This window comes from Chloroflexus sp. MS-G (assembly GCF_000735195.1).
GTDB lineage: Bacteria > Chloroflexota > Chloroflexia > Chloroflexales > Chloroflexaceae > Chloroflexus.
The window spans coordinates 1-51,203 of the sequence record NZ_JPIM01000018.1; the positions used below are offsets into that span (position 1 = coordinate 1).

Here is a 51,203-nt window from a genome sequence, read left to right on the forward strand (position 1 = left end):
TACAATTGAGATTTTACTCATCCGCAAACATAAAGGTTTTTGGTCACTCCCAAAAGGGAAGATCAAGAGCAAGGAATCTGCACTTGACGCGATTGTGCGTGAGGTACGTGAAGAGACCCATGTGACCGCTGAAGTGGTTGATATGCTGGGCAGTATTGACTATGTTATCAATGGACCGCGTGGTCAACAGCGCAAAATCGTTGACTATTACTTACTCCACGCCATCAAGGGCCGCGCACGACCAATGGGTGGCCGTGAGCAGATTGTTGCCGTGGAGTGGGTACCACTCGCCGAAGCACTTGAGCGACTGCAACGCCCAAAGTTACGGGCAATTGTGCGTGTAGCACAAACACTGTTTAGCCGCTAGGGTAGTCGGCTACAAACCCGGACGTACTTAAATCACCATAGTTAAAGGGTGATCAGAAACCTGGGCTGTTGATGAGACTTGACAGTGGTACGCAATGTCTTGTTTCGGGCAACGCATGCGTCCCTTCGCTGCGATAGAAACGATGGCGCCGAGTTCAGCGCCGGTGCTGCAACGCACACCTGACGCCCCTGCTCTTCCCACAGCCCCTTCCTCCCTCCGTAGAAGAAAGGAAGGGGGAAGGTGGGCTGAGAGAAAGGATGCTGGAAACCCCTCACGCAATAGTTGCACGGGCACGGTACATGCCCAAGGAAACGCTTCTGATCAGGCTCTTGAATCCAGGGAGTCCACACCGCTGTAATCTCGCACCAGAAATGCCCACACAACTCAGGATAGATGCACAAGTAATGTTTGTCCATCGCGTGCTATAATCAACATACATAGCACAGAGGTGGGAATGTATGGATGAGATTGCTGCCAACCAACTGGCACGTCGGGTTGAGGAACACCGGCAGACCTTCGCCTATCGGGTAGCCGTTAGGCTATTGCGCGCTTTTCCAGAACTCACCCATACCCTGCGCCTCGAAGAAAATTACGCTCCGGCCGAACGAATGGCGGAGGTAGCGGTACGCCCGTTCATCAATCTGGTGCACGCCATCTTATTGTTTAACACATTCGATATTGCTGAAACCGAGTTACGCTGGGCACGTGGTGTCTTACCCCGTTGGGGCGTAGCCTATGAACATACGGCCACAATGATCCGCTGGTATTTTGAAGAACTGAGCCACTTGCCCCTCTCACCAGCCGAGCGGCTGGTCGTTGCTGAACTCGAACAGTCACTGCTCAGTCTCATGGATCGAATTTACCACTCAAACGAACAACGTCCGCGTCTGGCAAACGTATAACCAACTTGTAAGAGCCTATCCATATCATCGTCTCACGGTAAGACAGATGAGACCTAGTAGATGTACGGGCACAGCGGCGCTGTGCATGAACTGATTTTCTTCTGCGACAGGGTGTCCCGGATAGGCTCTAAAAGCCTGATCAGAAACCCAGATTTCTCATTGCCCCGTGTGGGCGCAGAAGTTGGGCAAGGAGTGGGAGAAGGTGAGGGTCTCCAGGCGTGCTCCGCAGCAATGATGCTGAACTCGGCGCCATCGTTTCTATCGCAGCGAAGGGACGCATGCCTTGCCCGCCACCGTTCACTGCACTATTCTGGCGATGTCCCATGGTCGTGCCTCATCAAAAACCCAGGTTTTTGATCACCCTCTAAAAAAACCCAGAGAAAACAAGAAGCGGGGTGTGTTGATTGCACACCCCGCACCTTCTATATGTAGGAGCCTAGGCAATATTCGTTGGTTCGTCACTCTGTAGAAGCAATAAACTACCTCGCAGCGCAATCAGCTCATCGTCGGACAAGGTAGTCAACACAGGGTCGTTAGGAGAGATCGCACCATTAAGCAGCAAAAGTGCTTTAAGTGCCAATGGCCAGGTAGCATCTCCTGTCTCAGCCAATAGTGGCTGGGTACCGGGCAATGGTGGTTGTGGTAATACGTGAGGTACACGATGGGTGGCTGTCATGGGTTCTCCTCTCTGTGTGTATTGCGTGTAGTGTAGCTGGAAATCTCATGCTCGTCAAGGTTTTCAGACCAGTGACAGGATGTTTTCAGCGTTCGCCCAGGTGTACGGGCCTCCGGCCCGCATGGGCGGTATACAGACCTGGGTGCGCCGGCCTCCGGCCCGCATGGGCAGTATACAGACCTGGGTACGCGGGCCTCCGGCCTGCACAGGCGGTATACGGACCTGGGTGCGCGGGCCTCCGGCCCGCATATGTGGTGTACGGACCTGAGTACGCGGGCCTCCGGCCCGCATGGGCAGTATACGGACCTGGGTGCGCCGGCCTCCGGCCCGCATGAGCGGTATACAGACCTGGGTGCGCCGGCCTCCGGCCCGCATAGGCGGTGTACAGACCTGGGTGCGCGGGCCTCTGGCCCGCATGAGCGGCGGACGAGTTGTGACCCACACCAACCATACGCTGACGACTTGATCGATGAGAGATACGTGGCGCGGGGAGACCGCTGGCAGAATGGGAATCAGAGCACCGCTGCGCGTACTGTGGAGAAGTCAGGGACCCGCCTCTGCTGCTCTCGTTTCTCGCTCCTCTCTCTTCGCTCCTCACTACTGCCAAGTAATTTGGGAAGTTTTATGAGGCACTATGCGAGCCAGAGTCCCGCGCTCCCAGGTAGGTGGTGCATCGTTGCAGGCTCTGTATTAAGCTGTAACCACTGTTGAACTGGTTCCGTCGTATAATACAACGGCTAATGTTACTAGACGTTGGAAATGAGGGGCACCATGGCAAAAATCTTACAACACCTGCCGGTCGGTGAAAAGATCGGCATCGCTTTCTCTGGTGGTCTTGACACCAGTGCAGCCATTCACTGGATGCGTGCAAAGGGTGCTATTCCCTACGCATATACGGCGAATCTAGGTCAGCCCGATGAACCTGATTATGAAGATATTCCGCGACGTGCCTTGATGTATGGTGCAGAGGCAGCCCGCCTGATCGATTGCCGTCATCAGCTCGTTGCCGAGGGGTTGGTGGCGCTCCAATGTGGCGCATTTCATATTTCCACTGCCGGGCTACCGTATTTCAACACAACTCCTCTTGGTCGGGCAGTGACCGGCACGATGTTGGTCGCTGCCATGCGCGAAGATGGGGTCAATATCTGGGGTGATGGCAGTACCTACAAGGGGAATGACATCGAACGTTTCTACCGCTACGGTTTACTGGTCAACCCCGATCTGCGCATCTACAAACCCTGGCTTGACCAGGCATTCATCGATGAACTGGGTGGTCGGGCCGAAATGTCGGCCTACCTGAGTCGCGCCGGTCTCGATTACCGAATGCCAGCAGAAAAGGCCTATTCAACGGACTCAAATATCTTAGGCGCCACCCACGAGGCGAAAGATTTGGAGTTTCTGGATCGCAATATCACGATTGTCAATCCTATTATGGGAGTGGCATTCTGGCGGCCAGAGGTGCAGATTGAATACGAAGAGGTGCGTATCACATTTGAAGAAGGATTCCCGGTTGCAATTAATGGCATGACCTTCCCCGATCACGTGGCGCTGATGACCGAAGCAAATCGGATTGGCGGAAGGCACGGTCTTGGTATGAGTGATCAAATTGAAAATCGGATCATCGAGGCCAAAAGCCGTGGTATTTACGAAGCGCCAGGGATGGCACTGCTCTTCATCGCTTATGAACGACTGGTTACCGGTATCCACAACGAGGATACTATCGACCAGTATCGGGAATATGGTCGTAAGTTAGGTCGCTTACTGTACGCCGGGCGCTGGTTTGATCCGCAGGCTATGATGTTGCGTGAGTCGATCCAACGCTGGGTGGCTCGTCTGATTACCGGTGAAGTAACGATTGGTCTACGTCGGGGGAATGACTATTCGATACTTGATACCAGCTCACCGAACCTGACGTATGATCCGAGCCGCCTGACGATGGAGAAAGGTGAGGCCAGCTTTACGCCGCAAGATCGGATCGGTCAACTGCACATGCGCAATAACGACATTGCCGACACGCGCAAGAAACTTCTGGTTTATCTGCGCACCGGTCTTCTCGGCGAGAGCGGTGTTTTACCGCAATTAACGTCATCTACGAGCGGAACCGATCCGTCAGCCACAGAGTAGGGGGCGCTATCATACGCTAGGGACGTGTCATGCGTCCCTAGCGTTTTTCACTATTCAACGCGGCTTGCAGGGTGCTAAAAGTACGAATGCCACGCAAGTCAATACCAAGCGTGACCAGGGTCTGCGCGACTTCCGGGCGAATGCCGACCAGCGTGACGTGCGTGCCCATCAAGCGTGCTGCCTCGACGAGCTGGATCACGCCTTTGGCGACCTGGGTATCGATCACGGGGACGCCGGTCACATCAATGAGCAGTTCACGGGCGCCGGTGTGTTCAAGCTGGGTCAACGCCTGCCGTTGCATATCGGCCAACCGTGCCGTATCGAGCGCACCGATGAGCGGCATCACCAGCGTGGTGGTGCGTACCGGCAGTACCGGAACGCTCAACTCGCGAATGACCTGGCGCTGTTGTTCATTTTCGGCCAGCAGGCGGGCCTGTTCAGCGGCGCGCTGTTCGAGGTCACGGAGCGCTTGCTGCAATGCTGCCGTGCGTTGAGCAACCTGCGCTTCGAGCGTGGCATTAAGCGCAGCCAGTTGGTTGGCGCTCTGGCGCGCCTCTTCCCGAAGCCGACGCGCCTCGCGCAAGGCGGCGTTGGTGACGCTTCCCCCAACGAACGTGAACAAAGCCACGCCCACTTGCAGGAACAGAGCGGCTGAACTGAGCGCCGTTGTCATCTGATCGGCAAAAGGATTAAAACCAGCGATGTTCCATGCAATGAACACACCAAACAGGTTTATTGCCAACACGAGCCAGATTAGCACCGGTCGCAAGATCAATCCACCTACAAGAATAGAGAGGACAAGGTAGAAGGGTGAAGTGAAGGGACTCGTTGCTGAAGTGTTGATAATAATAGGTAATAGGGTTGGGATAGTAACAAAACTGACTAGAACAATCCCACCAAAATTTACAAAACCAGCCCGTGTTAAGGTGATCGCAATGATGTAGGAAAGAATACCAATCGAGATAGCCGTGATGCCAACTAATGAACCACCACTGAAGAAGCCAATGGGAATTGCCAGAATTGCTAGGCTAATCATAACGAGTGCCACGGTGATGCTCGTGCGGCCACGGCGTAATTCATCCTCGTCAGTACACTTGATCTGGAACAGCCAGTCAGTCAACGCTCGCATACCTTCTCCTGGAACAGGTTGAGCACGAACATTCCTCATTATATCGATAGTCAGACAAAGTCTCAATGGGCTAAACCTGACAATTATCGCCTGCCTGGGAGTGCAGGCCTCCGGCCCGCATGCTGGGGTGGGTGCGGTAAACCGTTGCTGATCGCATCAACTAGACACCCAAGGGTGAGTTTGGAAACCGTTCCGAACGCTGTATCGTCACTGCCCAGATAGAAAAAACGTTGAAAATCCCTTTCCTGGCAGGGTAAAGAATGACCGTCTTTCAGGTTGTCAATGGGACACCGGATAGACAACGTATGGCTTCCTTCGGTTCACCTCATTTTGACAGCTTCAGCATACGCCCTGAGATTTGGGAGCCATCTCTGCCCGATTGCTATACGTTTGTCACCTATTGCTCTTCAACGCGGCTTGCAGGGTGCTAAAAGTACGAATGCCACGCAAGTCAATACCAAGCGTGACCAGGGTCTGCGCGACTTCCGGGCGAATGCCGACCAGCGTGACGTGCGCGCCCATCAAGCGTGCTGCCTCGACGAGCTGGATCACGCCTTTGGCGACCTGGGTATCGATCACGGGGACGCCGGTCACATCAATGAGCAGTTCACGGGCGCCGGTGTGTTCAAGCTGGGTCAACGCCTGCCGTTGCATATCGGCCAACCGTGCCGTATCGAGCGCACCGATGAGCGGCATCACCAGCGTGGTGGTGCGTACCGGCAGTACCGGAACGCTCAACTCGCGAATGACCTGGCGCTGTTGTTCATTTTCGGCCAGCAGGCGGGCCTGTTCGGCGGCGCGCTGTTCGAGGTCGTTGAGCGCTTGCTGCAATGCTGCCGTGCGTTGGGCGACCTGTGCTTCGAGGGTGGCATTAAGCGCAGCCAGTTGGTTGGCGCTCTGGCGCGCCTCTTCCCGAAGCCGACGCGCCTCGCGCAAGGCGGCGTTGGTGACGCTTCCCCCAACGAACGTGAACAAGGCTGACCCAACTTGCAGAAACAGGGCAGCGATCTGTAATGTGCCTTCGGGTTGTTTAAAAAACAATAACTGACCGGTCGTCCACCATCCGGCTAACAGACCGGTTGTATTAAGGAACAATGCGAACCAAGTCCAGGCTGGTGGGAGGATCATTCCTGTAATGAGGATTGTGAAGACGAGAAAGAAGGGTGTTGCATAACGGGTAGGATCATCTCTCTCAGCCAGAAATAGAATGGTCATCGTCAGTGTAGTCACGGTGATGATGAAGAGCAGACCACCCGCTTGCACCCAACCGGTTCGGCAGAGAACGATCACGATAGTATAGACAAGAACTCCGGTCACATTGATCAGCAGTAGGGTGAACGCTAATTGTGGTGTCACTGCAAACACTAGTGGGATGGATAAGAGGGCCAACCCACTCATCAGGAGTGCCAGGACAATGATGATCCGACCACGTCGTTGATCGTCTTCGTTAGAGTCTGGAATGCGGAGTAGCCAGAGCTGCAATTGCTGCATGAACTTCTCCTTAACCTTTACCCCTCCTGTTCCGAAAGCGGAAAGAGGACTGCATTCTGCAAGGTTAGGACGTTGAGGGGAAGTTGAGTTCTGAGCCGCGAATGATGCGATGATGAATAAGGTTCTCTTCATTATACCCCTGGCATTGCCTCCTTCGCTTCGTCATATGTTGGGTCGTGCTGGGGTGTGTTTGCGGTTGAAAACCCGTTCTAACCGATGCTGTAGCGGTTATGATCGCTGAGCAATACTGTCGATCCGCAACAATATTTTGTCACCATAGTACAAGAATCCTATGCTTTGTCGTTAAACGCTAGTCATACCAGTACCAGCACAACAGGACTCTTTCGCCCCTCGCCAGTGGCAGCATTGTCAGCTACATTGAGCATGTGAGAACGGCTTTGCGCTCTTTGTTCATTGTAGCCAATGCGAGGCCGCTATGCGTAACAATATTCTCTCAATTCTGCTCATCTGTGTTATCGCAGCGCCGTTCACCCTCTATGCCGCACCTGCTGGTCAACCAGAACTCCCCTTACCTGAAGATGATGTTCTGATTGCTCCCGCATCAGCAAGGTTATCATTTGCGGTTGATGATGTTGAACCGCGTTTACCAAGTCAGTATCTGGCCGGAAGAGTAGCCGTACAACTTATATTGCCAGAAAGTACCGGCGCTGTTGATCCTTCGATGGAGGATTGGACTAGCGCCCAGATCGAGCAGATCGTTGCTGAGGCTCAGGCGGCGCTTGATTGGTGGCGCGATCGGTTACCAGATGCCCGACTGGAGTTTGATTTGAGTGTCCGCGTTGTGCCAACAATGTACGAGCCAATCCGCTACGATCTAGCCCAGGAAAGGCGCTGGATCGGTGATGTCCTGAGCGAATTGGGCTATGTTGGCGCAAGCCATTTCGAGCAGGCGTTCAGAATGCTCTTCGATCTCCGTGAGCAACGACACGCAGATTGGGCGACGATCTTCTTTATTGTGAATAGTGCGAGTGATGACGGCTACTTTGCCGATGGCCGCTTCGCTTACGCATATCTCCACGGGCCGTATAGTGTGATTACTTCCGATGGTGGTCCATATCAGACCCAGTGGCTACGTGCGGTGATCGCGCATGAGTTTGCACATCTCTTTGGTGCACTCGACCAGTATAGTGCTGCTCGTGTTTCGTGTGATCAGCGGAGCGGGTATCTGTTCACACCGACGACAAATAGTATGTTTAATAACTGTGGTACCAACGAACCGAGTATTATGCGCGAATTGATCTATAGCTTCACGATCGGCGCTGTTGACACGTCGGCGCGCCACCAGCTTGGCTACCGTGATAGTGATGCCGATGGTGTGATAGATGTGCTTGACACAACGCCAGTTATATCACTAACGGCGACACTTCAGGAAACAGGTCGACGGCCGGTTGTCGAATTGAATGCCCGTGATATTCCTTACCCTTCACCGGTGCAACCTGATGCGAGTATCAATCGGATAAGCGCCATTGAGTATCGAGTTGAGGGTAGTGATTGGCAACTAGCAATACCAGTTGATGGTCACTTCGACAGTCCACGTGAGATCGCACAGGTTGAGTTACCGTTGTACGATGGTGACTATGTAGTTGAGTTTCGGGCAGTTAATACGGTTGGTAATGTCTCTGCGCCGATCACACAGGCATTTTCCGTAAACGGAATAGGGCCAGGTCCTGAGTATCGTATTCCTGAACCAGCACAGATTGAAGAGGCAAGGCTGGTGATCCACTTGCAGGCGCCAGCAGATACCCAAGCGATTGAAGTGAGCTTCTGGCGTGATTTTCGTGAGGCAATTCGTGTACCTTACAGACCCGAAGTGATTCTTCCACTTAACATTGTACCGTCCTTGACGAATATACAGACGATACCGACGATCTACGTCCGTTTTATTGATAGTGCTGATCGACTATCGCTGTCATACGCGCTTCCTGTAGCAATTCCTGAACCACCACAATATGCTGTTATGCTCCCGCTAATCTTGCGTTAGTTATTCCCCCGCGTATATGTGGAAGCTTTCCTTTACTCTGAACCCGTTTTCTTCCCTAACAGCGAAAGGGTGAACTGAAGGGAGATTGGGAACCTGCGCCTCCCTTCCCTCTCTTTCCTGACCAGCAGAATGGAGGGAAACAACCGGTTGTCGTTATCAGCATGAAAAAATCGCGCCAAACTTTTACCGTTTTGGTTTCACTCACCATTTATACTAATTGTGTCTTGGTCTCATCGTCATAGAGGGAGTACTGTTGTATGCGTTTTGCCCGTTATCTCAGTCTGCTGGTATGTATCGGTGTGTTCTTGAGCCTTTGGCCGATGGACGTAACGCGCACGCAATCGGCCAGCCCCTCGGTATTTGGAGCTAATACTCACATTGCAACCACTTACCCCTTTCCCGACTCATTGCACCAACCGGCTGAGGTTGTGGCGCAGAGTGGACTAGGTTGGGCACGTGAAGAGTTTCAGTGGGGACGGATCGAGCCGCGTCCAGGTCAATACGACTGGACATTTACCGATCGAGCTGTTGATGAGCTAGTAAAGCGCGGCGTCAACATTCTCGGTCTTTTTAATCCGGCTGTCGGTTGGGGCACGCCAAATCCGGCTGATGATGCCATCCCGCCCGATCAAGGGAGCTTCTACCCGCCGGAGCCGCGACTTTTTGCAAATTTTGTGGCGACGGTCGTGAACCGCTATAAGGATCGAATCCGCCACTGGCAGATATGGAACGAGCCAGACAATCCGGTATACTGGCGGCCAGCACCCGATCCGGCTGCCTATGCAAACCTTCTCCGTACCGTTTACCCGGCAATTAAAGCGGTTGATCCGGGTGCGGTCGTTTTAGCCGCCGGGATTGTCTCGCCCGAACCGGCGGGATCGTTTTTGCAGGCAATTGCTGATAATGGCGCCTGGAATTCGTTCGATGTCATCGCCCTCCATCCCTACACCGATCCGCTCGGCCCTGAAGCTGGCTCGATTGACACGGTAGGGATCGGTGCAATTCAGACACTGGCCGCTCGCTTAGGACCGAAACCGATTTGGGTTACCGAATTTGGCTGGGCAGATAGTCCGAGTGATCGCACGGGTGAGCGGGCGGTCGATGTTGAAACGCAAGCCAACTATCTGATCCGGGCAATGGCCCTGTTGCGACAAGCCGGTGTCGAGCGGGTCATTATGTTTCGCTTCAAAGACATGCAACTGCGCAACGGCACGCCGTACAATACGTATGGCCTGTTCCGTTATGGCAGAGGACAAGAGGATTACGGTCAGCCGAAACCGGCTCTAGCGGCGTTTCGTACCTTGAACCAGTACGTTGGTGGGCGACAGCCGCTTGGGTTGCGCCGCTTGAGCGATGCGAGAATTGCTTTTGACTTCGAGCGGAGTATCGGCTGGCAAACGTTTCCGCTTGAAAATGGCTCGATTGCGCAGAGTAGTGCTCGGGTACGTAGCGGGGGCGGTGCAGTGGAAGTGCGTTACCGCTTTTCTACTGGCGGGAATGATTATGTGAGTTTTACTCCTCGTGAAGCAATCACATTCCCCGCTGGAACGACCCAGATCGGGATGTGGGTGTACGGTGACGGGAGCAGTTTTGATCTGAAAGTTCAGCTTCGTGACACGCAGGGCGAGATTCTGCAATACCGCCTGGGCAAGATCGGGCCTCCGGGTTGGCAACAGCTCGTTGCTGCTATCAATGGCCCGGTTGAGACAGGGAACCGGATTCGGTTTGTCGATGGCAAACTCGATGGTGACATCACACTTCAGGCCATTGTTATTGACGATGATCCAGATACTCGTACTGGCGAGGGTGTAGTCTATCTCGATGATCTAACCGGCTACAGTGGGCCAGAGGCATACGCTGCCCGTTTTGCTGCTGAACGTGGTGTCGTTGAGGTGATCTGGGCAGTGGATAGTGGTCGGGTGCGTGTTCCTAGCGCCGATGCCGAAGTTACCATCATCGACCGCGATGGTGGTCAGCGTCGCTTGGCCGCAGCAGGCGGGATGGTGACCCTCGATGTTGGGCCACGTCCGATCTACCTTCTCTATCAGCCGGGCAGCGAGCAGTCTGCGTCACCGCCGCCTCCACCTCCGCCACCCTCGTCCGGTAGTGGCTTTGTTCCACCCAACGGTGCCTTCGCCGACGATGCTATGCGAAATGTGTGGCAGCGCACCGATCAGCCGGTAGCCAGTGGTGCGCCGAAGTTACGTCCACGTTCGTGGATTTGGGGACCACAGCCGATCAGTGGTGCGATGCGCGAACCGTATGCGCAAAGTCCGGGCGGCAGCCGGTTGGTACAGTATTTCGACAAGAGCCGGATGGAGATCAACAACCCGAATGCGCCGCGTAATCAGTGGTATGTGACCAACGGCTTGCTTGTGGTTGAGATGCTGACCGGCCGAATTCAGCTCGGCGACGCCCAATTTGAGGATCGTACACCGGCGACTGAAGCGGTAGCCGGCGATCCAGCAGCAGTTAACCCTAATGCTCCCACTTACGCTACCTTGCGTAGTGTTGCCTTCCCGGTTAATCAAAATCGAGCTGCGGATCGTACCGGCCAGGTCGTCACTGCGTTTCTCAATCGTGACGGTAGTGTCAGTGAACGGCCTGACCTGGCCCGTTACGATATACGTATTGGCAGTTACGAAGCGACGCTTGGGCACAACATCCCGCAAGTCTTCCTCGACTATTTTGCTCAACAGGGAGTGGTGTTTGAAAATGGCCGTTACGTCAATCGTCAGATCATTGATTGGGTGTTCGTGATGGGCCTGCCGATTAGCGAACCCTACTGGACACGGGTGCGTGTTGCTGGCGTTGAGAAAGATGTGCTGATGCAGGCATTTGAACGCCGTGTGCTGACGTATACCCCAGACAACGATCCGAACTGGCGGGTCGAGATGGGGAACGTTGGTCAGCATTACTTGCGCTGGCGGTACGGGCAGTAGTGGGTAAAGCGCTCGTGCATTGACTGAACAGCGTTCACCGCTGTCGCAGTACCACAGTGCATGTTTGCAAAACGATCAATTCCTGACGGGGCGCAGTGTCACTGCGCCCTGTAATTGTCAAGACCAGAATTCGCAATCCAGTGCCGGGTTTCCTCCGTTGTGTCATCGCAGGTAGGGTGAGTTCTCAACCCGCCCGTTGTAGTGTTATCGCCGAACATACCCACCTGTCCCTCGCATTGGCTGAGGAGGTGCCCCCATTCTGTTCCCCGTGTAAAAAAAAGGGTGAGAAAATAAGGCGCATCAGGTGCATGGTAACGCATCGGCTGGCGCATGTGCAGTCTGATAACGCTGACGAGACTTCTTGGCAGAGATACGGCCTGCACGAATGTGACCAGGCTGGTATAATCGAGCAAGTACGTGCTCTATAGCGTAACTCACAACTTTTATGGTAACCCTACGAGTATTCCAACGTCAGCAGGTTGAGGCATTGACCGATCTCGATCAGATCAGTGAGCTGTTGATGCAACCGCGCACCCTGATCTGGCTCGATCTCGAACAGCCAACCGCCACCGAAGTGGCGTTACTGCACAATGAATTTGGATTTCATCCACTTGCCATCGAAGATGCAATCCAGACCCACGAACGACCGAAAATTGAGACCTATCCTGGCTACTATCTGATCATTTTTTACAGCATCGAGTACGATGCCGACAAACGGGCTTTGCATTTTCTCCCAATCACACTCTTTGTCGGGGCAAATTACCTGGTCAGCATCCGTACTGGCCCGGTTCGCCATGTACAGCAAACATTGGCGCGCTGGCAGGGTAACGGTTATGTGCCAGGTTACCAGATAAGCAGTATTCTCTATGCCCTGATTGATGGGATTGTTGATGATTATTTCGTTGTGCTCGATATGATCGGCGAACAGATTGATGATGTGGAAGATGCTATCTTCCAGCGCGGTCGTCAGGAGATTGCCGGTGAAATATTCACCTTAAAGAAGGACCTCTTGTTGTTACGACGAATCGTTGCTCCCGAACGCGATATTCTCAATGTCTTGTTGCGCCAGGAAATTCGGATCTTTCAACCACGCGAGTTGACCTATGTGCGTGATGTTTACGATCACCTGGTGCGAATTACCGAATCGATAGATCTGTACCGTGATCTGCTTTCAAGCGCATTGGATAGCTATCTTTCGCTGCAAGGAAATCAGCTTAATCAGTTGGTGAAAGTTTTGACGCTATGGTCGATCATTTTGATGGCCTGTTCACTGGTTGCCGGTATTTACGGCATGAACTTTGTGTTGATGCCCGAACTTGAACAACCTTGGGGATATCCGTTTGCGCTCAGTTTGATGATAACGATTGCAGTGAGTTTAGCAATCTACTTTAAACGGAGACGATGGTGGTAGATGATGTGGTGTTGTTCATCGACGGTCAACCGGCAGCTTCGACGGTCGTCATCGAACGAAAGGTCGTCGAGTGGTCGTGTGCAGTGCCTGTTAATGCCACTGCTCAACTGGTGGTTGATGGTGTTCTCCTTGAACCATTCCTGCGCCCAGGCGAGGCGATTTGGCGTTGGCGTTGGCAGGCACCAGCCGTAGCTGGTGAATACGAAGCTCATATCACAATTCAATCATCGACAGAGCGTACTGAATGGCGTGAAGTTGTGCGTGTTGTTCCTTCACTGCTCGACGCTCAGCGCTACACGCGGTTACTGGCCGATCTGGCTCAACTGATACCGACCCTGGTTCACGCTTTGAGGAGTGGACGCCAACCGGCTGGTGATGTGGCGCCTGGACGATCTGACGTGGCAGCACTGCTGGCCTTGCTAACCGGATCGGCAACTGCACGCTTGATTGCAGCGCTAGAGCGATTAACCCGACGTCAGGCGAATCGTCGGCTTCTTCTTGATCGCCCACGTGAGCTAGGCGAGTGGCGCGAGCGCCCTGATCCATCGCGCTGGCGTATCACTCCTGATGCAATGCCGTTATCGGAAACTCGCTGGCCTGATCGCATTCAGCCACTGGTACCACGGCACGATCCATCTGAGCGATGCCTTCAGGTTGTAGCGGCGCTGCTTGATCAAGTGATCGGCGCCGCGCAATGGTTATTGCTTGCCGAACTACCGGCTGACAAACGGATGTCGTTAATCACCGTCGTTGGTCGTCTGCGGGCAATACGATCCCGCATCGTTGTCTCTGCGCCTGCATCAATGTCTCCAACTTCCTGGCAGCCGCGTACTCGCGATGAGCGAATCGTTCAGGCGTACCGCCGTCTCTTTCGGCGACGGCTGGGTGTTGGATGGGCATCTGATCTTCTTTCTATCCCAGTTCGTGAGGTGGCGCGGTTGTACGAAGTTTGGTGTACAGCACAGGTTGCACTCAGCCTCATTCAATTCCCTGGCTGGCACATTGTCGAGCAATCGCTCGTGAGTGAAGATTTTCATCTTCACATTGAACACCAATACCCGCTGTTGGTGCTGGTGAATGCTGATGGGGCGATGGTGAAACTGCGCTATCAGCCACGCTATGCCCCCGACAGTCAGCCGTTCTGTTCACTTGACGACCGGGTACGGATTCCTGACATAGCATTAGAGATAACCCCGACCCGAGCCGAACCATGCCTGATTCTGCTTGACGCCAAATACCGTCACGAAGCCGGTGAACTACCGGCAGGTGCACTTGATGAAGGGTATAGCTATCTGGCCGGTATTGGTGATTGGTCTGGTCAGCGTGTGGTAAAGGCTCTTGCGCTCCTCTTTCCTGCTGATAACGTGCCCAAAACCTATTCCAGTGGTCTGACGGTACTGCCACTCCTGCCCGGTGAGTCGGTCGTCTTCTTACACACTTGGTTAGAAGCGCAGTTGCGAGGAGTGTTAGAAGATCAGTAACCCATGTGCTGTTCGGGGTGAATGGGTATGCGCGCTACGGGAATACACAGTCGTTTCAGCATAGCACTCGCTCTATCAACAATGTCTGGCTTGTTGCTCGGTGCGGCGATGCCAACCGTCCTTGATTGGGGTTTCCTCGGCTGGGTCAGCTTCATCCCCCTTTTGCTCGGGTTACATACGCAACCGTCACGTCACTATGTCCTTTTGGCACTGCCCTGCGGCATCATCTGGTCGGCATTTACCCATCTCTGGTATCCGGCCCTGTTCGGGATGGTCGGTGGTATTTTCCTCATCCTGGCTTCTGGAACCTTCTACGCCGGCCTCATTCATACTGGTATGACGCTGCAACAGCGGTTGCCGGAACCGTTTCGTTTGCTGGGATTGCCGGTCGCCTGGTCGGCGCTGGAATTTCTCCGTTTTGTAGCCCCCGTCGTTAGCGAATGGTGGATCGAGGTATTGGCAAAAAGTCAATGGCGTTTCCCTCCAGTGCTCCAACTCCTCACCATAACCGGTTTCCCTGGTCTCAGTTTTCTAATAATGCTGGTAAACGTTGCTCTGACGATGATCATACTGGAATGGTGGCAAAAGCGCTGCTGGCATCTGCCTGCCTTGATCGGGTTATTGTTCGCGCTGCTTGTGGTTGGATGGGGGGCATTCACGATACCCGATGCGGTGGCACCAGTCTTTCGTATTGCCGGGACAGTTGATCTTGTTAATCAAGACCCTGCCGTTCAGAGACTGAGCAATCTTCCCCGTGATCAAGAGGGATACTATGCCGACACTCCAGTAATGTCGCAGGCCATTTTTCGCATCAATGAAACCTTAACCCGCAGCATTGCTGATATTCAACCGGCGTTTGTGGTGTGGCCGGAGAACGAATTTGCCGATGCCGATGATCCGGCAGTTGTCGCACAGCTTGGGAGGTTGGCGCGTGAGTTAAATACGTATCTGGTGGTCGATATGGTTTGGCATGCAGAGGCCGGTATGCACGACGCGGCAGTGATGATTGGCCCTGATGGCCGAGAAGTTGGTCGGCGGGCCAAGATCAATCTCACCGGTGGCGAGCAGGCATTCGGTTTTGTCGCGGGTTCAGCCACGTTTTCCGTCTTTGCAACACCATACGGCAACGTCGGCCTGGGGGTGTGCTGGGATCGTCATCCGACCTGGATTGTTCGCGAATTAGCCCGTCATGGTGCGCAGATTGTGCTCATGCCGGTAGATGATGACTTTGCCGCTAATCCCTGGTTTCCTCGACTACATGCTGCCGATTCGGTCTTGCGAGCAGTTGAGAATCGCGTTACCTTCGCCACCGGTGCGACGAGCGGGATAGCAATGGTGATCGACCCTTACGGGCGAATAACCGCCGAGAGTGCAATCAATCAGCGTAGTGTTGTCGTCGGCGAAGCGTTTACTCTCTCAGAGCGCACCTTCTATACGTATACTGGCGACTGGTTTGGCTGGGTAATGTGTGGTAGTACGTTGATCGGATTGCTGTGGCGACGGCAATAGCCCTCTGCCCACACTCGTAAACGGGAAAAGAAGAGGGCGATGCCATCGGCAACAGTTGCGAGAGGAATATTCCCACACTTTCACGTGTTCGTTTCCACGATTGGTCTGCCAACGGCAAGCCGCCAGGACACCCACACAACGATGCCGCTGAGTTAGGAATGCGTACACGTGGTTTTTTAAATCAATAATCAATCTCGCCCTATTCCCTAGTGGGATGGTCTCATCCAAGGACCTGCTGATTTCAGCCCTCTGACGCGAACTATCTCACAAACACTCCTCCTTTGATACCTGCCGAATCGCTTGAAAAACAATCTCATCGCGCATTGGTAGCTCATAGATGCGCGCGCCGGTCGCATCACGGATGGCGTTCGCGATAGCCGCTGCGCCGGCGGTGATCGGTGGCTCACCCACGCCTCGTGCACCAAAGGGGCCGTTGGGTGCCGGATTAGTTACGAGAACGGCCTCAATCGAGGGCACGTCGGCTGCACGGGGTAGGGTATAGTCCATCAAACTGGCTGTGAGCAATTCACCGCGCTCGTCGTAGCGCAGGGCTTCGTGTAGTGCCCAACCAATCCCTTGCACCGCACCACCGTGGATCTGTCCTTCTACCATCAGTGGGTTGAGTGGGAAGCCAACATCCTGAATAGCAACATACCGTAACGGCTGTACCCGACCGGTTTCCTGATCAACTGCCACCTGAACAATATGTGCAACAAAACCCGGTGCATTTTCGGCCGGTGCTGCCCGACCTTCACCGACAATCGGCCCTGGTCCACCCGGTTGTTCTTGGGCACGGCGGGCTACCTCGCCGATAGGTAGCGAACGCCCGGGAACGCCACGGACCAGAACCTCTCCCTCTCGGATATCCAGGTCATCAATCCGAGCTTCAAGCATATCAGCGGCGATCTCCAGCAGTTGACGACGTGCCTCGCGGGCTGTCGCAGCAACTGCCCCGGTGACGCTATACGTGATCTGACTACCGCCGCTCGGTCCGGCGAACGGTCCGCTGCGGGTATCGCCGGCGACAATTTCAACCTGTTCCGGTGGCACTCCCAAAATCTCAGCCGCTACCAACACAAAGCTACTATTGACACCCGAAATGTCTACTGATCCGACGTGAACCCGTACTATTCCATCGGTATCAACCCGACAGACCGCTGCGGCTGGCGACATTCCACACGGCCAGCCGCCAATAGCCATCCCAACACCACTCCCTGGCGTGCGGTTACGCCAGAGCGGATGTGCAGCAGCGACTTCCAGTACCTTTGTAAGACCCATCGACGGCCAGGGATCGTTATTCCCCATCGGATCACCGGTGGTCGCTGCATTGCGCATTCGCAACTCGAGCGGATCAAGCCCTAAGCGATGGGCCAGCTCGTCAATGCTCGATTCGAGCGCAAACGTGACTTGTGGCGCCCCCGGCGCACGATAAGCGCCAGCCTGTGGTTTATGGGTTAGCACTTCCACAACATCAATCTGTACGTTCGGACAACGATAGTACCCACCCAGCAGCGTGCTCATGATACCGCCGAGGGTAAATGGGTACACACCATTGTCGATCACGATTTCGGCAACCAGTGCGGTAAGGATGCCTTCGCGGGTAGCCCCCAGCTTGAGCGTGATCGTGCTTGCCGGCGATGGCGTCGTAGTGAGAAAATCTTCGCTCCGATCAAGAACGATGCGTACCGGACGTCCAACAGCCATCGCCGCCGCCGCAGCCAACGGTTCGAGAATGCCGTACTTGGCGCCAAAACCGCCGCCTACCGTCATCGGTACAACGGTAACCTGACTCGGCCGCAGCCCCAACAGACGGGCAACCTCATCACGTACCCCAAATTGTCCCTGAGTACTGGTGTACAGTGTAATCTGCTTACGTATTGGGTCAACATCGGCCACAACTGCGTGTGGTTCCAGATAGCCCTGATGTACGATTGAGGTTCGGTATGTGCCTGCTACCACCACATCAGCGGCGGCCAGAGCAGTATGTGCATCGCCGCGACTAAACCGCTTCCGCTCGTGTACATTTGAGACCGTATGCCCGTTCTGTTCTTCGCCACGGGCGACGGCTGCATGAGCGGCCGTAAGGTCAGCATCAGCCCGCGGCGCACCTTGTGGCCAGATAACCGGTGCTGCCGGATCGAGTGCTGCTTCTACGGTGACGACGGCAGGAAGTGGTTCGTAGTCTATCTGTAGCGCAGCGACCGCATCTTCAGCCGCTGCCGGATGTGTCGCTAACACCAGTGCAACCGGTTCACCACGATAGCGCACCACATCTCGGGCTAGTGTAGTCGTTTGCCGCGATGAAGGCTGGTGTTGGCGAACCGGCAAGTCGTGCGCGGTCAATACCGCAACCACACCGGGAATGGCTTTTGCTGCGGCAGTATCGATCCTCACAATCCGCGCATGGGCGTACATGCTCAGGGCAAGCTTGCCGTGAAGCATACCGGGCAGGTAGACATCACCGGCATAGCGAGCGCGTCCGGTTACTTTTTCAATTCCATCAACCGATTTGCGGGCTTTGCCGAGGTACCGATGCGGAGGTTGTTGAGTCATCAGTGTTACTCCTCTTTCAAGTGACTCCCTATCTATCGTACCATTTTTCATCTACCTGTGAGCAGTGAGGTAAAGAGAGAGAAGAGGCATGATGCGAGAGAGGAGTTCCCACAGCACCTGTATCAACAGAGGTCTGCAACCAGCTATCTCGCCGGTGCGTTGATCCATCCCCATCGGCGTATGGTAGGGCAACTCCCTCATCTTCCACCTGACCCAAACGGAAAGGGGAGGTGCATTCGCCAATGAACACACCTGACGACACGGTAAAGGCGACGTATGTGTCGCCCTTACCCAATGATCCCCTACACACAAGATACGCCTGATTTTTAAGGCGTAATGCTCAAGAGAAGTGTGCCACGTGCCACACCACGATCATTGATCCCAACGGTACCACTCGTTGTCAGTGCTTGAAATGGGGACAGTCGTCGATCGAGTTCTGGATCGACATCGTTACCAAGCCGCTTGCTTAGATCGCGGACAGACTTTAAGTTTACATAAATAACACCGGCGTTTGGTGACGGCATGGCCTTGAGTGCATCGGTGTAGGTAGCAACACTCGCCAGTTTCTTTTCGGCCCCAAATGCAGCCTCCATCGCCGAACGACCCACGGCAATGACCAGATCACGACCGTTAAAGCCGTAACCGATAAAGAAATCACCCTCGGTGATTGCCTGTACCTGTGTTCGTCCAATTGAAACGTCCTCGAACGAGACCCCGATCAAGTCTTCGATGAGGGTTGTCAGCGTTCGCATCCCATCTTGAGCTGCCGACTGATCGGCTACCTGTAAAGCAAAGTAGCCACCAACCGGCAAATCAGTGCTATCGTTAGGGAGAATGGTAATAACTCCTTCACCGTGAAACCAACGAAACAGATCACGTTCCAGGTCGATATTGAGGCTACGTTCGAGATCGCGTAGGGTGTTGGTAGTATCGGGCGAAGCGGCCAGTTGATCACGTAGTTGCTGACCCCAATCGGCGGGAATAGCAAAACTGATCACACCTACCGCATCACTGCTGACGTTACCGGCGCGTTCTGGTGATACCGCCGGTCGGAATGTTTTGAGGCGTTCGCGTAACTCACCACCTAAGCGCGCCTGATCCAGAACTGCCGTTGCATCGAAGCGTAATCCATCTTCGGTCACCGCCATTGTTAGCCCAACACCGTGCATAGCCTGTCCGATTGTCACAGCATCGCGTACAAACGATGCCGTGTTGCTCAGATTGAACGCATCGATAGCGGTTTGTGACACCTGTGCAATCGTGTTCCCGGCGATGTAGATCGTACCAATGCGATCATTTGGTAAACTTTGGACGGTGGCTTGAAACGACGTATTTCGAGCCAGTGAGGTATCTGCCGGTTGCTGAATCAAGGTTGCAATTCCATCGGGCTTGTTGGCAAAGACAACCATATCGCGGGCGAGGGCAAACGCAGCAAACGCACTGTCTGGCGTATCACTCGCATAAATGGTAATGCCATTGGTTGTACTGCTGGTAAAGCGTTCACCCTTGCTCTCACGGAAGGTACGCTGTTTATCGAGAAAAGCCTGTGCTGCGCGCTGATCGCGTATACTTACAATGAGCAGGATGTTCCCTTCGCTGATCGCATCATCATTCACGGATGTTGGTGGTGTTGGGAGACCAAACGGCGAGTCCAGGTTTCCTACATTGGGATCAACAATGCGTTCAACCGGTATGCCGTATACCGCGAGGGCCATTTCAGCACCGATCCACGGCGCAATATCTTCGTTGAATGAAACCCCAAATTGCTCAGCAAGCAGATCGGATGTGGTCTGGTCGTTCTGGTAATCGAATGTTTCAGGGAAGGCACGGCGCAGGCGGTCAATGTTGGGTAAGTCGCTTAGATTGGGGGTGATCGCAGCAAAGATTTGGGTCTCGGCTGGCAGCAATTCCGGAATCCTGCTTGCACGCTGAGTAAGCAAATTAAACAGGAGAGCGCCTGCTCCAATGGCGATCAGTAATACCCCGACCGATATACCGGCAATAAGTAAGGGGAGATTACTGCGTCGTGATGACTGAGGGGTTACGGGTGGTAGCGAAAATGGATCGACCGTCATTGAATGCCTCCTCTTCGAACATGATGATCTGTGACACTATGTACGCAGGAGCGGTGTGCTAGGTTGCACGGTTGCCATCGTGATCGATGGCGAATCGTCAGGCAGCGCTCTCATTTGACATAAAAATTAAGCGAGGGTTGCCTGCCCTCGCTTTGCCAATGCGCTTGTTACCCACTCGCTGTTAAATATCTAACTCGACAACCTCGTTCGCATGGGTTTGAATAAATCGTCGTCGCGGCGGCACCAGATCACCCATTAGCATCGTGAAAGTCTCATCGGCACGGGCTGCATCTTCTAAGGTAACCTGGAGAATCACCCGATTTTGCGGGTTCATCGTCGTTTCCCAAAGCTGCTCGGCATTCATTTCACCCAAACCTTTGTAACGCTGAATCTCCACTTTTGTCCCGGGTGGCAGCTTACTCAAGTACGCATCCCGCTCGGCATCAGAATAGGTATACACCTGTTCACGGCCATGCCTGATCCGGTACAGTGGCGGCTGGGCGATAAAAAGATGTCCGTTCGTTATCAGTGGACGCATATGTCGGAAGAAGAAGGTCAGCAAGAGCGTCCGAATGTGGCTACCATCAACATCAGCATCAGTCATCAGAAAGATACGATGGTAGCGCAGCTTACTCAGGTCAAACTGATCGCCAATCGAGGTTCCGATAGCCGTAATCAACGCTCGTACTTCCGTATTCGACAGCATGCGGTCGAGCCGACTCTTTTCGACATTCAAAATCTTGCCCCGCAACGGCAGAATTGCCTGGAAACGACGGTCACGTCCCTGTTTGGCAGTGCCACCTGCGCTATCTCCCTCAACGATGTACAGCTCGCAGCGGGCCGGGTTCGGATCAGAGCAATCGGCCAGCTTTCCAGGCAATGAAAATCCTTCCATTGCACTCTTGCGAGCCGTCTCGCGCACCTTCTGCACTGCGAGCCGGGTTCGTGCAGCCGAAATAGCCTTCTCGATGATCCGGCGCGCTTCTGTGGGGTTTTCATCGAGCCAGGCACTGAACGCATCGCTAAAGACGGTAGCAACGGCACTCGCAGCTTCCGGACTCACCAACTTCTCTTTGGTTTGCGACGAAAACTGAGGGTCTTTCAGCTTAACGCTGATCACTGCCGTTAATCCCTCGCGCACATCATCGCCGGTGAGATTGCTCTCATTTTCTTTCAGTAATCCCTTCGCCCGTGCGTAATTATTGATAACGCGCGTCAGTGCGGTACGAAACCCCGACAGATGCGAACCACCGTCAACATTATTAATGTTATTGGCAAAGGTATAGACATTATCGGTGTCAAACGAGTCGGTATATTGCAATGCGATCTCCACCATCACATCGTCTACCATTCGCTCGACATAAAACGGCTGACGGTGGAGAACCGTCTTATCTTTGTTGAGGTGGCGCACATACGAAACGATCCCACCTTCAAAGTAAAAGTTAAGTTCGCGATTGGTTCGTTCATCAACGAACTTAAAGCGCAGACCCTTGTTCAGATAACTCATCTCGCGGAAGCGCTGCGCTAGCGTATCAAAATTGTAGTCGAGCGTCTGAATGATCGTGGTATCGGGCAAAAAGCGTGTGGTGGTGCCGTGGCGGTCAGTTGGTTCGAGATCAATAACATCGGTTACCGGTACGCCGGCACGATACTCCTGGTAGTAGTGACGACCATTGCGGTAGACATCAACCCGCATGTAGGCTGAAAGCGCATTTACTGCCGAGACACCAACGCCATGCAGACCAGACGAGACCTTATAGCCACCACTACCAAACTTTCCACCGGCGTGGAGTCGAGTCATAACAAGGGTGAGCGTACTGATTCCCTCTTTCGGATGGATCCCGACCGGAATCCCCGACCCATCATCGCTGACCGTCACCGAACCATCGCGGTGGATGGTCACGCTCACGCTGGTTGCCCGTCCGGCCATGACTTCATCAACCGAATTATCAACGACCTCGCGCACCATCGTGTGCAGGCCGTTAATATCGGTTGGGCCAATGTACATCCCAGGCCGCTTGCGGACAGCTTCCATGCCCTCAAGCACCTGAATCTGACTCTCATCGTAGGTTGTTGGTCGTTCACTCGTCATAGTCTGTGTACCTCGTCGTCCAACACGTTTGTGGCGCCGACTACGACAAAGCAACTGTCGCAGCGTGGGCGCGATAAAATTGCAGGCGAGCGGCACGGAGACCGCTACCGATGTAGGCGTTCCCAATAATGGCCAGCGCCAGCAAACCCGGCTGTGTTGCCAGTGCATGCCAGATTTGGGCAAATCCGACCTCGACAACGGCACAGACGGCTAGAAAGGTAGCGATTGCAAACCAGCGCTGGCGAGCAAGTTGCCAGCTTTTGCGCAGTGCCGCGACCGGTCGTTCATTGTGTAAGGTGATAATCTCTGGTGTCAGACCAAATCCTATCAGGCCAAAAATGCCCAGCAAAATCCATCCATTATAGATGAACGGTATTGTTGCAGGAATATAGAACCCGATCAACACACTTAATCCTAACAGTGGCCCAAGTACACCACCGACAATCCCGAAAAGGCCTGCCAGACGGTAGGCAACCGTCAGGCTACGTATCAGCGTAATCTTCCACGCAGGCCGTTCATTTAGCAGCATCTGGCGCAAGAGAACCATGAAACTGCTACTTAAGCTTAGTGCTATCAGATTAAGAATAACAACCGCGCTAACAAATTGGGCAACCGGGAGATAGATCGGTGGCGGCAGCATAGCTGCCGGCCCTGGCGCCAGAAAAGGGATCATATTGGTAATAAGCAATAATGTCCGTGCATCTATCGCGTGGAGGGTACCGAGCCATTGGGCGACGATACCCTGCACATCATTGGGTGGCAATGCCAGCCCAATTGCACGACCGAGCCAGAGATAGACGCTCAACCCAATCGAGAAGAGCAAAATGAAAGGCTGACGGTGGATTGCAGTATAGCCGACAGCCAATGCATCAGTTACATACAACGGTTGGCGCATGCGTTTGCTCATTCGCTCGCCGCTCATCTGCTCATTATACCACATCTTCGTGATGAACGACGTGACGATACAAACATTCGTTCGATCAGGCAGCGAAAATTCGTTCAAGAAACGTTTGCAAAAGCAGATCAGAGGTGATATACTTGACTTGTGGAGTAAGGTTGCATGAACCGTGGGTATGTGCAACCGCCTGCTTGACACTCGCTGCTGTCGAGATGAGCGACAGTCTCATCAGGCCGTTCAGGGAAGCGCGATGAACCGTCTGTGAGTACCGCTAATAAGCCGCTTCCGCTGTCAATAGGCAGTGGTTTGGCGCAGCAGTCTGCGTTGTTCGGGTGGAAAGTGGGTCATACCCACTTTTCTTATTGTCAGGCGAGTTATAGCGATGAAAAGCGATTTTTACGCAGCGATTGCTCAAATTGCATCTGAGCGCGGTATTCCAAAAGAAGCCATTATTGAGGTGATGGAGAAAGCGCTGGTAAGCGCCTACCGGCGCTTGTTAGGCCCCAATCCGCCGGCCGTTGAGGTCGTTGTGAAGCTAGATCCGATCAGTGGTGTGGCACGGGTGTACGCTGAAAAACAGGTCGTCGATGAGGTCTATGATGAGCGATTTGAGATTGATCTCGAATCGGCTCGGCGCATTAAGCCCGATGCTCAAATCGGTGAAGCGGTCTTGGTCGAGACAACGCCACGCGATTTTGGTCGAATTGCTGCGCAAACAGCCAAACAAGTTGTGTTGCAAGGAATCAAAGAGATCGAGCGCAACTACATCTATAGCGAGTTTGAAGATCGCGAAGGTGAGTTGTTGACGGCCACGGTGCAGCGGAACAACGGTCCGCGCGGCAATGTCATCCTCGAATTGGGGAAGGCCGAGGCAATTATTCCACCTAAAGAGCAGGTTGCCAACGATCGGTATTATCACGGGCAGCGCCTGAAGGTCTACCTGATGGAGGTTAAAAAAGATGAACGTGGTCCACGCTTGATCGCCTCACGGGCGCACAAGAATCTGATCCTCCGTCTGTTCGAGATGGAGGTGCCCGAAATTTACAACGGCGTCGTTGAGATCAAGTCCATTGCTCGCGAGCCGGGTTTGCGCACGAAGGTCGCTGTTGTTGCTCGACAAGAGGGGATTGATCCGGTCGGTTCGTGTGTTGGCATGCGTGGCATTCGCATTCAGAACATCGTGAATGAGCTGAATGGCGAGAAGATCGATGTGGTGCAATGGTCATCTGATCCACGAGAATACATTGCCAACGCCCTCTCACCGGCACAGGTGGTTGAAGTGCATCTGAACGATCACGAACACACTGCCCTGGTTATTGTGCCCGATAAGCAGTTGTCGCTCGCAATCGGTAAGGAAGGGCAGAATGTGCGTCTGGCAGCTAAGTTGACGGGCTGGAAGATCGATATCAAGAGTGCTTCCGCCTTGCTCGAAGAGGAACGGGCGGCGGCTGAGGCACGGGCCGAAGCTGAAGCTGAACAGATGGCGATTGAGGCTGAACTGGCGATGGCTCCGGTTGAAACACGGATTGTGCAACCAGACGGCACTATTCGCTATCGTGGTCATCGCTACGGCCCGCTCGGAAATGATCTGATTGGTGAAACGGTGCACGTGCGCGCTACATCGCAGATGATTTTTATTTACTACAATGATCGCCTGTTCGCTTCTTATATCTTGCAGGAAGGTGGACAGGCATCGCCCGATGAGGAGTAAGCTCATGGCGGCCAACCTCAAGACCGGTGGGCCACGCCCACGGCACGTACCACAACGGATGTGTATCGTCTGCCGACAAAGTGATGCCAAGCGAGCATTGATTCGTCTGGTGCGTCGTGCTGATGGGCGTGTTTCTATCGATCCAACTGGCAAGCAGCCCGGACGTGGTGCATATTTGTGCCACAATCCTGCCTGCTGGAGCCAGGCCTTGCGCCGCAATGCGATTGAGCGGGCGTTGAAGATTGCGGCGTTGCATCCCGAGGATCGGGCAGCAATCGAAGCAAGAGGACAGCAGTTCCTTCAGGAGAGGGAGTCAACGGTAGCCGAGTAGCCTGTCGCCCATGCACGTTAGCGATGGCTCGCTGTACGTAATAGACCATCAGCAATGTAATTGACCGATGTCGGTCTGCAACTGGCTCAATTGCTGCTATCGGCGCCGTTGACGTACCTGTACCTGAATAGTGAGGGAGATCAATCTTTCCAGGTTGCTCTCCTCAGAAAGGATGATGACGATGAGCGATAAACCACGACGTGATACAGGAAGTACGGGAACGGGTACCGGACGCAGCACCGGCCAGGCAGGCAATAATCGTGTCGCTACCGGCTCACCTAATACCAGTACCGGACGCAATCCGAATGCGTCGTCAGGTACCGGTCGTTCGGCAGGGAATCAGTCTACCGGAAGTGGCCGGCCTGCGACATCTGGTCGTAATCAAACCACGCCGGTAGCTCAGCGCAGTACACCGGCTACCGGCGCCGGAAAAACCGGTGGAGCGGCGAATGCCCGTAACACAACGACACCACCTGCTCGCGGTGCTCCAACCCCAGCGGCTGGACGCGGGAGCAACAATGCCCGTGGCCGTAATCAGAATGCACAGTCGGCCCGTGGCCGTCAACAACCTGAAGAACGTGAGCGCGATCATGTGTTGCGCCGTCCACCAACGCCAGCAACACCGCGACCGGTGGTTCGTCCTCGTGGGCCAGTAGCTTTACCACCCGTGATGACGGTACGTGAACTCTCTGAAGCCACTGGGATTGGTGCTGCCGATATTCTGAAGGCGATGCTCAAAGGAGGAATACTGGCCAATATCAACCAGCAGATCGACTACGAGACGGCGGCGCTGATCATGGCCGATTTTGGAGTTGAGACGACTGAAATTGTACCCGAACGAATGGCGGGTATTGTTGAAAACATCAAAGAAGTTTTGAAAGCGCAACCCCCCGAAGAGATGCGTCCGCGACCGCCGGTAGTGACGATTATGGGTCACGTTGACCACGGCAAGACAAAGCTGCTCGATGCGATTCGCTCGACACGGGTGGCTGAAGGTGAGGCCGGTGGCATTACACAGCATATCGGTGCGTACCAGGTTGAGGTTAATCATCGGAAGATCACCTTTCTCGATACACCAGGACACGAGGCGTTTACCGCTATGCGTGCTCGTGGCGCCCAGGTGACTGATATTGTGGTGCTGGTGGTTGCGGCTGATGATGGCGTAAAACCGCAGACCGAAGAGGCGATTGCCCACGTGAAAGCCGCCGGGGTGCCTATGATCGTAGCGATTAATAAAATTGATCTACCGACGGCTAACCCTGATCGGATCAAGCAGCAGTTGGCAAATGTTGGTGTGATTGTTGAAGAGTACGGTGGAAATGTGCCTTGCGTGCATGTTTCGGCACGCCAGAAAATCAATATCGATGGCCTGTTGGAGATGATCTTGCTGGTAGCCGATCTTGAAGACCTGCGCGCTAATCCGAATGCTCCGGCAGTCGGCACTATCATCGAAGCAAAGCTTGACAAGAGCCGTGGGCCGGTCGCAACGGTGCTGATCCAGAACGGAACCCTTCATCTTGAGGATAATGTGCTGGTCGGGTGTGTCGCCGGTAAGATTAAGTCGATGTTTAGCGATAGCGGCAAACGCCTCCGCAATGCTGAACCTTCAACACCGGTGGAAATTGTTGGCCTAGAAGGTGTACCGCAGGCCGGTGACATTTTGCAGGTGATGGACGATCTGGTCGTGGCACGTGAAATTGCCTTGCAGCGTCAGCGGCAGCAGCGAGCTGAAGCGATGGCCGCGACGGTTCGTGGCACCAGCCTCGAAGAGCTGTTTGGTAAGGTGAAACAGGGACAGGTGAAAGAACTGAACTTGATCCTGAAAGCTGATGTGCAAGGATCGCTTGATGCTATTGCACACCTGATCGAGCAGTTGAACCAGTCTCAGCAGGCGGTGCAGACCCGGATCATCCACCGTGGGGTTGGCGCTATTACCGAGGGAGATGTCAATCTTGCCCTGGCCAGTCATGCGATCATCATCGGTTTCAATGCCCGCCCCGATCCGGCCGCCCGTCGTCATGCCGAGCAGCATGGGGTTGATATTCGCTTCTACAACATCATCTATCAGTTGCAAGATGATTTGAAGAAGGCAATGGCCGGTATGCTGGCGCCAACCGTTAAAGAGGTGGTTGAAGGCTATGCCGAGGTGCGCAATACGTTCCGATTACCAACCCGCGAGGTCGTGGCCGGTGTCTATGTGACCGATGGTAAAGTGACACGCACCGGTCAGAATGTGCGCGTCTTGCGCCGTGGTGTGGTGATCCACGATGGTAAGATTTCGTCACTGAAACGCTTTAAGGACGATGTGCGTGAGGTGACGGCTGGCTATGAGTGTGGTCTGATTGTTGAAGGCTTTAACGATATTGAGATCGGTGATGCGCTGGAGTTCTATCGTCAGGAGACGGTCGCAGCGTCACTCTAAGCTCTGGTACGACTGTTGTGCGTTTAACGTTGTGCCTGTACTCTGAACGTTGCATACCCCGTCTGGGTTGGTTTGTAAACCTGCCCTGCGGGGTGTGCAACGATGTTGCGAGTCCTTGATTACCTCCTTTCTCTTCACATCAGGCGTTGACGCCTGTTTCACAGGTCATAAAGTAAAGAAAGCGAGTAACCCTATGGCAAAACAACGATTACAACAAGTTGCCGATACGATGCAACGTATTCTCGGCGAAGTGATACAGAAAGAATTGAAAGATCCGCGCGTTGGTTTTGCCACAGTGACCGGAGTCGAAGTGAGTGCCGATCTTCAGCACGCAAAGGTTCGTATTTCGGTGATGGGTTCGCCGGAAGAACGTGAGGCGACAATGGCAGTTTTACAGCGAGCACGTGGCTTTTTGCGGAAGCGAATTGCTGAAGAGATGGGATATATGCGGTTTATTCCCGAACTTCACCTCATTCAGGATACGTCGCTCGATTACACCATGCATATTGATGAAGTGTTCCGTGCAATTCAGCAAGAACGGCTGATCAATCCACCAAAGATTGATGATGAACAGCAATGACGCTCCCTTCGATCCGTATTACAAGAAGCGGATTATGTATACACTGCGCGGTCAGCAGTTTCTATTCGATGTTGGGCATACGATCTTTTCATCGTTTCAGGTCGATGAAGGTACCGATCTCCTTTTGCGTCTGATTGAACCGTCATCGCCTGATCCACAGCGGATTCTCGATCTCGGTTGTGGCTGTGGTGTGATCGGCATCTGCCTGGCCCGTCGTTTTCCGCAAGCGGAAGTGACGCTGGTTGATAAAGATCTGCTGGCAGTACGATACGCTCGCCACAATGCAGTTCTGAACGCAACATCGAATGTTACAGTCCTTGGGAGCGTTGGCCTGAGCGATGCCCCTCCTGGCCCTTACGACTTGATCGTCTCGAACATTCCGGCTAAAATCGGCGACTACGCCATCGAACACGAATTTGTTCTGGCACCATTACGTCATCTGCGACCTGGTGGGGAATACTGGTTTGTCGTCGTAAGCGGTCTCAATCATCTGATCCCTCGTCTTGGCCCGCGACATAATCTACGTCTCAAAGAGATAAAGAAGCGCGCTGGTCATTCTGTCTATCGAATTGTGCTGCCAGCCGCTCCCATTGCGACAGGAGGACTATGATTTTGACTCAGCCTCTGCAAGCGGTTGAACCGATCCGCAGCATAGTGGCCCAGGCGCAACGGATTCTTGTCTTGAGCCATGTTAACCCAGATGGTGACGCCATCGGGTCAATGCTGGCTACCGTGCATGTGTTGCGTGAACTTGGCAAAGATGTTATCGCTCTGGCTCCCTCTGCGCCAATTGATTATTGTACGGTCTTACCCGGCTTTGCCGATCTTCAGGTTTACCAGTCAGGTTCACCACTTCCGGAGTGTGATCTGATTTGGATGGTCGATGTAGCTCATCTCTCACGTGCCGGCTTGATTTATGATGAGCATGAGGCGTTCCTCCGTTCCAAACCGCTCATTATCGTCGATCACCACGCAACAAATGATGGCGGCGGTGCGGTGAGTGTCATCCAGCCACAAGCTGCTGCGTGTGCAGAGGTGTTATTTGATCTGTTCACCGCTCTCGCCTGGCCTGTTTCGCCTGCAGCGGCAACCTGTTTGTATCTGGGCATCCTTACCGATACGCAGGGATTTCAAATTCCAAGTGTAGCGCCGGCGACATTCCGCCGTGCGGCTGCGCTGCTCGAAGCAGGTGCCGATAAGCAGCGTGTGGTCGATGCCGTTTTTTTCTCGATCCCGCCTTCGACATTGCGCTTAACCGGTATGGCGATGTCGCAGTTGCAGCATGAAGATGGTATCTTCTGGACGATCGTTTCGCAAGAGATGTTACGTGCAGCACAAGCCGATGAGTCGGCAACGGATGATACAATCTCCCGTTTGCAGCGAGTGGCCGGGATGCGGGCCTGTGTGCTCTTTCGCGAACGCCCCGATGGTACGGTAAAGATTAGTCTGCGTTCGGTTCCCAGTATTGATGTCGCCGCCGTTGCTCAACGCTGGGGAGGGGGTGGTCATCGTCAGGCGGCAGGGGCAACGCTGGCGATGAGTCTCGAAGCAGCAGTAGCTGAAGTCTTACCGGTATTACGCCAGGCTGTGCAGAGCAATCTATGACGGAGTTGGTTGGATTTCTGGTTATCGATAAGCCCGCAGGTTTCACGTCGCACGATGTAGTAGCGCACATCCGGCGACTGGTCGGCAAAACGGTGAAGGTTGGTCATGCCGGCACACTCGATCCATCGGCAACAGGTGTGCTTCCGATTGCCCTTAGCAGTGCGACGCGCCTGATCGATCAGTTGGTCGATGCCAGGAAAGGGTACCTTGGTGTGGTGCGGCTGGGCGTGCAAACGACTACCGATGATCGTGAAGGTGAGCCAATGGTCACCAGACCGGTACCGGACATCACCGTCGCCGAGCTTGAGGCCGTGTTGGCCCAATTCCGTGGCACGATTGTTCAACAACCACCGGTCTTTTCGGCGCTCCACGTAGACGGACAGCGGGCATACACCTTAGCTCGGGCCGGTGCTGAGATCACGTTAGCGGCGCGACCGGTACGCATTGATCAGCTTATGCTCGTGTCGTATGATCCACCTGATCTCGTGATCGCAGTCGAATGTGGTAAAGGAGTCTACATTCGTGCGCTGGCTCGCGATATTGGAACCGCGCTGGGTTGTGGTGGACATCTCGCGGCGTTGCAGCGTACTTTCGTGGGACCATTTCGGCTCGAACAGGCCATTCCACTTGCAGAGTTGACCGATCGTGCATCGGTGATCAGACATCTCGTTCCGCCTGACATTGTATTATCAGATTGGCCTCTGCTCCAACTCAGCGCAGCGGAAGCGAGCAGAGTACGCAACGGGATGGCTATTCCGGCTGGCAACCTCGACGCAACGCGGGCGCGGGCCCACGATCCCACCGGCAAACTTATTGCATTACTCCACCGTGACGGTGCGTACTGGCGACCGGTTAAGGTGTTTAACTAAGACTTACGCTTATCGACCGATATTCACCTATGGATGCAACCACTCGCCTTTACTACGATGATCCTTACTTGACCACGTTTACCGCACAGGTGATTGCCATCGCCGAGCATGCTGGCCGACCGGCTATCGCACTTGATCGCAGTGCCTTTTATCCGGCAGGTGGTGGTCAGCCGTCCGATCAGGGTTGGCTGGAAGTCGCTCCAGCATCTGACCATCGTTGGTCAGTTATTGATGTGCAGAGTGATAACGGCGTTGTCTGGCATATTCTCTCTGCAAGTGAACCGCTCCCCGCTCTTGGTACAACTGTTACCGGTCAGATCAACTGGGCACGCCGCTTCGATCATATGCAGCAACACTGTGGGCAACATATTTTGACGGCGGCATTTATTGCCACGTGTCAGGCAGTAACGGTTTCATTCCATCTGAGCGAGCGGAGCGTTACCATCGATCTCGATGTCATCAACCTGAATGAAGATCAGGTTCAGGCTGCCGAAGCCTGGGCCAATCAAGCTGTCTGGGCTAATCTGCCCATCTATGCTCGCTTCGTTAGCCCGACTGAGCTGACACAGATTCCACTACGCAAACCGCCGACGGTCAGTGACTCTGTGCGTGTCGTTAGCATTGGTAACATCGACCATTCGGCTTGTGGCGGAACACACCCGGCGCGCACTGGTGAGGTTGGGGCGATTGTTGTGACAGGTTGGTCACGGCAACGTGGCATGACCAGAGTTGAATTTCTATGTGGTGGACGGGTGATCACTGCTCTGCACGAGCGCGATCGAGCGATCCGGTCTGCCGCGTCGGCTCTGAGTGTGGGATGGGCTGAATTACCGGCGGCAGTCAGTCGTCTACAAGAGACACTCCAAGGGCTACAACGCGAATTGACCCAAACTCGTCGTGAACTTGATGCGTTACGGGCTGCGCAGTGGTATGCTCAGACACCACCTGTCAATGGACGGCGCGTGGTAACAGCGACGCTGCCCGATGCTGACCTTGAACGGCTACGTACCATTGCCGGCTTCATCGCGGAACTGCCGGGTGGCATTGCCATTGTTGCCGGCGGCACCGAACGCGCTCAGGTAGTAGTGGCTTGTGCCAGTGATACTGCTGTCGATGCTCGTGAAATTCTGGCAGTAGGAATGAAAGTGCTGGGTGGACGTGGTGGTGGTCATGCCCGCATGGCACAAGGCGGGGGTGGTCAGATGTCACTCCTTGCCACCGCCATAGCGGCGATGATGGAACGGGCAGCTTTATGAATAGGAGGGGCGGGTTTCTGGCCCGCCCTACGATAGCTGGTTGTTGCTGAACTTACGTTGATCGACTAAACCCCTCACCCAGAACCTCTTCAACCTCACCGATAATCACAAATGCCGCGGGGTCAATCGTATTGACCAGGTTTTTCAATGCACCGATTTCAGTTCGAGCAACTGCGCAGAGCAGCACGGCTCGTGTGGCTCCGGTATAACCACCGATGGCTTCGAGTTGGGTGATCCCTCGTCCAAGCTGGTGCAAGACAGCCTGCCGGATCGGATCGGGTGACGAAGTAATAATCAGGGCTTGACGTGCTCCCTTCCCGGCTGCCAACACGGTATCGATTGCTCGACTCGCGGTAAATGCTACCAGAAGCGCATACATGATCTTCTCGGGGCCGTAGCTAAAGAGTGCTGCGGTAAAGACCAGCGTATCGAAACCGAGCAGACTACGTCCGGGTTGTACGCCAAAGCGCCGTTCGATCAGGCGCGCCAGAATATCACTGCCGCCGGTCGTCCCGCGTGCCCGCAAAACCAGCCCGATCCCGACTCCGTCAATGACCCCGCCGTATAGACTATAGAGAAGCGGGTCGTTAGTGATTGGCCGGGCGAATGATGCCAGAGCATCAATGGCGAGTGACATCACTGTGACGGTGTAGAAGGTTCGGATGCCAAAGACAGTCCCTCCCAAATAGCGCCAGCCCGCGATCAAGAGTGGAATGTTCAGAATCAGCACCACAATGCCAACTGGTGTACCAACAAAGGTGTTGAGCAGTTGCGCAACACCTGTGACTCCGCCGGTCACAACTTGATTGGGCACCAAAAAAAAGCGCACCGCCGTTGCGCTTAGCAAAGCACCAATGGTGAGTAGAGCATAGTCAGCGAAAACGTGCACAACCCGTCGCATATCGTTAGCTCCAGTGTCTAGAAGGTCAGATGTGTGAACGTAATGCTCTGTAATAGTATCGATTACTGGGCATGAGTTCAAGATGTAGTTTATAGCACATTAATAGGGGCGGGTTTATGTCCCGCCCCTATGCGCTGGATCGTCTCATCCCCATTATAAACCGGCGGCACGACGCAGCTCTTCCACCCGATTGGTACGCTCCCAGGGCAGATCAATATCAGTACGGCCAAAATGACCACCGGCTGCCGTCTTACGGTAAATCGGACGACGCAAGTCGAGATCGCGGATGATGGCACCTGGACGAAGATCAAACACCTCGTTCACCGCTTTCAGAATGACCTCATCTGGTACGGTAGCGGTGCCAAAGGTCTCGACGCTAAGTGACAATGGACGGGCAACGCCAATAGCGTAGCTGACTTGCAGCTCGACCCGACGGGCAAGACCGGCAGCAACAATGTTCTTTGCCACCCAGCGGCAGGCGTAGGCCGCACTACGGTCGACCTTTGATGGGTCTTTCCCGCTGAATGCACCACCACCGTGACGGGCAACCCCACCGTAAGTATCAACGATAATCTTGCGTCCGGTCAGACCACTATCACCCATTGGCCCACCGATCACAAACCGTCCGGTCGGATTAATGAATATCTTGGTTTGTGCGTCAAGCCAGTTCTCAGGAATCTCGGTCTTGATCACGTGCTCAATCAGATCGGCGCGAATTTGCTCTTGTGTCACATCCGGTGCGTGCTGACTACTGATCAGAACAGTGTCGACGCGCACCGGTTTGCCATAGCTGTACTCGACAGTAACCTGCGACTTTGCATCAGGCCGCAGATACGGCAGTGTGCCGTCTTTACGTACTCGTTCGAGACGCCGGATCAGGCGATGGGCCAGCGCGATACTGGCCGGCATGAGTTCGGGGGTTTCATCACAGGCAAATCCGAACATCATGCCTTGATCGCCAGCACCGACTGCTTCGACATCATCGTTCATTGCTCCGATCTTAGCTTCGAGCGCTTTATCGACCCCCATGGCGATGTCAGGAGATTGGCCATGGATCGCAACCATCACACCGCATGTATCTGCATCAAATCCATAGTCGGCGCTGGTGTAACCGATCTCTTTAACCGTGCGTCGGACGATCTCCTCAATTGGGATGTAACCACGTTCGTAAGTTACTTCACCTAATACCACGATCAAACCCGTCGTTGTCGCCGTCTCTACTGCAACTCGTGCCTTCGGATCGTGGCTCAGAAAGGCATCAAGAATAGCGTCACTGATCTGATCGCACATTTTGTCAGGGTGGCCTTCGCTCACACTTTCGCTGGTGAAGTAGAAGCGCGGCGAGTTCATGAAGGTGCTTGACATAGTCAACCTCTGTCATTGTCTAAAACTTGCCCAAATCGGTTCGTAAATCGTTGATACGCCGTTGGCTCCGCACCTGTGAGCATGGACAGGTGGCGTGATGATCAAACGTTTCACGCCACCTGCTACGTGAGTACTACGTACCTTCTTGCCACGAGTTGAGATACGCTTCCTGTTCAGGGGTCAGTGTATCGATGCGGATTCCCATCGCGGCCAGTTTCAGCGACGCGATCTCGCGATCCAACTCTTTTGGCAGTGCATGCACGCCAACCGGCAATTTTCCATGATTACGCAGCAGGAATTCGCTGGCCAGTGCCTGATTGGCAAAACTCATATCCATAACCGCGCTCGGATGCCCTTCGGCGCTGGCCAGATTGATTAGACGGCCTTCGCCAAGCAAGTTGATCGCTCGTCCATCGCGCAGAATGTATTGCTCGACGAACGCACGTGGCTGACGTTTCTCAACACTCATTGCCTCTAGCGCCGGGATGTTGATTTCGACATTGAAATGACCGCTATTCGCGATCACGCAGCCATCTTTCATAACAGCGAAGGCGTTGCTGTCGATCACATGTTTGTTTCCGGTTGCGGTAACGATGAAATCAGCCTGTCGCGCTGCCTCTTCCATCGGCATCACGCGGAATCCATCCATAACCGCTTCCAGGGCCTTCACCGGATCAATCTCGGTAACAATAACGTTTGCGCCCAGGCCACGTGCGCGTTCGGCGATTCCCCGTGAGCACCAACCGTAGCCGGCCACAACGAACGTCTTTCCGGCGAGCAAGATATTGGTAGCGCGGATGATGCCATCGAGCGTGCTCTGGCCCGTGCCGTAGCGATTATCAAACATGTGCTTGGTATCGCTATCGTTTACGGCGATCACCGGAAAGGGAAGAACACCCTCGCGTGCCATGGCCTTCAGCCGAATAACACCGGTCGTTGTCTCTTCAGTACTACCAACCATGTGAGGAATCAGATCAGGCCGATCTTTTAGTACACCGGTCACGAGATCGGCGCCGTCGTCCATCGTCAGTTGTGGATTGTGATCGAGTGCCGCCCGGATGTGGCGGTAGTACACGTCGTTGCTCTCGCCTTTGATCGCAAAGACCGGAATCTCTTCGTAGGCTACTAATGCGGCGGCCACGTCATCCTGTGTGCTGAGCGGATTGGATGCAACCAGGACGACATCGGCTCCGCCGGCAGCCAGGGTACGCATCAGATTGGCAGTTTCAGTGGTTACGTGCAGACAGGCGCTGATGCGCAAGCCGGCCAGGGGCCGTTCGCGCGCAAACCGTTCGCGGATCAAGCGCAGAACTGGCATCTCCTTTTCTGCCCATTCGATCCGCTTGCGACCCTGTTCGGCCAGGTTAATATCTTTGATGTCGTAGCTTACGGTCATAGCGGGTATTCTCTCCTTTTTCTAATGAACAAGCGACATTCCCACCGGCCATTCCGGCGTGATCGTCGGCTTGTGGATCACCGTATGAGATGCAGTAACAGCGCTCGTCAGTAGCGCTTCCATTGTAGCCAGGTTATCGAGTGATTCGGTTAACGGCATCGCACCGACCGAAGGAATGGGGACTGTACTGTTTGCTAGAGCAGCGAACCCTTCTGCTTCGAGGCGAAATTGATCGGCTGGCGGGATCGTCAATGTTTCTACTAATACATGCCTGCGACCACGCGCAACCGTAACCGTGGTTGCCAGATCGGGGGTCGGGTTAAACGGACGGTCAAGGTGAATCCAACCGGCATCACCGATGATCTCCACCCGCTGATTCCATGCGTTCTGGAAACTACACGTCACCACTGCACCATGATCGGCAGCAAAGCGGAGCAGGCCGCTCACACTCAGGTCAACCGTTTCACCGGCAACGAAGGCCGTAGCTTGCTGTGGGCAAACGCCAAACGCCATTCGTGCATAACTCAGCGGATAGCAACCTATATCGTACAGAGCACCGCCACCCAATTCAGCATTCAGGCGGATATTTGTGGCATCATCAAGCAGAAAGGCAAAACTCCCTCGCACCTGTTTCACTTCCCCAATAACACCATCGGCCAACAATTGTTGGACGGTGATCGTTTGGGGATGGAAGCGATACATAAATGCTTCCATCAAGAGCCGACGATTGGCCTGCGCAGCGGCTACCATTGCCAGACCATCGGCGAGGGAAGTTGCCATTGGCTTTTCGCATAAGACATGTTTACCGGCCTGCAAAGCGGCAATTGACCATTGAGCGTGCAGACTATTCGGTAGAGCGTTGTAAACAGCCTCCACTTCAGGATCGTTGAGTAATGCAGCGTAATCACCGTAGGCACGGGAAATGCCGAATTCGCTAGCGAAAGCAGCAGCACGATCAGCATCGCGTGCCGCAATGGCAACAATCTGCTCTGTTGACGAATGAGCCAGTGCGTTGGCGAAGCGACGGGCAATGCGACCGGCGCTCAAGATACCCCACCTCATGCAGCCTCCTGAAGTGACAGTGCGGCGAGTGGTAGATCGTGACCGAACGCAGTTCGGTAGCGATGAGCGAATTCTTGCAAGGTAAAGCGATGCTCCTGGCAACCCCGCTCCTCAATTGCATACGCTGCACAAAGAGCCGCAATTCGTCCGGTGATTTCGAGCGGTAACTGCCGGGCCAGACCAAAGGCAATACCGGCCAAATACGCATCACCGGCGCCGGTTGGATCGCGTACTTCTTTTACCGGCGCGATTGGAATTGTGGCAGCAAGTTGACCGGCAACGTATATCTGTGATCCTTCGCTACCGCGAGTCACAACCGTGATCGGAGCCTGGGCAATCAATTCCGCTTCACTGATACCGAGGCACTTTGCCATCATCCCGAACTCGTAATCATTACTGATCAAAAGACGTGCCCCTTTTATGCCAATCATCAGTAGATCGGCATCAAGACGCGGCGTCTGCTTTCCGGGGTCGAAGATATAGGGGACACCCATCTGCTGACACTCAAGTGCAAAGCGGCGCATTGCCTCTGGACTGGTAGGCGAGATTAACACGAGATCGTTGGCTGTCAAACCACGATGTAGAAGAGAATTGTGATGATCGTGCCCCATTGCTCCGGCATAGAACGCAACGATCTGGTTATTTGCCTGATCGGTATTAATAAAGCACGAGGAAGTAAACTCGTGCTCGACGATCATAATTCCACTGGTATCAACTCCACATGCTTCGAGCATTGCCCGGTATCCGTCAAAATCGTGACCGGCTGCTCCAACAATCAAGGGCCGTTCACCGAGCAGAGCGAGATTGTAGGCGATATTCCCGGCCACCCCACCGCGCAATTTACGCATCGAGTCTACCAGAAAACTGACTGAAATGATATGCGCTTTGTCGGTGAGCATAAAATCTTTAAAATAGCCAGGAAAATCCATAATGTAATCAAATGCAAGTGACCCGGTAACCACGATTTTCACGGTGTTTTCTCCTTGCCTGGCCTGCAATCAACAGGTTAGGCCCTATCTAAGTAGTCCTCGAATCCAGATTCTGTTGAAGTAACTGTACTGTTTCGAGACAAAGGTCTAATGCTCGCTCGGCATGATCAGGACTCATATAGCTTAAACTGCCAGTAAATGAGAGGAATGATTGCTGTTGGACCAAGGTCATCGGCAGGCCAGTAGCTGCTGCAACCCGTTGCATTGCCTGCACAACCTGATCGCACAGCCCGGCAGCCTGGACACTGTTCAGCACTCTGGGTTCAGTTGGGACGATTCCCCAAGCCAGACAGCCACCATCGGTCAAAAACTCGGCCAGCTCTGTTGCAGTGTGCAGGAGGAGATCGATTTGTTCGATCACATGAAAGCCTATCACATCCACCGGCAGGTGCAAAAGTTCTGACCAGTGTACACGACCTCTCAGAAACAGACCACAATGAGCAGGGAGATCGGCGAGAAACCGACTGAGCAGATCAAGTCCCTCTTCCCAGGTCAGTGGACACAGTGGAGTCAAGAGTGCATCAAGGAAGGGTTCCTCAATCATTGCCAGCCGATGAGAGGCGTAGCCCTGCAACTGCTGGTGATGCCACCATACTCGTAAACTACAAAGTTGGAGTAACACCTCTCGCCATGCCGGTTCATAGGCCAGCGGGCGTTCTTGATCATCGGTCAGCGCCAGACTCAGACTAACCGGACCAATCGTTTCGTACTTCAACACAAGCGGTTGCCGTTCTTCGGCATTTAAGCGGCGTAACAGCTCGTCCAACACCGTCACAGCCGGGCCGCTCAGCGCTGCAAATTGGGCCTCACTGCGCAGGTAGGCCAGACTAACCCGGTTGGCCTCACGCTCCAGAGTTTCCTGTTCGACCGTCAGCCGGTCACGTTCGACATCGATCTGAAGGCCTGGCAACCCTTGTGCTGCCAGCGCAAATGGCGTATCGGCCAATGTTCGCGGCGGTGGTAACGGACAGGCTGGCGTCTGTGGCAGGTACCGGCAAATGAACTGGGCTACCACGCCCGGATTCGTGTGGGGAAGACCACCGCGTAAGAGTGGCTGACAAGCCGGCACAAGCGAACCCAACCCACTCATTGCTTACTCTCAAGCTGACGCAGTGCAGCCACGAATGGTGGACGCACAACGCCCCGTTCAGTAATGATAGCCGTAATCAATTCGTGGGGCGTGACATCGAACGCCGGATGCGCGGCAGGGACACCATCGGGAGCAATCGCAACTCCGGCAATACGGGTTACTTCGTTGGGGTCACGCTCTTCGATAGGAATGTCGGCACCGCTGGCAGTGTTGAGATCAATGGTAGAGTAAGGGGCAGCAACGTAAAACGGAATATTATGATAACGGGCAAGAATCGCTAATCCATACGTGCCAATTTTATTTGCCACATCACCGTTAGCTGCAATCCGGTCGGCGCCAACAATCACACAGTCTATTTGACCACGCTGCATCATAAAGGCGGCCATATTGTCAGTAATCAACGTTTGGGGGATACCGGCTTGGAGCAATTCCCAGGCTGTCAGCCGTGCTCCTTGCAAGAAGGGCCGCGTCTCATCGACAAAGACGTGAATAGGGCGACCCTGCGCAAATGCCGTGCGGATTGGGGCGAGGGCTGTGCCATAACCAGCGGTAGCCAGGCCACCGGCGTTGCAATGAGTGAGAACATGTCCGCGTGGTGGAATCAGTGGTGCGCCATGATCGCCGATGGCATGGCACATTGCCAGATCCTCGGCAAAGATCGCTTCGGCCTCCGCCAGAAGCGCTGTCTTCATCATGGTGACATCTTCGTTCAACAGCGCATGAGCCTGGCGCACCATCCGGCTGGTTGCCCAGGCTAGATTAACAGCGGTTGGTCGCTGGGCATCAAGGGTGCGTTTAGCCTGTTCTAATTCGGTCAGCAACGCAGCAGGCGTATTCGCATTGCTACGCTGGGCAACCAAAGCCATCCCATAGGCAGCAGTGCAGCCGATTGCCGGTGCACCGCGTACCTGCATGCTCCGAATGGCAAAGGCCACTGCATCCAGGTCGGTGCAGCGCACGACTTCAACAATGTGCGGTAATTTACGCTGATCGATCAGACAAACGGCGTTGTCTTCCCACCAGACAGTGCGGAGTTCCATAGGCGTCGTAATTAAGATGGAGCCACTCGCACGGCGAGAGGCTCCGATAAACTTCGTTCCTCTCATCTTTCGGCAATTGCCGCTGGATTTGGCACCTTCCCCGCAGGGGGTTGCCGGGCGTCATCGGGCCAGTCCCTCAGCCCATCTCGATGAGCATCTGAAGTTCGCCGACGCACTATGGCGCCGCATACGAACGTTGTGAGCGATTATATCACGAGTACCGGTTTACAGCAAATTGTGATGTTGATACGGCAGGCAGTGTTAACGGTTTCAGTGACCTGGTTTGACCTGATTGATCAGGTTACATTGCCGGAGCCGTCTCATCGCGCCGACCGCGCTTAAACCAATGACGCCATTCTCGATGTTCCCACACGACCAAAAGCTGAGCCGCATTGAAGATTGATGAGTAGGTCCCGCTGATGAGGCCGATGAGCAGCATCAAGACAAAGTTCCGGATAGTATCACCACCAAACAACAAGAGGGCAGTAAGTGTAAAGAAGGTGGTAAGCTGAGTGTTGATCGACCGTGGGAGAGTCTGCACCAGACTATGGTTGACAATATCATCGAAGGTTTCAGCCGGATGCCGATTCAGCAGGTTCTCACGAATGCGGTCGAACACAACAATGGTATCGTGTACCGAAAAGCTAAGGGTTGTTAGCAAAGCGGTCAGGAAGAGCGCATCGACCTCTAAGCCGATGGTTGCGCCTAAAATGGCAGCAATCCCAAGTACTACCAATACGTCGTGCAGCATCGCGATAATGGCACATACGCCGTAGCGGACAGGGTGCGGTGCCTTGCGGAAGGCCCAAGTCAGGTAGAGCAAGATAATTAGTGACGCGCCGAGCACGGCAATAATCGCACTGCGGGTTGATTCGGCACTGACGGTTGGTCCAACACTTTCCAGTCGTTCCCGACTAACGTTGCCAAATTCGGTAGAGAGTGCCTTCATCACGGCATCAATTTCGGTGTTGGGATCCGACTCGCTAAGTGGACGGGTGCGTACTAATGCGGCTGCTACTGCTTTCCCGTCAATTTGGGTTGGGCTGAGCTGAACCAGTGCATTCTCGAAGCCCGCTGCGGCAAACGCTGCTGCGATCCGATCAGTGCTCAAACGCTCAGGCGCGGTCTCAGGAAAACGCAATTCCCACAATGCACCACCGGCAAAGTCAATGCTTGGACGCAGGCCGATAGTAAATCGCCCGGTAGTGACTAAAGGATGCAAGAAGAGCATATATAAGCCCGGCAAGATCACCAGGATTGAAAACGTAAACCACCAATAGCGACGGCGGACAAGATGTTCCATACAGGTGTTACTCCCATTCACGATCACAGGTGAACGATGTCGTTGAATACCTACGAGACAGCCTGCGCAGTTGGTGTTGCTGAACGGCGATCCACGCCAAACCACCAGGCACGTTCATCGCTAAACAACGGCAGGAGCAGACGTAGAAATGTTCGTGAGACAACAACAGCAGTGAACAGACTGATCACAATGCCGAGACCAAGTGTAAGCGCAAAGCCTTTGATCAAACTGACACCGAAGCTGTTGCCGAACATAAACAGCACAATACTCGTGATCAAGGTTGAAACGCTTGAGTCGCGGATGGCTGGCCAGGATTCAACGAAACCTAATTCGAGTGCACTGCGAATATCACGTCCACGGCGGTACTCTTCGCGCAAGCGGGCAAAGATCAATACATTGGCATCAACGGCGAGACCAATTGAGAGGATAAAGCCGGCAATACCGGGCAGGGTCAGTGTGATTGGGATCAGACGGTAAATCGCGAAACTGATGATCGTGTAGATGATCAGTGCAACCGTTGCAACGACGCCGGGTCCCCGATAGAATAAAATCATAAAGGCTGCGACCACCGCCAGACCAACAACTCCGGCTGTAATACTGGCTGCTACACTCTCTCGCCCCAGGGTCGCCGTCACCGTTCGGCTCGTCTCGATCACGAGTGGAACCGGCAGAGCACCGTACTTCAACTGATTGAAGATACGATTACGATCAGCTTCCGTACTTACTTCAATAATTCCAGAACCATCGGTTAACGCGGCGTTAATCACCGGACAACTGACAACCACATTATCAAGCACAATACACATTGGCCGCCCAACATTTGCGGCAGTAAATGAAGCTAACCGTCTTGCTGATTCGCCACGGAAGGCAAACGAGACAGCCGGTCGGCTACCAAGTGCACCACCCTGCGAAAAGGTGGGTTGTACGGCGCTGGTATCGAGATCGGCGCCATCGGTAATGCTCTGATAAATTGGGCCGAGGCTCGTTACATCGGTAACGGTATCGCTCTCGGCTAACTGGGGAGGATTCGGACTACTCGAGGTGCGCACGATGGTACCCTCAGCCAAATATTGACCTTGTGAGTCGATAAATTCCAACCGACCAGTCCCACGTAATGTTTCAATTGCCTGTTCGGGATTGGCAACCCCCGGCAACTCGACAATGATCCGGTTGTTTCCAGCCTGCTGCACAACCGTTTCGCCGACACCGAGTGCGTTGACCCGCTGCTCAATCACCCGAGCAGCAGTGGCAATCTCATCGGCGGTTGCATCAGGATCGGCTGAGCGTAGCAACACCTGTATGCCACCTTGGAGATCGAGGCCAAGACGGATGCTGACATCGCGGCCCAAGAAGATATTGTTCGGGGCAAAGTTCACGGCCAATGCCAGTCCGGTAGCACTAATAATGAGCAGAAGCGATAAAAGATTACGATTTTGCACGGTCGAGTGCTCCTCAACGTAATATCGAAAAAGCCGACCTATTATAGGTTGGTCGCAGCAGCGCGTCAAGACTTGACACCACGAGCTGCATACCACCGACGAAGATTATGCACTCTCGCACGATAACACCCGACTTAGTCACTGGATGCGCGGGTCTATGGCCCACGTTGTGGAGCGCGTGACAGGAAAGCATCGGCTGACGTGTAAGCGCACCATTGTACCTCTAGCCCCCGTTTGCGGAGGGGTAAACCCTATCCCGCCTTGCGCTAACGAGCATGATTGGCGCGCCAACAGGATTGGCAGCGCGTCGTCGGAACGGGAAGTTGAGCTTCTCTACACCTTACGGAGAGGTTGGGGACTCACCGCTTCTAACTCGTAGCGCACCGCTCTGCCCATAGGTCGTATCTTGTTGCATGCGCCCTGACGATTGCTGAATGCACCCTATGATGCCCATCGGCGTCTAACCTGGTTTGCGTCAGTGGCGGGAATGTTTAGCGCCCCGCTGCCCGCAAAGCCGCATCAATGGCAGTGAACAACCGACTCGAATCAACAATCTGACCGTTCACGCTAAACGATGGTGTTGCCTGCACACCGAGGGTAGCCGCATCTTTGGCTGCGGTCAAGATTGCCTCACGGTGCGTTCCGGCCTGCATACATGCCTCAAATGTTGTCCGGTTAATGCCGATGATGCCGGCATAGCCGCTGAATGTATTAAGGGGTGAACTCAGTTGCGCCCAGAGGCTCTGATTGTTGAAAAGCTGATCGTGCATCTCCCAGAACTTGCCTTGATCACCGGCACATCGTGCTGCTTCCGCCGCTGCAACGGCGTTGGGATGGATGTTGGTGAGTGGCAATTCATGGAAGATAAACTGTACCCGACCGGTGTTAATATAATCACGTTCAAGAATTGGCGCCAGATTGCGCGAGAAATATGCACATCCTGGACACTGAAAATCCTCAAAGGCAATCACTTTTACCGCAGCGTCGGGATTGCCTTTGTAATAGAAGCCCTCTGCTGTGCGTCCGACTGGCGCCATTGGCGCTTTGACCTCATTAGAGTTGCGATTGAGAAAGATGACAAGGCCGACGACGGCAACCATCGCAACAACACCTACGGCAATGTATAGATAGAGCAAGTTGTTCTGTTTGGCAGCTTTTACGCGGCGACCGCGGGTACTCTGCACACTCATAGTTGACTCCTGAGGTAATGTCGGATAAGACTCGCGTCATTATAGCGATTGCCGCATTGTCCGTCAATCTACCCGACAAGGGTTGCCACGAATTCCAGTTCCAAGCGTACCTCGTCGGCAACCGTATCTACAGAGGGCGAATCGGGAATTGTCAGGTTGAAATCGCGGTAGAGCACCGTAGTTTTCGCCAGCCCGCTGATCTCTGTCTGACTGATCGGGGTCACGGTTACGGTAAAGGCTACCGGTCGAGTTACGTCGGTGATCGTCAAGTCACCTTCAATTGTAAATTCAAACGGTACGCCGATAGTCACCGATTCGGGCAAGCCGCTGATCAGCCGTGGTGTAAAGGTAATCAGTTCAAACTGATTGGTGCGCAAGATAGCATTCTTAATGGCGCGATTACGAAATTCGTTGTCGGTCGTCAGAGTACGGGCGTTGATTTGTATAACCCCAACCTGAGCAGCTTGCGGGTTATCAGGGTCGAGTGCAATCTGACCGGCGACCTGACTCGTAACCCCAACAACGGTCACCGGTCTACCGCGCAAAACCTCATCGATCAGGAAACGTGCTTCAGAGCGGCTCTGATCAATGGCAAAGAGTTGTAACACTGTCCCGGTTGACGTAGGTTGTCCAATTACTCCAGCGGTCTCTGCTGCAGGAGCAGGAGCGGTTGGCACAGAGGTTGTGGTTGTCGCGTTTGGCTCACCCGCAGGTATCGCAGTTGGATTCACCGTCGGTAGCACGAGTGGTACTGCCTCTAATGGCCCACTTGCCGCCTCCGGTGGACGGAAAACATAGAATAGGAGTCCGCCGATGATCAGTACTATCAGGATACCGAAAGCGAGTACAATCTGTCGCATTGTCATCATTGTCCTCTTTGCACGTAAGGCATACGAGACCCTTCCATTTATTATCATACCGGATGACCAGCGGAATTTGCGGCTTTCTCATCAAATTTTTAGTTTTCTTGTTGTGACATATAAACACTTTTTTTGCTAAAAAAGTGTTATACTGTGTCTGCAATCAAGCCTGCACGGAGGTTAGTCATGAAACGAACAATTCCATGGCAAAGAGCGAGGCGCATCGTACTCCTGGTATTGCGGTACATCTTTGGAGCGACGTTTGCTTATGGCGCCTACCACAAAATTACCCGACGCTGGATGACCTCGTCGGTGCTGCGTGAGCATTTCGAGCAGCGTTTGTCGGAGATCGATCCGCATAGCTTTAGCGCTGCCTATCTACGTTTCTTCGCTATCCCGTTCTATCGGCCAATTGCCTGGGTGTTGACGATTGGGCAGGTTATTGTAGCGTTCAGTATGCTGACCGGGATTGGCGTGCGCCAAAGCGCAGCGCTGGCACTCTTTTTGCTGGTAAATATTAGTGCTGGTTCCTACTTTAATGCCAGTATGCCGCCGTATTTGATCACCGCAGTGTTATTGATACTCGATAAGGGCGAGAAGGATCGTAAGCGTGAGCAGGTTGTTCATCAGGTCTCGCAGTAGTGCGGGAAGCGGTGGATAACCTGCATAGCAGAAATTCGTAGTCTTGATCAGGCGTTCAGCAGGGGCGTTGGCTGAAGTGGCGAGCAACGAAGCGTCTCATCAAACACCTGGGCTGTTGATGAGGCGTGATCATCGATTGCCAGAATGGCAAGGGGAACGCTGGTGAGCAACGCCTGCGTCTCTTCGACGCGATAGAACTGGGTGGCATCGGGGTCAGCGCTGGTGCTGCGGAGCACGTCTGGCACCCCTCACCGTCCTCCTCGTCCATTTCAACTCCCACACGGAGAGAGGAAGGGGGGACGTGGGGTGGCTGGCGTGCAAGAACGTTGGCATCACATCACGACGGATGAACCTTGTCGATGGATGCAATGCGGTACACGAGATTCGCGAGCAGGGGTGAGGCACCGCCTCGCCCCTACAGGTGTCCACGACGATGGTCACCGAGCGCCGATCCGACCTGTCCTGTTGCAGCAGTAGATCGGTTGGGACGCAGCGGTGCTGCGTCTGTCCATTTATCGAGGGGGTGCATCCATTGCACTGTGAGACGGTTATTTCAACTACTTTTTGTGCAAGACCTGGACTTCAACTATAATAACCACTACGTCACAGTCAAACACCGCCAATACTGCCCCGGCAGTTTTTATTCCATGTGAGAAGACTATGGCTGAACCTGCTATTGTCGCCGAGTCGTTGACCTATCGCTATGGCAATTTGCTCGCAGTTGATCACATCAGCTTTACAGTAGAACGCGGGGAAATCCTGGGTTTTCTGGGGCCGAATGGCGCCGGTAAGTCGACTACCGTGAAGATACTGACGGGTCAACTGCGACCAATGAGCGGACGAGCTATCTTATTAGGAATTGATGTAGCCCGCTATCCCAAACAGGTACATGCGCGCATCGGCGTCTGTTTTGAGCAACCGAACCTCTATGAAGAACTGAGTGGGGTTGATAATCTACGCCTCTTCGCTCGTTTGTTCAATATCCGTGACATTGATATTGCCGGTCTGCTCCACCGGGTTGGTCTTGATGGCAGAGGAGATGATCTAGTTGGACACTATTCAAAAGGGATGAAACAGCGGTTGATGATTGCCCGTGCATTGGTGAATCGTCCCGATATTCTCTTTCTGGATGAACCAACCGAAGGACTGGACCCAACCTCTGCCGAAGCGATCAGACGGGTGATTTGTGAAGAGCAGGAACGTGGGGCAACAGTGTTCCTGACCACGCATGATATGTATGAGGCCGATCGCCTGTGCAATCGTGTGGCATTTATCAATAGCGGTCGTATAGTCGCTCTTGATACACCTCACAATCTCAAGCAGCAGTACGGGAAACGTATGGTACGTGCTGAAGTGGTAGGACCCGATGGTTCACTGCTGACCCGCGAGATTATCCTTGACCAGCCTGAAACCGCTCACGAGATCGCCAATCTGCTTCAGCACGAACGAGTGGTCACACTACATAGTGAAGAAGCAACCCTTGAAGACATCTTTATTCAGCTTACCGGTCGTGCGTTAGTCTGACAGATGGCCAAAGGTGGTGTGGGGGTATTCTCCACAACGACCAGTGTCTATCGCTGATGGGCAGAGGGGGCGTATGCACATAACTGCAATCTGGGCGTTAATGGTGAAGGATGCACGCCTTTACGCTGCCAACCGATTATTCGCACTGGTAACGGTGCTGGGTCTGGTTGCGTATATCGTTATCTATTTTCTCTTACCAGCGACGGTCGATGAGACGTTACGCCTGGGTCTTGTCATTCCCGACTCATTGTCAGCATTGTCTGAAATGCCAGACAATGACGCAGTCCAAGTCACTCGATTCACGGATGTCGAAGCGTTACGAAAGGCGGTAGCATCTGGTGAAGTAGAAGTCGGCTTTGCTTTTCCGGCTGATCTTTACGATCAACTCCGGCAGGGTACGCAACCAACCGTTGAACTCTTACTTGCGCCAGAAGTACCGCCGGATTTTGTAAGTGTCTATGCGGCGGCAGCGCGTGAATTGAGTTTCACTCTGATCGGGCAAGAGTTACCGGTTGTGATCAAGGAAGAAATACTCGGCGTCGATATGGTTGGTGCGTCGATTGCTCCTCGTCAACGCATCTTACCTCTTTTTGCTGTACTGGTGTTGATGGTTGAGTGCCTTGGCCTGGCCAGCTTAATCGTTGCCGAAATCGAGCAGAAAACGATCCGGGCTCTTTTAGTGACACCCTTAACTGTACGCGATGTCTTTGTCGCGAAGACATTATTCGGTTCGCTGTTCGCCTTTGGGCAGGCGATACTATTGCTGGCAATCACCGGTGGATTGGTGAAAGCACCGCTGCTTAACCTTACAGCTCTGAGTATTGGATCAGTTCTGATGACCGGGATTGCCTTTCTCATTGCGACGCTTGGGCGTGATCTGATGTCGGTTATGGGATGGGGCATGCTGGCGTTGTTGATAATGGCCTTGCCAACCTTTACCGTGCTGATACCCGGCTTAGCGGCGGATTGGGTTCGGATCATTCCTACCTACTATCTGGTTGATACCCTTTATCGTTCGCTCAACTTCGGTGCTGATTGGAACGATGTTGGCGGTAATCTGCTCCTGTTGACCGCTTTTGCGTTGCTTAGCCTGGCGCTCGGTATGGCAGCGCTACAACGGAGGTGGAAACTGTTTCTGAATAACTGACCATACCACAAAAGCAAGCAGAGAATCTCACTCGCCAGCATGAAAGGCTGATAGAAGCCTGTGGCGAGCGCGGTTATCGCATTGTGTTAGACTGTTCCGAGATTGCCTCTGGTTGAAACGACAATCGCCGCCAGTTCTTCACGATCAGAGACGCGGCTTGCAAGGGTGAAATCAAAAAGGTTGTCGTTGAACATCGGGATAGAGTGACCCGCTTTGGGTTCCGAACCATTGAGCGATTTTTCAATGGCGTGGGTTACAGGGTAGAAGTTCTGGAAGAAGCGGAAGAGAAGAGCGAGTACGAAGAGTTGGGTGAGGATATGCTGACGATCATTGTACGTTTTTCGTCTCGGATATATGGAGCACGAGGCGGGCGCAGGCGGAAGGAAAACTCCGATGCAGAGAGTACATAACATCAGACTTAATCCCACGCCTCAACAGACCGAGTACCTGCGCAAGGCTTGCGGAACGGCGAGATTTGCCTTCAATTGGGGTCTGGCCGAATGGCAAAGACAGTACGCCGCTGGCGAGAAACCATCGGCGTATGCCTTGAAAAAGCAATTCAACACCATCAAACGTGAGCAGTTCCCCTGGGTACTGGACGTTTCTAAATGCGCTGTAGACACTGGCTTTCGTAATCTTGATGCCGCATTCAAGAGGTTCTTTCGCCGGTGCAAGAATGGCGATACCAAGAAGGGCTATCCCAAGTTCAAGTCCAAGAAACGATCGAAATTATCCTTCAGAATGGACGGGACACGGGTTCGTGTTGATGGCCATTGGCTCACGTTGGAAAGGTTGGATAAACCAATCAATATGGCCGAGGTGTTGAGGTTTGACGGTGAAATCAGATCGGTCACTATTTCTGAGCATGGAGGGCATTGGTATGCCGCCATCAATGTAGAAGTCGAACCGCCGAAGCACAAGCATCCGCAAGGGTCAGTCGGGATAGACGTAGGCGTAAAGACGCTGGCCGTTCTCTCAGATGGCATGCGGTACGAAAACCAAGTGCTGCTACGCTCAAAACTGAGAAAACTGAAGCGTTTGAACCGCGAACTATCTCGCCGACAAAAGGGAAGCGGTCGCTGGAACCACACCAGGAAGAAACTGGCCAGGTTCCATCGCCGGATAGCCGACAAGCGATTGGACTACCTGCACAACATGACAACCAGGATTGCTCGCACCTACCGGATTATCGGCGTGGAAGATTTGAATGTCGCCGGAATGTTGCGCAACCGCCGCCTGGCTCTGTCCATCGCCGATGCCGGATTTGGCGAGATTCAACGGCAGTTGCGCTACAAGTCCGAGTGGTACGGCGGCATATTGGTAGAAGTTGACCGCTTCTTCCCATCCAGTCGGCTATGCCCGATGTGCGGAGAAATCAAGTCGGACCTGACGTTGCGTGACCGAACGTTTGTCTGCGCGTGCGGGTACGTCGCCGACAGGGATGTGAATGGTGCTCAGAATATTGAGCGGGAAGCATTACGTTTGATGAGTAGAGGCCGGAGTGGGTTCACGGACTCTCTAAACGGGCGTGAACAAAATGTAAGACCCTTCGGGGCGGTTTTGGATGAAGCGTCAAAATTGGCTGAAGAAAGGCAGCCTTCCAGACCTGCTGTGGTTTAGGTAGGTTTGGTAAACCAGGTTCGTATGAGTCTAGGGCGAATCTTTATCTTGTTGCACCGTGAGGCGGTACAGGGGCCAAAGAATGTTATCTTCATCTTCACAATCGTCGTGCCGCTTGGCTTGAGTCTCGCTCTGGGTTTGATCTTCGGCACGTTTTTTAGCGGAAAACCGCGATTGGGGATCGTCGATCTCGGTATGTCGCGGGTTGTGCAGTTGGCTGACGCAATGCCGGGATTAATCGTTCGACGCTATACTGGTGAAGCTGATCTCCGTACTGCTGTTGCCAATGGTGCAGTAGATGTTGGTATTGTGTTACCTGCGGATTTTGATCAGCAGGTGATGCGTAATCAACGTGGCAGCATAACCGTCTACGTGTGGGGGGAGAGCTTGTTGCGAGATCGGATGTTGATTGGTATGGTCTTGATCGATTGGCTGCGTGAGGTGGCCGGTCACGAATCACCAGTGGTAGTAAAGACAACAGTACTAGGTGCAAACAGTGAATGGTCATGGCAGCAACGATTGCTCCCGCTTCTCGTGTTGATGACGGTCGTTTTTGGCGCCCTGATGCTACCGGCATCTTCACTGGTTGCCGAGAAACAGCATCGCACGCTGGCAGCCTTACTCGTTACTCCGGTTACACGAGGAGAGCTTTACGTTGCCAAAGGAATATTGGGAGTTGTCTTGAGTACAGTGATGGCTGTACTGGTGTTGATCCTCAACAGTGCCTGGAGCAATCAGATATGGTTAGTGCTGCTGGTGTTGTTGCTAGGGGCAATATTGTCAGCCGAGTTTGGTATTTTGCTTGGCGTGTTGGTCAACGACATCAATTCTCTCTTTGCAATGGTGAAAGCGTTGGGATTAATTTTGTACGCTCCAGCGCTGATTTCATTGTTCCCGATCATCCCACAATGGATCGCAGCGTTCTTTCCAACATTTTATATTGTTGATCCGGTGATTGCGATTGTGCAGCGGGGATCAACGCTGCAGGATATTGCTCCGCAGCTTGCGGTCGTGTGTGCAATGATTGTTGCACTAGCAGTCGGGTTAGGAAGCCCCTTCCTCACCCATTTTGGAAGCGCACGCGATCAGCGGTGAATGGAAGACCAGCAGGCGCATGGTACCACCTCCCGACCCTGAAGGAATGATTGGCTTGCTGAAGTCAAGTCTCAGTGTTGTACATAACTCAACATTTTTTCAGACACACTCTGA

The 51,203-nt window shown here is 53.8% G+C and carries 41 protein-coding genes, 1 pseudogene and 1 riboswitch; of the genes and pseudogenes, 23 read left to right on the forward strand and 19 right to left on the reverse strand.

The features are described 5' to 3' along the window. Positions 1 to 367, forward strand: a 367-nt coding sequence (locus JE47_RS0105020) for an NUDIX domain-containing protein (RefSeq protein WP_031458698.1), incomplete at its 5' end; no start/stop codon positions are given. Positions 368 to 825: 458 nt separating this feature from the next. After that, positions 826 to 1,269 carry a hypothetical protein gene (locus tag JE47_RS0105025; RefSeq protein ID WP_031458699.1) on the forward strand — a complete coding sequence of 148 codons (444 nt, stop codon included), beginning with the start codon at positions 826 to 828 and terminating at the stop codon, positions 1,267 to 1,269. A 436-nt stretch (positions 1,270 to 1,705) separates the two neighbouring features. Here JE47_RS0105025 and JE47_RS0105030 read toward each other — a convergent pair whose 3' ends face one another. After that, positions 1,706 to 1,945: a hypothetical protein gene (locus JE47_RS0105030; protein WP_031458700.1), complete on the reverse strand. Its 240-nt coding sequence runs from the start codon at positions 1,943 to 1,945 to the stop codon at positions 1,706 to 1,708. A 771-nt stretch (positions 1,946 to 2,716) separates the two neighbouring features. Here JE47_RS0105030 and argG point away from each other — a divergent pair. Next, positions 2,717 to 4,069, forward strand: a complete 1,353-nt coding sequence (gene argG, locus JE47_RS0105035; RefSeq protein WP_031458701.1) for an argininosuccinate synthase — start codon at positions 2,717 to 2,719, stop codon at positions 4,067 to 4,069. 37 nt (positions 4,070 to 4,106) lie between these two features. Here argG and JE47_RS0105040 read toward each other — a convergent pair whose 3' ends face one another. Both JE47_RS0105040 and JE47_RS0105045 read right to left on the reverse strand, forming a co-directional pair. Further along, positions 4,107 to 5,198, reverse strand: a complete 1,092-nt coding sequence (locus JE47_RS0105040; RefSeq protein WP_031458702.1) for an STAS domain-containing protein — start codon at positions 5,196 to 5,198, stop codon at positions 4,107 to 4,109. Between the two features lie 393 nt (positions 5,199 to 5,591). Beyond that, positions 5,592 to 6,689, reverse strand: a complete 1,098-nt coding sequence (locus JE47_RS0105045; RefSeq protein WP_031458703.1) for an STAS domain-containing protein — start codon at positions 6,687 to 6,689, stop codon at positions 5,592 to 5,594. 436 nt (positions 6,690 to 7,125) lie between these two features. Here JE47_RS0105045 and JE47_RS0105050 point away from each other — a divergent pair, with 436 nt between their 5' ends. The 5 genes from JE47_RS0105050 to JE47_RS0105070 all read left to right on the forward strand — a co-directional run bounded on the left by JE47_RS0105050 (position 7,126) and on the right by JE47_RS0105070 (position 16,034). Next, positions 7,126 to 8,691 (forward strand): hypothetical protein, encoded by a 1,566-nt coding sequence (locus JE47_RS0105050; protein ID WP_031458704.1) that lies wholly within the window; start codon positions 7,126 to 7,128, stop codon positions 8,689 to 8,691. Between the two features lie 257 nt (positions 8,692 to 8,948). After that, complete coding sequence (locus JE47_RS0105055) at positions 8,949 to 11,633, forward strand: flagellar filament outer layer protein FlaA (protein WP_031458705.1); 2,685 nt, start codon at positions 8,949 to 8,951, stop codon at positions 11,631 to 11,633. 445 nt (positions 11,634 to 12,078) lie between these two features. Further along, positions 12,079 to 13,044, forward strand: a complete 966-nt coding sequence (corA, locus tag JE47_RS0105060; protein WP_031458706.1) for a magnesium/cobalt transporter CorA — start codon at positions 12,079 to 12,081, stop codon at positions 13,042 to 13,044. Further along, positions 13,035 to 14,525, forward strand: a complete 1,491-nt coding sequence (locus JE47_RS0105065) for a nuclease domain-containing protein (protein ID WP_236631138.1) — start codon at positions 13,035 to 13,037, stop codon at positions 14,523 to 14,525. The genes corA and JE47_RS0105065 overlap by 10 nt, the downstream gene beginning before the upstream one ends. Before the next feature lie 27 nt (positions 14,526 to 14,552). Continuing rightward, entirely contained in the window at positions 14,553 to 16,034 is a 1,482-nt protein-coding gene (locus JE47_RS0105070; protein WP_236631139.1) for an apolipoprotein N-acyltransferase, read from the forward strand. 264 nt (positions 16,035 to 16,298) lie between these two features. Here JE47_RS0105070 and JE47_RS0105075 read toward each other — a convergent pair whose 3' ends face one another. From JE47_RS0105075 to JE47_RS0105090, 4 genes are all read right to left on the reverse strand, one after another. Next, complete coding sequence (locus JE47_RS0105075; RefSeq protein WP_031458709.1) at positions 16,299 to 18,587, reverse strand: xanthine dehydrogenase family protein molybdopterin-binding subunit; 2,289 nt, start codon at positions 18,585 to 18,587, stop codon at positions 16,299 to 16,301. 326 nt (positions 18,588 to 18,913) lie between these two features. Then, positions 18,914 to 20,662 (reverse strand): DUF3352 domain-containing protein, encoded by a 1,749-nt coding sequence (locus JE47_RS0105080; protein ID WP_031458710.1) that lies wholly within the window; start codon positions 20,660 to 20,662, stop codon positions 18,914 to 18,916. Positions 20,663 to 20,843: 181 nt separating this feature from the next. Continuing rightward, positions 20,844 to 22,754 (reverse strand): DNA topoisomerase (ATP-hydrolyzing) subunit B, encoded by a 1,911-nt coding sequence (gene gyrB, locus JE47_RS0105085; RefSeq protein ID WP_031458711.1) that lies wholly within the window; start codon positions 22,752 to 22,754, stop codon positions 20,844 to 20,846. A 40-nt stretch (positions 22,755 to 22,794) separates the two neighbouring features. Then, positions 22,795 to 23,649 (reverse strand): hypothetical protein, encoded by an 855-nt coding sequence (locus JE47_RS0105090; RefSeq protein WP_031458712.1) that lies wholly within the window; start codon positions 23,647 to 23,649, stop codon positions 22,795 to 22,797. Positions 23,650 to 24,034: 385 nt separating this feature from the next. On the opposite strand from JE47_RS0105090, the gene nusA reads away from it, so the two are divergent. The 8 genes from nusA (at position 24,035) to JE47_RS0105130 (ending at position 32,426) form a co-directional block, all read left to right on the forward strand. After that, positions 24,035 to 25,363 carry a transcription termination factor NusA gene (gene nusA, locus JE47_RS0105095; protein WP_031458713.1) on the forward strand — a complete coding sequence of 443 codons (1,329 nt, stop codon included), beginning with the start codon at positions 24,035 to 24,037 and terminating at the stop codon, positions 25,361 to 25,363. A 4-nt stretch (positions 25,364 to 25,367) separates the two neighbouring features. Next, on the forward strand, positions 25,368 to 25,694 hold the full coding sequence (gene rnpM, locus JE47_RS0105100; RefSeq protein ID WP_031458714.1) for an RNase P modulator RnpM: 327 nt from the start codon (positions 25,368 to 25,370) through the stop codon (positions 25,692 to 25,694). A gap of 181 nt (positions 25,695 to 25,875) precedes the next feature. Further along, positions 25,876 to 28,116, forward strand: a complete 2,241-nt coding sequence (gene infB, locus JE47_RS0105105) for a translation initiation factor IF-2 (protein ID WP_031458715.1) — start codon at positions 25,876 to 25,878, stop codon at positions 28,114 to 28,116. 193 nt (positions 28,117 to 28,309) lie between these two features. After that, the gene (gene rbfA / locus JE47_RS0105110) at positions 28,310 to 28,696 is read left to right on the forward strand and encodes a 30S ribosome-binding factor RbfA (RefSeq protein ID WP_031458716.1); all 387 of its coding nucleotides are present in this window, start codon (positions 28,310 to 28,312) and stop codon (positions 28,694 to 28,696) included. After that, positions 28,683 to 29,306: a class I SAM-dependent methyltransferase gene (locus JE47_RS0105115; RefSeq protein ID WP_031458717.1), complete on the forward strand. Its 624-nt coding sequence runs from the start codon at positions 28,683 to 28,685 to the stop codon at positions 29,304 to 29,306. The genes rbfA and JE47_RS0105115 overlap by 14 nt, the downstream gene beginning before the upstream one ends. Next, entirely contained in the window at positions 29,303 to 30,301 is a 999-nt protein-coding gene (locus tag JE47_RS0105120) for a DHH family phosphoesterase (protein ID WP_031458718.1), read from the forward strand. The genes JE47_RS0105115 and JE47_RS0105120 overlap by 4 nt, the downstream gene beginning before the upstream one ends. After that, the gene (gene truB / locus JE47_RS0105125) at positions 30,298 to 31,170 is read left to right on the forward strand and encodes a tRNA pseudouridine(55) synthase TruB (RefSeq protein ID WP_031458719.1); all 873 of its coding nucleotides are present in this window, start codon (positions 30,298 to 30,300) and stop codon (positions 31,168 to 31,170) included. Before JE47_RS0105120 ends, truB begins: the two co-directional genes overlap by 4 nt. Positions 31,171 to 31,199: 29 nt before the next feature. Further along, on the forward strand, positions 31,200 to 32,426 hold the full coding sequence (locus JE47_RS0105130) for an alanyl-tRNA editing protein (protein WP_031458720.1): 1,227 nt from the start codon (positions 31,200 to 31,202) through the stop codon (positions 32,424 to 32,426). A 52-nt stretch (positions 32,427 to 32,478) separates the two neighbouring features. Here JE47_RS0105130 and JE47_RS0105135 read toward each other — a convergent pair whose 3' ends face one another. The 7 genes from JE47_RS0105135 to mtnA form a co-directional block, all read right to left on the reverse strand. Next, positions 32,479 to 33,327 carry a YitT family protein gene (locus JE47_RS0105135; RefSeq protein WP_031458721.1) on the reverse strand — a complete coding sequence of 283 codons (849 nt, stop codon included), beginning with the start codon at positions 33,325 to 33,327 and terminating at the stop codon, positions 32,479 to 32,481. Between the two features lie 153 nt (positions 33,328 to 33,480). Then, positions 33,481 to 34,692, reverse strand: a complete 1,212-nt coding sequence (gene metK / locus JE47_RS0105140) for a methionine adenosyltransferase (RefSeq protein WP_031458722.1) — start codon at positions 34,690 to 34,692, stop codon at positions 33,481 to 33,483. 133 nt (positions 34,693 to 34,825) lie between these two features. Then, complete coding sequence (ahcY, locus tag JE47_RS0105145) at positions 34,826 to 36,088, reverse strand: adenosylhomocysteinase (RefSeq protein WP_031458723.1); 1,263 nt, start codon at positions 36,086 to 36,088, stop codon at positions 34,826 to 34,828. A 21-nt stretch (positions 36,089 to 36,109) separates the two neighbouring features. Next, positions 36,110 to 37,150, reverse strand: a complete 1,041-nt coding sequence (locus JE47_RS0105150) for a Gfo/Idh/MocA family protein (RefSeq protein ID WP_031458724.1) — start codon at positions 37,148 to 37,150, stop codon at positions 36,110 to 36,112. Then, positions 37,147 to 38,121, reverse strand: a complete 975-nt coding sequence (locus JE47_RS0105155) for a carbohydrate kinase family protein (RefSeq protein WP_031458725.1) — start codon at positions 38,119 to 38,121, stop codon at positions 37,147 to 37,149. Before JE47_RS0105155 ends, JE47_RS0105150 begins: the two co-directional genes overlap by 4 nt. 46 nt (positions 38,122 to 38,167) lie before the next feature. After that, a complete protein-coding gene (locus JE47_RS0105160; protein WP_031458726.1) occupies positions 38,168 to 39,229 on the reverse strand; it encodes a hypothetical protein in 1,062 nt (353 codons plus the stop codon). Continuing rightward, positions 39,226 to 40,269: an S-methyl-5-thioribose-1-phosphate isomerase gene (mtnA, locus tag JE47_RS0105165; RefSeq protein ID WP_031458727.1), complete on the reverse strand. Its 1,044-nt coding sequence runs from the start codon at positions 40,267 to 40,269 to the stop codon at positions 39,226 to 39,228. The genes JE47_RS0105160 and mtnA overlap by 4 nt, the downstream gene beginning before the upstream one ends. A gap of 59 nt (positions 40,270 to 40,328) precedes the next feature. Next, positions 40,329 to 40,425, reverse strand: a riboswitch (SAM riboswitch). A gap of 42 nt (positions 40,426 to 40,467) precedes the next feature. Between mtnA and JE47_RS21765 the strand changes: the two genes are divergently transcribed. Then, positions 40,468 to 40,611 carry a hypothetical protein gene (locus JE47_RS21765; RefSeq protein WP_160173275.1) on the forward strand — a complete coding sequence of 48 codons (144 nt, stop codon included), beginning with the start codon at positions 40,468 to 40,470 and terminating at the stop codon, positions 40,609 to 40,611. Here JE47_RS21765 and secF read toward each other — a convergent pair. The 4 genes from secF to JE47_RS0105190 form a co-directional block, all read right to left on the reverse strand. Next, positions 40,571 to 41,572: a protein translocase subunit SecF gene (secF, locus tag JE47_RS0105175; RefSeq protein WP_031458728.1), complete on the reverse strand. Its 1,002-nt coding sequence runs from the start codon at positions 41,570 to 41,572 to the stop codon at positions 40,571 to 40,573. The genes JE47_RS21765 and secF overlap by 41 nt on opposite strands. A 50-nt stretch (positions 41,573 to 41,622) precedes the next feature. Beyond that, positions 41,623 to 43,011, reverse strand: a complete 1,389-nt coding sequence (gene secD / locus JE47_RS0105180; protein ID WP_031458729.1) for a protein translocase subunit SecD — start codon at positions 43,009 to 43,011, stop codon at positions 41,623 to 41,625. A gap of 491 nt (positions 43,012 to 43,502) precedes the next feature. Further along, a complete protein-coding gene (locus JE47_RS0105185; RefSeq protein ID WP_031458730.1) occupies positions 43,503 to 44,201 on the reverse strand; it encodes a DsbA family protein in 699 nt (232 codons plus the stop codon). Between the two features lie 68 nt (positions 44,202 to 44,269). Further along, positions 44,270 to 45,067 carry a YceI family protein gene (locus JE47_RS0105190; protein WP_031458731.1) on the reverse strand — a complete coding sequence of 266 codons (798 nt, stop codon included), beginning with the start codon at positions 45,065 to 45,067 and terminating at the stop codon, positions 44,270 to 44,272. A 180-nt stretch (positions 45,068 to 45,247) separates the two neighbouring features. Here JE47_RS0105190 and JE47_RS0105195 point away from each other — a divergent pair, with 180 nt between their 5' ends. Then, positions 45,248 to 45,703 carry a MauE/DoxX family redox-associated membrane protein gene (locus JE47_RS0105195; protein ID WP_031458732.1) on the forward strand — a complete coding sequence of 152 codons (456 nt, stop codon included), beginning with the start codon at positions 45,248 to 45,250 and terminating at the stop codon, positions 45,701 to 45,703. Between the two features lie 47 nt (positions 45,704 to 45,750). Here JE47_RS0105195 and JE47_RS0105200 read toward each other — a convergent pair whose 3' ends face one another. Next, complete coding sequence (locus JE47_RS0105200; RefSeq protein ID WP_031458733.1) at positions 45,751 to 45,948, reverse strand: hypothetical protein; 198 nt, start codon at positions 45,946 to 45,948, stop codon at positions 45,751 to 45,753. Between the two features lie 415 nt (positions 45,949 to 46,363). Between JE47_RS0105200 and JE47_RS0105205 the strand changes: the two genes are divergently transcribed. The 5 genes and pseudogenes from JE47_RS0105205 to JE47_RS0105220 all read left to right on the forward strand — a co-directional run bounded on the left by JE47_RS0105205 (position 46,364) and on the right by JE47_RS0105220 (position 51,089). After that, positions 46,364 to 47,227, forward strand: a complete 864-nt coding sequence (locus JE47_RS0105205) for an ABC transporter ATP-binding protein (RefSeq protein ID WP_031458734.1) — start codon at positions 46,364 to 46,366, stop codon at positions 47,225 to 47,227. Between the two features lie 73 nt (positions 47,228 to 47,300). After that, on the forward strand, positions 47,301 to 48,374 hold the full coding sequence (locus tag JE47_RS0105210) for an ABC transporter permease (RefSeq protein ID WP_031458735.1): 1,074 nt from the start codon (positions 47,301 to 47,303) through the stop codon (positions 48,372 to 48,374). Positions 48,375 to 48,505: 131 nt separating this feature from the next. Then, a pseudogene (locus JE47_RS22495) lies at positions 48,506 to 48,784 on the forward strand (hypothetical protein); the annotation flags it as partial. Next, positions 48,768 to 49,994, forward strand: a complete 1,227-nt coding sequence (locus tag JE47_RS0105215; RefSeq protein WP_051871069.1) for an RNA-guided endonuclease InsQ/TnpB family protein — start codon at positions 48,768 to 48,770, stop codon at positions 49,992 to 49,994. The pseudogene JE47_RS22495 and the gene JE47_RS0105215, both read left to right, overlap by 17 nt. Positions 49,995 to 50,018: 24 nt before the next feature. Continuing rightward, positions 50,019 to 51,089 (forward strand): ABC transporter permease, encoded by a 1,071-nt coding sequence (locus tag JE47_RS0105220; protein WP_035419040.1) that lies wholly within the window; start codon positions 50,019 to 50,021, stop codon positions 51,087 to 51,089. Positions 51,090 to 51,203: the final 114 nt, after the last annotated feature.

Coding starts and splice junctions, on each gene's coding strand:
- gyrB (WP_031458711.1), bottom strand. CDS start 22,754: ATGACGAGTGAACGACCAACAACCTACGATGAGAGTCAGATTCAGGTG.
- infB (WP_031458715.1), top strand. CDS start 25,876: ATGAGCGATAAACCACGACGTGATACAGGAAGTACGGGAACGGGTACC.
- truB (WP_031458719.1), top strand. CDS start 30,298: ATGACGGAGTTGGTTGGATTTCTGGTTATCGATAAGCCCGCAGGTTTC.
- JE47_RS0105070 (WP_236631139.1), top strand. CDS start 14,553: ATGCGCGCTACGGGAATACACAGTCGTTTCAGCATAGCACTCGCTCTA.
- JE47_RS0105160 (WP_031458726.1), bottom strand. CDS start 39,229: ATGAGTGGGTTGGGTTCGCTTGTGCCGGCTTGTCAGCCACTCTTACGC.
- argG (WP_031458701.1), top strand. CDS start 2,717: ATGGCAAAAATCTTACAACACCTGCCGGTCGGTGAAAAGATCGGCATC.
- JE47_RS0105210 (WP_031458735.1), top strand. CDS start 47,301: ATGCACATAACTGCAATCTGGGCGTTAATGGTGAAGGATGCACGCCTT.
- JE47_RS0105050 (WP_031458704.1), top strand. CDS start 7,126: ATGCGTAACAATATTCTCTCAATTCTGCTCATCTGTGTTATCGCAGCG.
- rnpM (WP_031458714.1), top strand. CDS start 25,368: ATGGCGGCCAACCTCAAGACCGGTGGGCCACGCCCACGGCACGTACCA.
- mtnA (WP_031458727.1), bottom strand. CDS start 40,269: ATGGAACTCCGCACTGTCTGGTGGGAAGACAACGCCGTTTGTCTGATC.
- nusA (WP_031458713.1), top strand. CDS start 24,035: ATGAAAAGCGATTTTTACGCAGCGATTGCTCAAATTGCATCTGAGCGC.
- JE47_RS0105135 (WP_031458721.1), bottom strand. CDS start 33,327: ATGCGACGGGTTGTGCACGTTTTCGCTGACTATGCTCTACTCACCATT.
- JE47_RS0105030 (WP_031458700.1), bottom strand. CDS start 1,945: ATGACAGCCACCCATCGTGTACCTCACGTATTACCACAACCACCATTG.
- JE47_RS0105025 (WP_031458699.1), top strand. CDS start 826: ATGGATGAGATTGCTGCCAACCAACTGGCACGTCGGGTTGAGGAACAC.
- JE47_RS0105045 (WP_031458703.1), bottom strand. CDS start 6,689: ATGCAGCAATTGCAGCTCTGGCTACTCCGCATTCCAGACTCTAACGAA.
- corA (WP_031458706.1), top strand. CDS start 12,079: ATGGTAACCCTACGAGTATTCCAACGTCAGCAGGTTGAGGCATTGACC.
- JE47_RS0105055 (WP_031458705.1), top strand. CDS start 8,949: ATGCGTTTTGCCCGTTATCTCAGTCTGCTGGTATGTATCGGTGTGTTC.
- JE47_RS0105220 (WP_035419040.1), top strand. CDS start 50,019: ATGAGTCTAGGGCGAATCTTTATCTTGTTGCACCGTGAGGCGGTACAG.
- JE47_RS0105190 (WP_031458731.1), bottom strand. CDS start 45,067: ATGACAATGCGACAGATTGTACTCGCTTTCGGTATCCTGATAGTACTG.
- JE47_RS0105205 (WP_031458734.1), top strand. CDS start 46,364: ATGGCTGAACCTGCTATTGTCGCCGAGTCGTTGACCTATCGCTATGGC.
- JE47_RS0105130 (WP_031458720.1), top strand. CDS start 31,200: ATGGATGCAACCACTCGCCTTTACTACGATGATCCTTACTTGACCACG.
- secF (WP_031458728.1), bottom strand. CDS start 41,572: ATGGAACATCTTGTCCGCCGTCGCTATTGGTGGTTTACGTTTTCAATC.
- JE47_RS0105215 (WP_051871069.1), top strand. CDS start 48,768: ATGCAGAGAGTACATAACATCAGACTTAATCCCACGCCTCAACAGACC.
- JE47_RS0105150 (WP_031458724.1), bottom strand. CDS start 37,150: ATGAGGTGGGGTATCTTGAGCGCCGGTCGCATTGCCCGTCGCTTCGCC.
- JE47_RS0105195 (WP_031458732.1), top strand. CDS start 45,248: ATGAAACGAACAATTCCATGGCAAAGAGCGAGGCGCATCGTACTCCTG.
- JE47_RS0105075 (WP_031458709.1), bottom strand. CDS start 18,587: ATGACTCAACAACCTCCGCATCGGTACCTCGGCAAAGCCCGCAAATCG.
- rbfA (WP_031458716.1), top strand. CDS start 28,310: ATGGCAAAACAACGATTACAACAAGTTGCCGATACGATGCAACGTATT.
- JE47_RS0105090 (WP_031458712.1), bottom strand. CDS start 23,649: ATGCGCCAACCGTTGTATGTAACTGATGCATTGGCTGTCGGCTATACT.
- ahcY (WP_031458723.1), bottom strand. CDS start 36,088: ATGACCGTAAGCTACGACATCAAAGATATTAACCTGGCCGAACAGGGT.
- JE47_RS0105115 (WP_031458717.1), top strand. CDS start 28,683: ATGAACAGCAATGACGCTCCCTTCGATCCGTATTACAAGAAGCGGATT.
- JE47_RS0105120 (WP_031458718.1), top strand. CDS start 29,303: ATGATTTTGACTCAGCCTCTGCAAGCGGTTGAACCGATCCGCAGCATA.
- metK (WP_031458722.1), bottom strand. CDS start 34,692: ATGTCAAGCACCTTCATGAACTCGCCGCGCTTCTACTTCACCAGCGAA.
- JE47_RS0105080 (WP_031458710.1), bottom strand. CDS start 20,662: ATGACGGTCGATCCATTTTCGCTACCACCCGTAACCCCTCAGTCATCA.
- JE47_RS0105040 (WP_031458702.1), bottom strand. CDS start 5,198: ATGCGAGCGTTGACTGACTGGCTGTTCCAGATCAAGTGTACTGACGAG.
- JE47_RS0105185 (WP_031458730.1), bottom strand. CDS start 44,201: ATGAGTGTGCAGAGTACCCGCGGTCGCCGCGTAAAAGCTGCCAAACAG.
- JE47_RS0105065 (WP_236631138.1), top strand. CDS start 13,035: ATGGTGGTAGATGATGTGGTGTTGTTCATCGACGGTCAACCGGCAGCT.